A 57671-nucleotide genomic window follows, 5' to 3' on the forward strand; every position below is an offset into this window, starting at 1 on the left:
TGATTTAGCAGGGGGTCATCAAGTGCTTTCTGAGTCTGAGGGCATAATAATGTTATATTACATAAAGATTAATGATAAAGAAGCTTTTGATAAACATTTTAAGATAATAACAGATAAATTTTTAATGGATAATGGGCTTATTAGATGGAGAGTTTCACAAAAGGTAGGGGAATCAACAAATGTTTCAGCGTCCATTGATGATTTAAGAATTATACGATCATTAATATATGCCTCCTCAAAATGGAATGATACAAAGTATACCAATATATTAAAAAAAGTAGGTGACGCTCTTCTAAAAAATAACATTTACAATGATATGATAACAAATTTTTATGATTTAGAAGCAAATGCTATAGACACTAATATAAATTTATCCTACGTTGACCTGTATACTATGGATATGCTATCTAAGACTGAAAATGCTAAGTGGCAACGTATAAGAACTAAGGGACTAGGAATAATAAGTAGCGGATACATTTCAGATAGGTTACCAGTATATAAAAAATGTTATGATTTGAAAGATAATAAATATCATAAGGACTCTAAGATAAACATGATAGATTCACTTTTAGTTGTACTACATCTAAGTGAAGTACAAGCGCAAAAAAAACAAAGTATAGCATGGATTAAGAGGCAAATAAACAATGGAGCATTATACTCAGAATATGATACTTTAACAGGAGAAAAGGCAACAAGTACTGAATCTACAGCAGTATATGCTATTGTAGCAAGCATTGCTAAGAATATACAAGATGATGAATTATATGATATGGCTATAAAAAAAATGTTGAAGTTACAAAATGAAAACAAAGATAGTCAGATTTATGGTTCTTTTGGGGATGAAAATACATTGGAAGTGTTTTCCTTTGATAATCTTCAAGCATTATTAGGGTTTTAGATAAATAATGTGCTAATATTAGCGCAATATTTTAACTTAAACATGTTCAAATAAAATTATTAAGGGGGACTATTTAATGAGTAAATTAAGCAGGTATATAGATATTTACTTTTTACTACTAATGACAGAAATATTTCTGCTTATTACAGTGGTTATTTTAAGAGGTAAAACCATAGGCTTCTTAGATTATTTTTTAATAGGAGTTATTTTCTTAACTATGATAATTTCATACATAAGTGGGATTATACCAGGACTTTTAACCAGTGGATTTGCGGTTTTTGGATATGGAAGTTATATGATATATCAAAGTATGTTTAACAATATGTCAATGGGATTTGAAAAATATGTATGGCTGATTTTATTGCCACTTAGTGCTTTTTTATCAGGGCGACTATCTTTTAATATTATAGAAATACAGAAAAGGAATAAGGAATTAGAAGAGGAAATAAAAAATCTTGTTACTATTGATGAAGTTACAGGATTAAATAACACAAGAGGGTTTTATTTAGATTTAAATAAAGAAATGAGTAAAGCTAAAAGACGGAAGTTTGACTTAGCACTTATGTTAATAAATATACAATATTTCGAAGAAGTAAAATCCATATTAGGTGAAGGTAAGTTTAATGCTGTTATAAAAACAATTGGGAATAGTATAGAGGCTGCAACAAGAAATGAAGATGAAAGATACAAACTCAAAGAAGATATGTTTGCAGTAATAATGCCCAATACAGATGAAAAAGGTGCAAAATTAGTTAACGATAGAATAAAAGAAGATATTGATAATATCAGTTTTGAGTATGGGGGAAAAGAAGAAACATATAAATTATACGTTAAATTTGGAGTGTATCAGTATAATGAAAAAATACAAAATAGCTTTGAGTTTAAGGAACTGGCAGAGAAGGAGCTAGAGTTTGATGTTTAAAAAGTTCTTTTCATTAATTTTAATTATTTTGATTATTTCACAAACCGTGCAAACTCATAGGGTATATGGACAGGGAAATTTAAAGAAGGTTTTGATAGTTTATGATAAAAAAACATACTTTGGGTCTAAGGATGTTACAACCGATTCTATTAGTGAATTATTTGGACATTTCAAAGTAAGTACGCAAAAAAAGGATGAGAAAGATTATAAAAGTGGAGAAGTGGAGAATTATGATTATGTTTTTGTCATAGGAATAGAGGGAAATTTTCATAATGTAAGCCTAATAACTGATTTATCAAATACCAACAAAACCATATGTTGGCTAGGAAAAGGTGTGGAAGCTTTTATAGGGAAAAAGACTAGCTTAGGACTTACTTATAATGAGACTATATCAGAGGTTACAGAGGTTTACTATACAAACAAAAGAGAGAAGGACCCACTAACTCATGATGATATGAAAAAGTTTCAGTTGAAAAACAAAAGGGAATTTACTATTTTAAATTCAAACAATGAAGATGTGAAAACTATTTCCTACATAAGTGATGGTGCAAGCTATTATCCCTATATTTTTTCAGAAAAGAATTTTTGGTACATAGGAGCAGTTGAGGATGAGGGTATTTTATTTTATATTTTAGCAGATGTACTATACGATATTTTAGGTGAAACTAATTTTGAAAATAGTGAAGTCTTTATAAGAATAGATGATGTGCATCCAGTTAGAGATACAAACAAATTAAAGAGTATTGCAGAATATCTAGGTGGTAAAGGTATTCCCTTTATGATATCTTTGAGTCCTTTTTACAAAGATGTGGAAAGTACATATGCTACAAGTATTTCAGATGAAAAAGAATTTATACAAACAATCAAATATATGCAAAAGCTTGGAGGTAGTGTGATTCTCAGTGGAGTTACAGAGGCAGGTAGTGCTCTTTACGAATGTGCGAGGAATGATATATACCCACTTGCATTTGATGGTCCATATTATCCAATGAATAACAAAGTGCATAAGGAAGTAAAAAAAATATTCTCCACTTATGTAGGGGGTATTCAATCTGAGAATGGTGAGCTTTTAGCCGCGACTTACCCATATAAATTATATTATACTGATTTGGTAACTAAGTTAATACCAGAAAATTTAAATGTCATTCAACCTGAAAATGAATTTATAACTTCAAAAATATTGGGAGACTTAGATGAAATATCTATAGTGAGAGGTTATACTTATGGACTACATTATGATCCAAACTTAGATATAAAATATTTAAAAGATATAGTAGAAAAACTGGAAGCAATACAAGTAGAATTTTATGATTTAAAGCAGGAAGACAATTGGGTTAGATGGCAGCAGGGGTATATAACTTCTAAAAATGGAGAAATTAATGTTGATATTGATTTAAAAAAGGACCAAGTACCACCAGTTAATGAAGGTTATATTTCAAATATAAATAATGTTTTAATGGTGTTTATTGGACTATTTTGTATAATATTTTTAGTTGTTTTTTATTTATCTAAAAGAAGAAATAAAAAAAGGTTTTTAAGGTGACTTTATGAACGAATTAAATTTTATAGATTATTTATTTTTATATTCTTTAGTATCTATATGGGTGGTGTTACTTTTTAATATATTTTTAACCTTAAGTGGATATAAGTTTTACACTAGTGTAACAAACAATATACCAAATGTTTTAGAGATGGAAGAGTTTCCATTTGTATCAATAATGGTCCCGGCTCACAATGAAGAAAAGGTTATAGGTAGAACAGTGAAATCATTGCTTACCCTTAATTATCCAGATGATAAAATGGAGCTTATAGTTATAAATGATAATTCCTCTGATAGTACAGGCGAGATTCTAGAAGCCATAAGAAGGGAATTCCCACATAAAAACTTTAAAGTTATTACAACAACCAAGGAAAACGGTGGAAAAGGGAAATCTAATGCATTAAACATAGGTTTTAAAAGCGCAGTTGGAGAATTTATAGCTGTTTATGATGCAGATAATACTCCAGAAAAATTGGCATTAAGATATCTTATAAATAGAATAATTAATGATCACAGTTTAGGAGCAGTAATAGGAAAATTCAGGACCAGAAATAAAGAAAAAAACCTATTAACTAGATTTATTAATATTGAAACATTGAGCTTTCAATGGATGGCTCAAGCAGGACGTTGGCAGTTATTTAAATTAACCACTATTCCAGGAACAAACTTTATGATTAGAAGAAGTATTCTTGAAGAAATAGGTGGCTGGGATATAAACGCAATAGCTGAAGATACTGAAATAAGCTTTCAGATATATAAACTAGGTTATAAGATTGCATTTATGCCTCTTGCAGTTACCTGGGAACAAGAACCAGAAACTTTAAGGGTTTGGTTTAAGCAAAGAACACGCTGGGCAAAGGGAAATGTGTACGTGCTTTTAAAGTATATCAAGAAAATATTCAAAGGAACACCTGCAAGTGTAGTCTTTGACGTATCCTATTTTTTCTCAATATATTTCTTGTTTTTATCTTCAGTAATAATTTCAGATGTTATTTTCATACTAGGTATTTTTACAAATGTCAAAGTCAACATTCCAGGGAATTTCTTTTTATTATGGATGCTTGCATACTTGTTGTTTATTTTAGAGGTAAGTATAGCTCTCACTATGGAAAAGGGTGAGAGTAGCATTAAAAATATTGGAATAGTAGCTTTAATGTATTTTACCTATTGTCAAATGTGGATGGTGGTAGCTATTAAAGGCATAATCTTATACATCAAAGATAAAATTTTAAAAAAAGAAGCAAAGTGGTACAAAACAGAAAGATTTTAGGGGGTAGTTGCATATGAAGAAGGTTATTTGTCTGTTTGTTAGTGTTTTTTTATTGATAAATATGAATTTAGCGCAATTAATAACAGTAAAAACTGTAAATGCCATAGAGAACACTACAAATGAACTGTCTAAAAATTATGGTTTTGGAAAGGATTTAATCATAAATGGTGTATATGGAAGTCATACTTTTTTCTTTGACGTAAATAAAAATTGGAATCTTAAAGATACATGTTATTTAAACTTAGTATTGAGTCAAAGTCAATTAAATGATAAGAATAATTCAACCTTAACAGTTTATGTTAATGATATTCCAATGTATAGCATGTTTCTAACTGATAGGAATAAATACAAAGAGAATATTAAAATTCCAATTAAAATGGACAAAGTTAACAAGGGATTTAACTCAGTAAAAATAAAGACATATAGAAGGATAACAGATAAAGCATGCACAGATGATTTAAATGCAGCAAATTGGATTGTATTTAATGAGGAATCTTATGTTCATGTAGATTTTGAGGATAGAAAAGACTCTTTAAAAATTAATGATTATCCGTATCCATATTTAAAAGCAGGCAAGAATATGCCTTCAAAATGTATTTTTATCTTACCGGATAACTCAAAAAACTATGTTATGGAAGCAGCTGTAATTTTAGCTTCAAACTTTGGCAAAGGAAAAAAGTTTGAAAATGTTAACATAAATATTTCCAAGTATTCAGATGCAGTTGCAAAGGATAAAACAGATGTTATTTATATTGGATCAAAAGATGATCTGCCAAAGGAAATATCAGATAATTTATCAAAAACAGAGAAAGACATTATTGTAAATGATGCTCTTATTAAAGAAGTGGTATCACCATACAATAAAAATTTTAAGATGCTTATACTTGTATCTAATAATAGTGAAAGCTTAGTTAAAGCAGCAAAGGCTCTTACCAATGATGATATGGTTATGCAGATGAATTCTAATACTCAAATTATCAGCAGTGATTATAAAATAATTTCACCACAAAAAAAAGAAACAGAATATCTCAGCTTGGAAAGCCTTGGATATGATGATGTACTATTAGAAGGTTTATTTAGACAACAATCTAATTTTGCATTTCAAGTTCCAAAAGGTAAAGTAATTAAAGATGGAGCAAAAATATCAGTCAAAATGAGATATTCAAAAGTATTAGATTTTGAAAGATCACTTATGACACTATATTTAAATAATAAACCTATTGGAAGCAAGAAACTGCTTGAAATCAAGGCGGATAACGATAGCTTTGAAATAGTTATTCCAAAGGAAATGCGAGACACAGATATTTATGATCTTAAAATTGCTTTTGATTTAGAACTAAAGGATGTTTATTGTAATACCAAAGAAGAAAATAATGTATGGGCATTTATTTCTAAGGAATCATATTTATACTTGCCTTTTGAAAATAAAAAAGACTTATATTTTGAAGATTACACTAGTCTATTTATTAAAGATGGAAGTTTTAATGATGTTATTATGGTAATACCAGACAATCCATCAAATGAGGATATGAGTGTTATGACAAATATAGCAGCTTTTTTGGGGCATCAAATTGAAGATGTAGGGAATATAAATATTATTAAAAGCAGTGAGTTTTCTAATAAATATAAAGATAAAAACATAATAGCTATAGGGGATATTAAGAGTAACAAGTTTATTCAAGATCTAAATAAAAATTTGTATATAAAGTTTGACCCATCCTTTGATAAATTCATTTCAAATGAAGAAATAAATATATTAGATGATTATAGCAAGAACTTAGGGTCACTGCAAATTATACAGTCTCCACATAATGCTCAAAAAAATATAATGGTAGTAACATCAACAAAAGAAGAAGGTCTTTTGTGGTGTGAAAAGTACCTCACAGATTCTATTCTTGTATCAAAATTAAAAGGAAATGCCCTTACAATTGATGAAACAGGAAATATAAACTGGAGATATTTTGGTGATAAGGCTAAGGAAAAAGTAAACCTGCAAAAGTTTGAAGAGGTAAATACACAAGTATCAAAACTTGCTATCACCTCTGAAGTGCGAAATTTTATAATATTCGCGGTGATGATTTTGATTTCTATAATTATAAGTTCATTCCTTCTCATAAGAAAGCATAGAAGGGACTCTTAATTTTTTTAAAACTCCCCTATAAAACAGCTTTTAGGTGTATAATAATATTACTAGTAATATTATAAAATCACATTATTGGTTAAATAACCCTAACGTTTTAAGTTTCTTTTATGCTATGTGACTTTATAACATTGCTAAAAATAAATATACCAAAGGGGGGGAACCAAATGTTTAAAAAATTTACAAAAGCTTGTGTTAATCTTGTTCAGAGGTACTTACCAGACCCATTCATATTTGCTGTACTCTTAACCTTTTTTGTACTAGTTTTAGGTGTAGTTATTACTAGTCAAAGTCCATTGGCTATGACTGTCCACTGGAGTAAGGGTTTGTGGACATTGTTGGCTTTTTCAATGCAAATGGCATTAGTATTAGTTACAGGTCATGCGCTTGCCAATGCACCTTCTTTTAAAAAGGGTCTTAAAACCCTTGCCAAAATACCTAAATCACCAACTCAAGCAATTATGCTTGTTACACTTATTTCTACTATAGCTTGTTGGATTAACTGGGGGTTTGGTCTAGTTATTGGAGCTATTTTTGCTAAGGAACTGGCTAAAGAAGTTAAAGGGGTAGATTATAGACTTTTAATAGCCTCTGCTTATTCAGGTTTTTTAGTATGGCATGCTGGTCTTTCTGGTTCTATACCACTAGTAATTGCTGCAGGTGGTCCTGATGTAGTAAAAGCAACTGCAGGTGTTGTTACTACTGTTATACCAACCAGTACTACATTATTTTCAAGCTTTAATTTAATTATATTAGGTGTACTTTTAGTAACGTTACCTCTTATAAACAGGGCTATGCATCCTGATAATAAGAATACTGTTACTATAGATCCAAAACTTTTAGTGGATGAACCACAAGTAGTTATAGTAGCTAAAAAATTAATGACCCCTGCTGACAAACTTGAAAATAACACTATTATTTCAATGTTACTCGCAATTATGGGTTTTACTTACATCATTTATTATTTTATTAAAGGTGGTAGCCTTGATTTAAACATTGTTAATGCTATATTCTTATTCCTAGGAGTTGCTCTTCATAGAACCCCTAGAAGATTTGTTGGTGCAATTACAGATGCTGCTAAAGGAGCTGCCGGAATTATACTTCAATTTCCATTCTACGCAGGTATCATGGGTATGATGGTAGGTGCAGGTGTTTCTGGAGTTTCTCTTGCAGGCGCTATGTCCACTTTTTTTGTTAATATATCTAATCAACATACATTCCCATTATTTACTTTCTTAAGTGCAGGACTTGTTAACTTCTTTGTGCCATCAGGTGGTGGACAATGGGCTGTACAAGCTCCTATTATGATGCCTGCTGGTGCAGCACTTGGTGTACCTGCTGCAAAAACTGCTATGGCTATTGCTTGGGGAGATGCATGGACTAACATGATTCAACCTTTCTGGGCATTGCCTGCTCTTGGAATTGCTGGGCTCAGTGCTAAGGACGTAATGGGTTTTTGTATAATTGATTTATTATACTCCGGTGTTATTATTGGACTGGGATTATTCTTTTTTTAATTGAATTTAGTCGTGAAAAGTGTTATGCTAGCAATGATAAACTTAGTAGAATGTCTTTGCTACATAAAAATCAAGTGTAGAGTTAAAACTCAAAAGATAATATATTGAAGAGCTTATTTTTATAAGCTCTTTTTTAGTGAAAAAGCGAGGTAATAATATGATAAAAGTTGATAATTTGTCCTACTCATTTCCGCAAAAGGATCTATATAATAATATTTCATTTACTATAGAAGAAGGCGAGCATTGTGCTTTTATAGGTACAAATGGTAGTGGCAAAAGTACCCTGATAGATATAATAATGGACCCAGAAAAGTATATGTTCGACGGTAACTTAGAGATACAGCCAAATTGTAGAATTGGGTATGTAAGTCAATTTTCACAACAGGGAGAAACAAAAAAAACTACAGTTTTTGAATATATAGGTGAAAAATTTATTAAACTCCAAAATGAAATAACGTCTATTTGCAGTGAAATGGAAACATCCACCGATATTGATTGTTTACTAGAAAAGTATCAAGAAGCTTTAGATGCCTTTGATGCAATTAATGGAGATGGTTTCGAAAACAACATTAACAAAAACCTAAATCTTGCAAACTTAATTAAGTATAAAGATTTAATGATATCTGAACTTAGTGGTGGGGAATTTAAACTTATTCAAGTGATTAAGGAAATGCTAAATAACCCAGACTTAATGATTATGGATGAACCTGATGTGTTTTTAGACTTTGAAAACCTTAATTCTCTTAAAAATCTAATTAATTCACACAAATCAGCAATGCTAATTATTACCCATAACAGATATATATTAAATCATTGTTTTAACAAAATAATTCATCTTGAAAACATGGAGATTCAAGAGTTTGAAGGAAGATATATTGATTATAACTTCTCATTACTTCAAACTAAAATTGAGCTGCAAGAACTAGCTGCTGCTGATAATGAAGAAATTGAGAGAAACAAAGCGTTAATAAGAAAACTAAGATATAGAGCAACTGAGCGCTCTGAAGCAGCTGTAGGGAAATCCTTAAACGCTAGGGTTAAAATTCAAGAAAGATTAGAAAAGCGTAGAATTAAAGCTCCATTTGTAGATATTGTAGAGCCAAATATCATATTGCTTGCAGATAATGAACTAGAAGAAACCATTGTTTTAAAAGTTAGTGACTACAGTGTTAGCTTCGATGAGATGCTACTCCAAGATGTTAACTTTGAAATTAAATCTACTGATAAGGTAGCCATTATTGGTTCAAACGGTACTGGAAAAACTACTTTGCTCAGGGAAATATTTAATAATAATCATGATTCTATTGAGATAAATGACCAGGTGGAACTATCTTATTTATCTCAAATTCAAGGCAAAACAATAAATGAGACTAATACAATACTTGAAGAGTTAATAGGTGATTATTTAAGAACTTCTGAAGAGGTTATAGCATATATTTCAAAGTATGGTTTTAAAGAAGAAGCTCTTGGGCAAAAGATAGGGTCTTTATCTGGTGGAGAAAAAAATATGCTTCAACTAGCTAAAGTATCCGCTAGTCAAGCAAATATGTTGCTTCTTGATGAACCTACAAGTCATTTAGATACCTATTCACAAATAGCACTAGAGAAAGCCATAGAAAACTATAAAGGTGCTATTCTAATGATTTCTCATGATTTCTATACTATAGTAAACTGTATGGATTATGTTTTAATCATAGAAGATAAGACAATTAGAAAAATGAATATGCGTAAATTTAGAAAGATGATATATGCTAGTCATTTTGACAAAGACTATTTGGAAATTGAGCAAAAGAAAAAATTAGTTGAAACAAAGATAGCATTAGCTTTAAAAAATACTGATTTTACACTTGCAAAAGTTTTATCGGAGGAGTTAGAAGAACTGATTAAGTTATTTTAAATTCAAGTTGCTAGAAGCTGATCAAAGAAGGAACTACTGAAGTAATTCAGTAGTTCCTTCTTGATTATATACCACCACTGTCACCTAAGGCTGGTTGAGTTAATAATAAATCTTCATAGGTGCACAGGTTATTTTTCAAAGCATCTTCTCTTAATACTAAATAGAGCTCAGCATTCGTGGCATTCTCGTAAGGCATTACAAACAATACGCCTACTCCTAGAGCTAATGATCCTAAAAAGTACCAACCAATAAATGATAAGTCTAATACAAACATATCAAATTTATGCCCATTTGTCATCTCATTACTTAGAGAAATGGCTTTTATAACTCCAATGGTTGGATTGTCCGCAAGAATATATGGCACCATTCTGTACGCATATGACTTAATGATACCAGGTATAATTAGCAATAGACTCCAAAGAAGAATAAATACCTTCGTTAATAACATCGTTTGTATTATTTTAATATAGTTTTGTCTATCAAACCCAAAGCGGAAACATTTTTCATTATTTGTATGCTGGGCGGACTTAACAAAATATCTTCGCCCTCCTACTTCTAAACAATACCCAATAAAAATACGAAGAGCTATTACGAGTATAAGCACAATGAGCCCAAATGATATAAGTCTCCAGTTTATAAAGTTGTTATTATTGATATTTAAATAAATAGAGCCATTTGAATTTCTAGAGTGAGAACCACTACCGCCACCCCAATTATGATTTCCGCCTACCAAAGCAAGGACTACACTAATCCCAAATGCACTCCAATAGATTTCTGTTAAAACTGCTTTAGCTTTGTCTTTTAATTCTTTTCTAGACCACATATACATCCCCCATTTAAATTATTTTTTTAATTGCCTTTTTGAAGTTTATAAGGTTTACTTTTAAATACACCATAAGCAATTAATATAATTACATTATACAGTATTAGATACTATATACCAAGTTGGTAAAATATTTAAATTTATCGCTGTTGACCAGTTTTATCTTCCAAATCGATCTATTGCATTCAATTGCTTGGGTTTTCTCCTGTTTTCAAGGTTAAATGAATTATAAAATAGTATCTTTACTTAGTATTTTTACAATATGATACCATTCCCAAACAGAGTTTTTGTAGATTAAATCATCATCTGCGATGCTGCAATATTAACAACTTTAGAAGCCGATTTAGATTGCTATCAAAGTAACTATTATAGGCTGGGCAACTGCCACTTATAGAAGAAGGCAGACTTGAAGCTTCCAAAATGTTGTTAAAAACTGCATCAAATTAAATAACCTGTAAATAATGCCTATAATAATATTTAAATAAGTAATAATATCCATATAAGTTATGATATTATAGAGTATATTGATACTATTAAAGGGGGTATAATTATGAATTTTCAAGGTATAACAATAGGAATAATTGCTTTTGCGATAATCGGTATTTTTCATCCAATAGTAATAAAAGCTGAATACTACATTGGTAAAAAAGTATGGCCTGTTTTTTTAGTTGTAGGATTATTACTAATCGGATTGTCTATATTTATAAATAGCAATATGATTTCTGCAATAGCTGGTGTTATAGGATTCTCTTCGCTGTGGAGCATTAATGAAATCATTGAGCAAGAAGAACGAGTTAAAAAAGGCTGGTTCCCCCAAAATCCCAATAAAGATAAGTGGATTAAGTCATAATCGGTGGTCAAATAGCAAATGGTGCCTTTGTAAGATAAGGCTGTAAGTTTTTTATTGAGAATGTAGAGAAAGGAAGGGTATTAATATGAATTATAGAGTGAATCCTAAAAATAATGACAAGCTTTCTATACTTGGATTTGGGTGTATGAGGTTCTCAAAGGATGAAAAAGAGGCAGAGAAGCAGATTATTAATGCTATAGAAAATGGTGTTAATTATTTTGACACTGCATATATTTATCCTAACAGTGAAGCTATACTAGGGAGGGTGCTTGCAAAGGGTTATCGTGATCGTGTTAAAATTGCTACAAAAATGCCTCCATATTTAATAAAAAAATATGAGGATTTTGATAAAATTTTTAATGTGGAATTAAAGAGGTTACAAACGGACCATATTGATTACTATTTTATACATATGTTAACGGATATTAATATATGGAGTAGACTTGTAAATATCGGTATTCTAAAATGGATAGAGGAAAAGAAACAAGGGGGTCAGATTAAAAATATCGGATTTTCATACCATGGCGGCAGGGATGAATTTATAAAACTTGTGGATATATATGATTGGGAATTTTGCATGATTCAGTACAATTTTCTAGACGAAAACAATCAAGCAGGAAAAAGCGGGCTTCAGTACGCCTCTGCTAAAGGGTTGCCAGTTATGGTCATGGAGCCTTTAAGAGGTGGGAAGCTAGTGACAAACCTACCAAAAGAAGTTTACAATGTGTGGGAAAAAGCAGTTGTAAAGCGTTCGCCTGCGGAATGGGCATTTCGTTGGATATGGAATCACCCGGAAGTCACAGTTGTATTGTCAGGAATGAACTCTCAAGCGATGGTAGATGAAAATATAAAAGTAGCATCGCAGTCAGAAGCTAATTCTTTAACTAAAGACGATCTTGAATTATTTACAAAGGTTCGCAATATATTAAATGAAAAAATCAAAGTTCCATGTACAGGATGTAACTATTGTATGCCATGTCCTATGGGTGTAGATATACCTACTTGTTTCTCTTGTTATAATGATAGAGAGATAGAAGGCAAAGTAGCAGCTATAGGTAAGTATATTATGCAGACAAGCTTGAAGTCTAAAGCTCACAATGCTTCACTTTGCTCAAAATGTGGAAAATGTGAAATACATTGTCCACAAAAGATAGCAATTAGAGATGAACTAGCCAAAGTTTCAAAAACTATGGAAGGGTTTTACTATAAACCTGCAAGGTTTTTAATAAAACGATTTATGAAATTATAAAACTTTGTGAAAGATCAAATCATCAACATATTCACCAGTACACAGGTCTTTATGATGCATTAGGACAGTTCCACTATGTAGAAAGCCAAGTTTTGCTACGGCATTTAAAGAAGCTTGATTGTTGCTGTACACATAGATTCTTGCTATGTTAACTTGGCATTTCTTCATCTCATCTAAAGCATAATTGGTAAGCGTTGCAGCAAGACCGGAACCACGAGCCTCTGGGTGAGTGGCTGCTGTTAAAAATGCAGCATGAGATTTTTCAACTGACATATCACGTCTACCTCTAACAAGACATAAAACACGGGAGGGCTTTTCTGTTGTTACAGCAACATAGGAAAGTTGGGCTGGATTATCTACAAAACTTAAGACTTGATCTTTTTCTGTAAGTTCTGTAAAGGATATTTCAGCACCATCTTCCTTTAATATTTCAATTAGCGACCATATACTATCAACATCATAGGATTCCACTTTTTTTAATTGGTATTTCAAATTAACACTTCCCTGCAATTTATTTTAGTATAAAATAGGGATTTCAACTTAGCTAAAAAGAACTTTAAATAAAACTTAACATACTATATGTTGAAAATCAACATATAGTATGTTCACTATGCGGGATATATTTAAGTTTTATAAAAGAAAAAATCCATAAGTGGGCTACCTTAACTATTAAAGGTATTAGGATTAGTTAATAAGATGCAACATTTAAAGCATTTGCTTTGATGATGTAACGGTTATCTCTAACACTCTAGTTAAAAAAGAGAATTTTTCTTTCATCATATCAAATTCTGAACCTGACTCAAGGTATTTTGCAGTACCTTCAATTACGAAGCCCGTTCCCTGGTAATCTTTATAACCTAAAACTTCTTTACTACCCAAAGTCATCTTTACTTTATTATTTATATTTATATTTTTTTCTGTTTTATTCATTGCATATGCTGGAATTAAAATTCTTTCATCAGATGTTACAACTAAATATGAGTTCCAAGTGTTAACCACGTGCGGTTCATTTATTCCCCAAGATATTATTGAAACTACACCTTCATTTTTTAATACTTCTAAAAATTTTTCTGTAATCATTGTATATTCCTCCTAAAAAGTTTATTAAACAATACATAAAATAATCATGGATGATGTATATCGTCGATAAGTATTGTCTATATTTAATATACATTGATTTTCAAAAAAAGTCAATGTATATTATAGATAAATATTATCTATAATTTAAGCCGCATATTGACTAATAAAAAATAATGAAGTATTATGTGGGAAGATTATCTTGTTATTTAGGAGGTTTGATTGTATTGCAATTTTCTGTAGGAGTCGAGTATGCATTACATTGTTTATTATATATGATAGATATTCCATCAGGAAAGTCTGTTGGAATTAAAGATTTGGCTGCATTTCAAGGGGTTTCAGAAACATATTTATCAAAAGTATATACAAAACTAAGGAAAGCGGGGATTGTGAAGTCAATTCCAGGTGTTAATGGGGGATACGAGTTAGCACGTACTCCAGAAAGTATAACCTTTTGGAATATAGTAGAAGCAGTAGAAGGAACAGAACCATTGTTTAAGTGTGCAGAAATTAGGCAAAATGAGATATTGTTGGATAAAAACAATTTGCCTGATACATATACAAAGTGTCCTTGCCTAATAAAAGTCGTAATGTTAGAAGCAGAAGATCAGATGAGAAAATATTTGAATAATAAGACTTTAGGGTGGCTACATGAACAAGTTGGTAATAAGATACCTAAAGAGCATGCAAAAGCAATTGTTGAATGGTTTAACTGATTTTGTGCTATCCATCACCAATCTCTTAGGTGGGTGATGGATAGCACATTATTATAGATGGTTCGATACCATTTATAATAATTACATTTGTATAATTAGTATGAAATTGATTATAATAATATTATAGGTTTTCAAATTACCGTAGGAACTACGGAAAGGGTTCACCTTAAAAACCCATAGCCTTGGAAACTGATATCCCATAAAATAATATCCTACTTTGTAGGTTGGGAAGAATTATAGGAAGCCATCCACTTCTATAAGTGGTGGTAGTTCACAGAAACCTCAATCCATATATAAATTTATGGTAGAGGTTTTTTTTATTAGTAGCAGAGATTATTCGCATTATTACCAATTCTTGTAAGGTGTCACTTATTGAGACATAGACATTAGTTCTTGTGCAATATATTAGATTAAACCGTTATTTGTTTATTGGAAGTGCCATGCACTGCATAAGATTGTGAATATAATCAAACAATAAACACAGTGTTAATAAAGTGGAATCTATATTAAAGCAAGGGAGGATATCATGAAAAAATCAATATCATCTATTTGGATTATTATGTTTGCAGTAACTTTAAGCATTGGAGGTAGTTTAAATAGAAGTTGTATTGCCTTGGGGTTAACTAGTAGTAACCTGCACGAAAGAGGAATTCAAATAAATGAACCTTCAGTGATAAAAACCCCAGATGAAGCATTAAAACTATTAAAGGAAGGAAATGAAAGATTTCAAAAGGATCAATCAATGGAGGTTGATTTAAGTAGTGAAAAACGAGAAAAATTAGTTAATGGCCAAAGTCCAATTGCGGTAATAGTTACTTGTTCAGATTCTCGTGTACCACCTGAATTAATATTTAATCAAGGCCTTGGAGATTTATTTGTTGTTCGTGTTGCGGGTAATGTAATAGACAAGATAGAACTAGGAAGCGTTGAATATGCAGTAAAACATCTAAAAACGCCCCTTATAGTTGTAATGGGACATGAAAATTGTGGTGCTGTTGAAGCGGCAGTTGAAGCAAATGGGGAAAAACAACATGGAAATATTGGAGCTATAATAAATAAGATAGAACCCTCAGTTAAAAAAGTAAAATCAAAGGATTTACATGATAAAGAGTTAGTTGAGGCAGTAACAATTGAAAATATCAATAATTCTAGTGCTGAAATAAAAGATGGAAGTAAAGTTATTAGAGAAGAATTAGAAAAGGGTAAAATAAAAATAGTAGAAGCTAAATATATGCTTAAATCTGGCCAGGTTCAATGGCTTAATTAGACGAGCATAAACTGGAAAGTTTACTTCTAGCAAAAAGAGGATTATCCCTTAATTTAAGTGAAATCCTCTTTTAAATTTATTTTCTTAACACCCAAAATTTCAAAATCCCAAGTACTTCTCTAACATAGCCCTTATATTCCAAAAGTTTGTATTGTGAAACAAAGACTCCAGAAAAACTAGTATCCATGATTAACTTTTTAGTCATAAGTGATGCCCTTTTTAAATGATATTTATTTGATACCACCACAGCAGTTTTAAAACCTTTAAGTTCCATTACCTTCTTAGAAAAGGTCAAATTATCCATGGTATTCATTGATTTGTCTTCCATAACTATATTATTCTCAGAAATTCCTTTGTCTAAAAGGAATTTTTTCATAGCCTCTGCTTCTGTTATATCCTCACCAGCACCTTTTCCACCAGAAACTATAATATATTTTCCATAACCTTCTTTATAAAGCCTTAGACATTCATTAAGTCTTGCTTGTAAAAAAGGGCTGGGATCTGTGCCTTTCACCTGACATCCTAATACTATTATACAATCAGATTCTTTTGGCTTTGCCTTCATGCTAAATGTAACAACATCTACCTGAACAAAAATTATTATAATAAATCCTATTAATACTAAATATTTAATTATCCGTAATATGTTTTTCAAAATTACATCTCCCCTCAAATGCTTATAGACTTATTATAACTTGATAACCATTCTGTGGAAAGGCAAAGTTTAAAGTAATTTAGACAAGCCTGGAAATAAAGGCGTTGCAAGTTACTTAGGTCTAAATCAAATTATCCATGCCATTAACAGTAGTTTGTTCATTGTCATTAATAGGAATAACTATGCATTTTTGACCGTTAATTATTTGAGATGTTATTTGAGATATTTTTTCGGGTTTTACCTGAAGTATAACATCATATTTAGGGGTAACATTATCATTTTCTGAATTTATTTCTGGAGATTTATCTAAGTTAGTTTCTGAAATTTCTTCTAAATCAGTTACTGAAGCTTCTTCTAAAACCATATTATCATCATTAAATTCTGTAGATAGGTGAGTTTCATTATCTAAAGTATTGTCTTGTTTAATTTCATCAAGTCTAGCCTGAAGTATTTCCACTTGTTTGTGAAGACGGTCTTCCTTTTTTCTTTGCACATTTGCCTTAAGAGCCTTTGAGTCAATTAAATTTTTTGCTAAAGGTATATCATCACCAAAGTTTTCTGCATAGGAGTTTTCAATCATAGCAGTAATTTCCACCGGAACTTCACTTTCTATTAAAAGGTTTTGTATATCCCTCTTTGTTAAGATTATCGGTTCACTGTCTGTATCATCATTTAGAGATTCATGCTCTTCTATAATAGCGCTTAAGTTTTCTTGTATGTCCATAAAAATTTTCTCAGCTTTATTTTCATCTAAGCTAAAAGAATCTTTAATAATTGATTGGAAGGTTTCCTTTTGCATCGTCGCAGTTTGTTTTGAAGGACAACCTAAAACATTTTCCATTAATTCAGTATGTGTATCCTTTGGATTTTTTGTGTAATACATAATAGAGTTAACGTCTGAACTACGATCAATAAAAGCAGGAAACACAAAGCCATTAGTGGGGGACTCAACTACCCAATCTCTAATACGTGCTTTTATTTCGTTTTGCTCTTCAAAGTATCTAAGACCAGGCTCTGAAAGTGAAACTGGACATATAGCACATAGTACATATTCATATACTTCTTCAGATTCATCTATCTTCACATTATCTTTGGTTTTGGTAATAACATCATAAGCATCATGAAAAAAGAGTATTAAAAAATTACCTGTGTAATTATAATTATCTATAATCAAATTATAAAAATTATCGAGAAGAGCATCATCTTTTAAATGACTGTTTTTAAGTAGCATAAGAGAAGTTTGCCTTTCGTTAGTAAAATCCTCATTAATTTCAAAGTTAAGTTCCAAAATATTATTTCCAATAGTGCCAGACAGCACCTTTTTAGCAATTTCTAAGTATTTAAAGTATTCCTCTTCATCTAAATTGAGAAAGTTTTCTCTAAATTTTAAAATACTATGTTTCTCTCCATTAACATAGCAGCCACAAATTTTAGTGAAGGTGCATTGTTCTTTTTTAAAACGTCTTTTTAACTCAAGTATATCTTTTTTTCTCATATATAAACTCCTCAATTTATAGGCAAACCGTACGTAAATTTATATCTTTAGTGGTTTGACTTTAATATTTTTTATTTCTAGCTATAACTAATATATCATATTTATTAATTATAGTATTTTTTATACATTAAATAAAGGGAATATATATTAATCAATTTTTTACGTATGAATATGATGATGCACATATTGAGACAAGCCTTCATAGTATATTGCATCTAGAATATATGGAGGTGATTTATATGTCTAGAAGAAGATCTAATGAGACTTTAGAGGAATTGATTGAAAGATTGGAAGAATTGCTTGATGAAAATAATAATAATAATAATAATATACGTGATGATAGATTTAACACCAGAGGTAATAATATTAACCCTAATAATGATTGGTGTCCTGGTTGTTCTAATGATAGCTTTTGCCTTAACAATAACAATAACAACGACGATGATTTTAATGGTTGTAATAGAAGTAACCGTAGAAACAGACGTAGATAGGCAAGCTATTAATTTTCAAAGTGAAAAACTAAATCTAAGTAATAAAAAACTTATTATTACAATTTAAGTACTGAAAAGTTATCTTAACTAAAAAAGAGGCAAGTCTAATAAATAAAGGCTTGTCTTTTAGTTTATATACGTCATGTGTATAAACAACAAAAATTGAAAATTCATTTCTAATTTTTGAAAAGTGACAGGCACGTTACAGGATTTCTATATATTATATTCTCAGTAACGTAAACAGTAATTTTAGGTAATTCAAAGGCCTGTCTGGTTTGAACTATACTTTCAACATCAGATAAACAACAGCCACATTTGCAAGATTTCACTAAGCCATTGTTTGCAAAAAATATTCTGAGAATTCAAAGAAAACATTTACAAAGGAAAAAAGCAATGCTATAATTAAAAAGACAAAGGGAATACGTAGTCCGGATGGGAGTAATGAAATGAGCGAAAAAAAGAATTCTTTTAATAAAAGTAGTACGGGTAGAGTAGTTACATCAATAGATGTGGCCAAATTGGCTGGAGTTTCGCAATCATCAGTCTCGCGGGTTTTGAATGCTGATTCTGGCAGGGAAGTAAAGGATAATACTAGAGAAAAGGTCTTAGAAGCAGCTAAAGAGCTTGGTTATAAGCCCAATATTATTGCTAGAAGCATGATATCACGTAGAACTGATATCATAGGAGTTGTTATAGGTAATCCAGTAGGTCCGTTTTATTCCAAAATAATGATGGAATTAATGACTAAAATACAAGAGCAAGGTAAACAGTGTTTGATGTTTACTGTAGAAGCAGGAGAGGATATTAATAAGATTCTTCAACGGGTTCTTCAATATCAAGTTGATGGGATTATTATAACCGCAGCTGCATTATCTCCGGAAATGGCTAATATTTGTATTCAGAATGAAACTCCAATAGTTCTTTTCAATAGGTTTGTGCCAGAACTTAATATAAGCTCTGTTTATTGTGATAATATTGAAGCAGGAAGGATAGTTGCTGAGTTCCTTTGGGTAAAAGGGTATACGAATATTGCTTATATAGGCTACGAAAAGGATGCAACATCCGAAATAGAAAGAAAGATTGGATTTTACGGAAAGCTTAGGGAGTATGGGGTTTATAATATTCCCGCAGAACGAGCTAATTTTACCTATGAATCTGGATATGAAGCTGCAATTAGACTTTTGAAGCAAAATAATTCGTTAGATGCAATATTTTGTTCAAGTGATCTTATTGCCATGGGGGCAATGGATGCTGCTAGATTTGAACTGGGACTAAAAGTCCCTGAAGATATATCAATAGTGGGCTTTGACAATGTTCCTATGGCTGCATGGCCATCCTACGATTTGACCACAGTTAATCAGCCAGTTGAGCAACTAGTAGATGAAACCATAGATATTTTAACTGAACTTATTGAAAATCCAGAAAAGGCTCCAATTAAAAGAATGATTAGAATAGGACTTATTGAAAGAGCTTCTACTTACAGAGCAAAATAAAAGATTACTTAGGTAATTTTTTATTTAACCATACGGAATACGTATTCCAAAAGAAGCATAAATTAATTCTAAAATATGTATTAGGACTCAGTATTTATTTGAGCTTAAATAACAATATTAAGGAGGAGATCATATGACAACTGAAAAAAACTTTGACCCAAAAGATATAAAAGGAATTAAAGATATTAAGGATACAAATAAATTAAGTGAAGTAGTAAATAATGTTACTAATAAGGCAATAAATGAAGAAAATCAAAGGGTATTCTTTGGTGATTCTAATGAAGTTAATGCAGTAGGATATTCAGATTATAATGATTTTGTAAAAAATACAGAAAAGAAACAAAACTTGAAGGGTTTTGATGAAGAGTATAATGATTTTGTTGATTATATTATGAAAATTACCCACAGAATTTGGGAAGAAAAAGGTATTGGAGTTATATATGAAACTTATCATAACAATGTAATTATGCATGCAGGTTCACAAAATATTACAGGTATAAAAGAAGTTATAGCTGGAACAATTCAGACGCTACATGCTTTTCCAGACAGAAGATTAATAGGACAAAATGTCATATGGTCAAAGTTTGATGAAAATGGATATTTATCTTCACACAGAATTATATCCACTGCAACCAATTTAGGAGATAGTAGCTTTGGACCTGCTACAGGGAGAAAAATAAACTTTAGAACTACAGTTGACTGCGCTGCTGAAAATAATAGAATACATGAGGAATGGCTAGTAAGGGACAATCTATGGATTGTAAAACAGTTAGGCTTTGATCCACATGAGGTAGCTAAAAAATTGGCAAAGGCAACTGCGCACAAAACCCCTTCTATGCAAAGTAGATTTGGATTTTGTGAGGCTATGGAAGTGCAATTTTTACCAAAGATATATAGTGCTAAAGATTCCACAGTAGGGGAATTGATGCTTGAAATGACTAGCAGAATTTATAATTACAAGTTTTTTAATGAAGTAAAAAAATATTATCATGAAAATGCGGTACTTCACTATATTTGTGATAAGGATTTAGTTGGCTATAGTGAGATTCAGGGCATGCTTCTTAGCTTGTTTGCGTCCTTTCCAAATGCTAGTTTTGATGTGGACAGAGTTACATATAATCAAAGGGCTAAGGCAAATGAATGGGATGTAGCAGTTAGATGGAAATTAAGGGGACTACACGAGGGCATTGGATTTTTCGGTAAACCTTCTGGAAAGCCAATTGAAATACTCGGTATTAATCATTATCATGTTTCACAAAATAAGATTAAAGAAGAGTGGATGACTTTTGATGGAATAGATGTTCTGCGCCAAGTGTATTTAGAGACGGATGATAAATATTACAGTCCAGAAGAAAACTAGGAATTAGTGCTTAAATCCTTTTATTTTTAAACATATTTAAAAGGAAAAGAAGGCATTTGTTAAATTTTAATATAACACTAAAAAGTTATATTAAAATAAATAATATTATATTAAGGGGGACTTATAAATATGACGAACACAAATGTAGAAAACACAAAAGTATCAGTGGTAGCAGATGAAGGAATAATTCTTGGAAAGGATAGAACAACTGTCCAAAGATATATAGCATTTGCCTCTATATTAGTTGTTTACTTTTTTTATTGCTATAACTTCATGGTAGGCACATTCGTAAAGCCAACTATGATTTATTCCGTTGCCGAAGGTGGTTTTGCGTTTACCTTAAAGCAGACGGAATCAATATTTGCAATAATGTCTTTTGGCACAATACCAGGTACTCTTGCATTTGGGTGGCTTTCATCAAAAATAGGAAAAAAGAGAACACTGATTTCAGTTGCTTTAATGATTGCGGCTACAACGTTTTTGCCAATGATTAGTCCAACAAGCTATATGCTTTGGAAAATATCACGTTTTGCAACAGGTTTTGCACTTGGGGGAGTATTTGGAACAGCCGTACCATTAGTAACAGATATGTTTCCACAAAGGTATCGTGGTAAACTTGCAGCAATTCTTACAAGTACATTTTCAATTGCAATGATTTTTGGTGGAAAACTTTACGGTTCTCTTGGAGATACTAATTGGAAGATGCTTATGTATACGGCTATTATACCGCCTATAGTTGGTGCTATACTTGTATACTTCTCAGTTCCAGATGATAAAGAATATACTAGAAATCTCATAGCAAATGCCAAAGAAAAAGGCGAGAGAATTAGTTACTTAAGTATGTATAAAGGTAAATATTTATGGATAGGTATAGGAGTTATACTTTTATCAGGCGCCAATTTTACTGCGTATGCTTCTTTCTCAAATAATGCTACTACTTATTTGAAAACAGTGTTGGGTTTAAGTGCAGCAACAGCAGGCTCAATTTACAGCTTACAGGGAATTGGTCAATTAATTGGTTATAATGTGTGGGGATTCTTAGCAGATAAATTTGGTAGAAAAGTTCCAGTAATCGGAATGCTTGTAAGTGCAGTTTGTGTGTTTATGTATATGCAACTTGGACCAAAGGATATTAATAGTTTCAAAATGATATCTGTATTTTTAGGATTTGGCGTTGGTTTCTCAGGTGCTTGGGGTGCTTACTATACTGAATTATTCCCTCGTAGATTTAGTGCTTTGGCACCAGGAATATCCTTCAATGGTGGACGTATAATTTCTACCTTTGCACTTCCAGCTATAGCAGGAATTGCAGCTACTTCAGCAGGAATGGTTGGGATTTTTAGAGTTTCTATGATTGTATTTGTAGCTGGATGCGCTATTTGGGTTTTCCTTCCTGAGACTTTGAATAAAATACGAGAAGATTAATACAATTAGCAGTATTGCAGCAGGAAAAATAATGATTTAATTAGGAGGGTATTATGAGTAAATATCAAGATGCAAAGAAAGTAGTAAGAAATTATTTTAATGAGTTAGAGAATTCAACACCAGAAAATGTATCAAGTGTGTTAAAAGAATGTACTAGTGAGAATTATTTATGGAGAGGAGTTTATCCATTCCGCGAGCAGAAGGGTGCTGAAGCTGTAGCAGAGAATTTTTGGACGCCACTAATGAGATCTTTAAAACGTATGCAGCGTCGACAGGATATATTTATTGGAGGAACTAACGAAATAAGTGGTGATCAATGGGTAATGAGTATGGGACATTTTATGGGACTTTTTGATTCTGACTGGATGGGGGTAAGAGCTACTGGAAAGATGATAAATCTAAGATATGCAGAGTTTAACTGTGTGGAAAATGGTAAAATCACTCAAACAGGAATATTTATTGATATTATTGGATTTATGCTACAGGCTGGAATAAATCCACTACCACCTTCAACAGGATCATTCTTTGTATATCCTGGCCCAAGGAATCATGATGGTCTTCTTTTTGAAGATGCATTAGAGGAGGAAGGTATTGCAACATTAAAGCTTGTTAACAAGATGGTTGATGATTTATCGGAACTTAATGAAAGTGGTGCAATGGGTTGCCCACCAGAAGTTCTAGAGAAGGCCTGGTCCAAGGATATGATTTGGTATGGCCCAGGTGGTATTGGAGCAAGTTACACAATCCCAAGATACCAAAAGCAGCATCAATTGCCTTTCAGAAATAATCTAAAGGACAAAAAATTCAACGGTCATGTTTGCCGCTTTGCAGAAGGAAATTTTGCTTGCTTCTTTGGATGGCCAAATTTGTCCAATACGCCAACGGGAGGTTTTCTAGGACTGCCAGGTGGAGAGATTCGTGCAGACATGCAAGTGGTCGATGTGTACTATCGCCAAGGAGATAAGCTTATGGAAAACTGGGTGCTTATTGATTTACCTTATTGGTTAAAGCAACAGGGACTTGATATCTTTGAACGTACAGCGCAAATATTTAATCCTAAGCTATAAATTTGTTATAAACTGTTCCAAAAGTGTTAAAATACTTTTGGTGCAGTTTTTATGCTACCCTATTAATATCATAATATTTAAGATGATGATTTAATGGGAAACAAACAAAATAAAATTTCATTAGCAATTATACTTTAAATAGACAGTGTAAAAACTTTACACTGATTAAAATAAAGGGGGTTTATAAAAATGATCTCTATGATTGATAGCATAATTATAATAGCGTACATAGTTGGAATGCTAGGTATTGGATACTTAGTTGGTAAAGGAAATGAAACACAAGAAGACTATTTCTTGGCTGGTAGGTCAATGCCATGGATTCCGATTGCATTATCTGTAGCGGCTACTATGATTAGTGCTAATAGCTTTATTGGAGCACCGGGTTGGGCATATAGTTCAGGCATAGCACCATTTATGGTAAATATTACTGTGCCTTTTGCAATTTTCATAGCAATGTATGTAACTGTTCCCGTAATGTATCAGCTAAAGATTACATCTATATATCAGTATATGGAATACAGATTAGGACCCATAAGCAGAATGCTTACGGTACTACAGTTCTTTGTTAATTCCTTGATACAAGTTAGTTCTATGGTTTTTATACCAGCACTTATTTTGAATACGATTACTGGGTGGTCATTACAAGTAATTGTTCCACTAATAGTTTTTATTGCAATTATATACACATTATTAGGTGGAATCAAAGCAGTTATTTGGACAGATGTAGTTCAAAGTATAATTATTTGGGGTGCTTTATTCCTTGTAATTTTTATTGTTTTGAAACACCTAAACATGAGTTTTTTCGAGACACTTAAAGTTGCCAAAACAGCTGGAAAGATGAACGCACTAGACTTTGAATTTAATATAATGAACACAAATGGATTTTGGGTTTCCCTTATTGGGGGGACTATAATGTGGATAAGATACTTTTGTTTCGATCAAACACAGATTCAAAGAATTTTAACAGCGAAGTCTATGAAAGGAATTAAGAACTCTTACTTAACTAGTGCTTTTATTATGAATTTAATGTACTTTTTAATGTTATTAGTTGGTGTAATTTTTTTCGTATTCTATAAGGATAAGGAGTTTGCCTCCTCCAATCAAGTAATGATTGGATTTATGCTTGATGAGCTTCCAGTTGGAGTTCTTGGTGTAGTTATTGCAGGAGTATTTGCCGCAGCTATGTCAAGTGTAGACTCCCTTCTTAACGCAATGACAACAGTATTTATTAAAGATATCTATGAAAAATACTTTCATAAGGGAGAAAGTGAAGCTTCTCTTAAGATTACAATGGGAATTTCAACTGTAATTGGAGTGATTGTTATATTTATAGTTATTTTAGGCTTTGGAGGCACAGTAAAATCTATTCTTGATGTGGTTGGAAAATATATTTCATATTTCTCTGGACCTGCTACAGGTGCTTTCATCCTAGCGATGTTCACCTATAAAGCTAATGATAAGGGAGTTGCTACAGGATTTATTGTTGGAATTTTAGGAGGGTTTTGGATTGCTAGTTCCATAGAGATGAGTTGGCTATGGAATCCTGCAATTGGTTGTGCATTAACTTTTATTGTGGGGTATATTACTAGTGTGATATTCTCAGATAGTATAGCCATTCAAGATTATAAACAATATACTGCTAAAGGTATGAGAGAAAAGATGATAATAGAAGGAAGATTAGTGGATGAAGAAGGTGTTTCTATACTTCCTTTTAAAAGCGATAAATATGCAATTATCGCTTTAGTATTTTTCTTTGCACAATATTTTTTCTTAGCATTAATTCAAAAATGATGGAATATACAGAAACATGCTAAAATGTAATAACTTATAGTTCTTGCTACATATTTAGGGATATGACAATAACTGAAAGTCATCCTTTGATGTTTTACTTATCAAAAGGAAAAAAGGAGCCGTTTCAAAGTATAAATTTATATACCTTGAAGCAGATCCTCCTTTTTTTAAAAATTAGACTAATAGAACAACCGTAACTATCAACCTCATTCGTTAGCTCCTTCAGAAAATTTACCAGGAGACATAAACAATTACTAGATAGCTTTATTTAAGAATCACTTCAGGGTGATTCTTTTTATTGTTATAAAATTTATAGAATAAACGATTTTGCAGGTATATAATAAACTTGAGAGTAGTGAAAAAGAAAGGAAGTGAGAATTTAGTGCTTTTGTGTACTTGTAATACACACATGGTCACTAAAATAATATATGGAGATAAAAGAAATAAAGGGAAATACATTTTGTATTGATACGGGAATGTTATACATACCTTTTTATAAAATAAATCATGAAGAAATTATTATGCTAGACTCAGGATGGGCAAAAGGAGAAAGGGATGGAATTGATGATCTTCTAGAAAAGAATAAACTCAAAGTAGTTGCTATAATATGCAGCCATGCTCATATAGATCATGTAGGGAATAATGCATATTTGAAGGAGAAATATAACGCTATTATCGCTATGCCAGCCTATGAAGCTCTTATTTGTAGCTCCACAGTGAACCTAAAACTTTATTATAACAGTCAAACATTATCCGATGTTACGGAGCATTTTGGACATATGGTTTGTAAAACAGATATTATGATCTTGGATAACCAAGATACAGTAACTGTGAAGGGGATTAAATTTACAATTATTCATACACCAGGGCACAGTCCTGCACATATATGTATCATTACTCCCGATGATGTTGCATATTTAGGAGATACCCTTATAAGCTATGAAGTTATGAGGGGAGCTAAAATGCCCTATGCATATATACTTAGGGAAGATTTGAAAAGTAAAGTAAAGCTTTATGACTTGAAGTGTATGAAATATGTGGTGGCACACAAGGGTATTTTTGATGATATTACAGAACTTATAAGTGACAACATAAATTTCTATAAGAATAGAGCAACAAGGGTATATGAGCTTATAGATGGGGCTATGACAATGGAGGATATTCTAAAGGCCGCTATTAAGGAATTTAATATTTATGTAAACAGTAGATATAAATATACTATGATACAAAGAATGCTGGGATCATATGTAGAGTATTTGAATGAAACGGGTATGATAGCTTTAAACATGGATAGTGGATTTCTTAAATACTCCATAAAATAACTGTAAGAAGAAGATTCCTGACCACCTTTTACTAACATTGGTGAATTTCCACCAATGAAGATTAACCCGCATGACAGTATTTCTTCGACCTCTTACGCAATATTTAGCGAAAATATACCGAATATATTAACAATTGCCATGATAATTATGTTAATATAGACGTATAATGTCTATTTTATAAACGTGAACAAAGAAGTGTACATTAGATAAAGATTTAAAGTTACTTAAGAGAAGAAAGGTGTGGGGGAATGAAAAGTTTAAAGGTGAAAATTGGGACGTTTGTATCTTTAGTGTGTCTATTATGTCTAGTACTTTCAATGGCAGTGAGTTATTACATAGCCCATGACATAGTGCTTAAAGAGTCAACAGATAAGGCGCTTATGACTTCGGAAAAATATGCAAAAGAGATAGATGGGTGGATGCAATCTCAAGCAAAAATGATTGAAGAAATGTCAAATGACTTGGGGTATTATAGCAATTACAGTTCAGATTATCTTATAAACTATTTTGAAGCAAAACAAAAGTCAAATCCATATATTATTTGTTACTATGCAGGCTTTAATGACAAGTTTTTTGTGTCAGGTGATAGGTGGGTTCCTGATGCTGGCTATGATTGCACACAAAGAGATTGGTACAAGGCTGCTATGGCTTCAGGAAAGTTGATATATACAGCTCCATATTTGGATGTTACCACAAATAAAATGGTTATTACAGTTGCAACTCCTGTAAAAAAAGCTGGAGTGGTTTCAGGAGTTGTTGGTGCAGATATATACGTAGATTATCTTACAAGTATCGTTAAAGAAGCAAAATCAGGGGATAAAAGTTATGCATTTATGTTAGATAATGATAACAATTACATAGTTCATCCGAATAAAGAGTTTGAACCTACAGAGGAGAAGGCTTTTAATATAGGGACGGTACTAGACAATAGATTTAAATTAATTGGTGAAGATATAAAAAAGGGGACAAGTGGAATAGAAAAGGTTGTTGATTATGACAATGCAAAAAAGTACCTTACATACGCAACAATAGATTCTGCTAAGTGGACTTTTGGATTTGCAATTCCTGAATCAGAATTTACAAAAGCATTAGATAAAATTTTGTGGGGATTTGGAATTGCGCTTCTTATTTCTATGATAATATCAATAATACTTGCTGTTATCTTAGCTGGAAGTTTGGTAAAACCTATTGCAAAACTCAAAAATCATACAAAGGTGATTTCAGGTGGAGACCTTACCGCAAAGGTAAGTATAGGAACAAAGGATGAAATTGGCCAGTTAGCCGGAAGTTTTAATAACATGGTTAAAGAGCTAAAAATAATAATTGGAAGTGTATTTGATACCACAGAAAAGGTACATGTATTTGCTGATGATTTGAATAAATCCTCAAGAGTTGTGGAGTCCATTTCTAATGAAATAAACGTAGCATCCCAGGAAATATCCTGCGAATCAGTTTCCTTGACAAATAGTATAACTACCGGGGCAGATTTCTTGGAAAAATTCTCTGAGAAACTTGATGAAACTATTTCTGATATTAATAACCTAAATAAAGATACAAGCATAACAAAAGACATAATAAATAAAAGCTTTAACAATTTAGAAAATTTAAAGGAAATAGAAAACAAAAACAGAGAAAATTTTACGGAGATTTATGAAATTATTGACTCGTATAACAAAAGCACTACCAATATAAATGTGATGACTGAGGTTATATCAAACATATCAGCACAAACTAACATGCTAGCATTAAATGCAGCTATAGAGGCTGCAAGAGCAGGGGAAGCAGGTAGGGGATTTGTTGTAGTTGCAGAGCAAGTAAGAAAACTAGCTGAGCAGTCAGCCATTGCAGCTAAAGAAATTGAAGGTTTAATAAAAACTGTGCAGCAAGAAGGCCAGAAGTTTATCGATGTAAAAGCTCAGTTAGTTTCAATTGGAGAAAGTAGAGATGCTATAAACACAAACATAGTTAATGATTTTGGCACCATAAAAAACAATATTGATAACAATATTGAAATTATAGAATGTAGTCATGGAAAAATGAAGTCCATTGCAGCTGATAAAGATGAAATAGGAAATATTATGAGCAACATGGGAGTTATATCTGAGCGAACTTCTGCATCTACTGAGGAAATTACTGCTTCCTTAGAAGAGCAACATGCTCTTGTAAATACTATGTGTAATAATATTGAAAGTCTTTATGAATATATTGACGGATTAAATAGTTCTGTATCAAAGTTTAAAATTTAATATAAAACCTATTAATAAGTAATGTAATATATTGCAAGAAAGAACAGCCCAGAGGCTGTTCTTTTTGAGTTAATAGGTTGTGTACCTCACCTATTGCAAAAACTGGAATTGAGTGATGGGGTTTTTATTTTTAAATTATGGAACTTTTCGCAAACTACTATCGTCTAATATGTATAGGAAATTTTATAACATTGGAGGAGATATATATGAAAAGCAAAATAATACTTAGTCTAATCATGACTATGTCACTTAGTTTTACAACACTTCCGGCATATGCATTAAATTCAAATGTAGTAAGCAGTGCGCCTATGCAGAGTATTGTAAATAATAAAATTAAATTTGAAGTAGTAAATACTGAAGACGCACCTCAGGCTCTTATGGAGATGATTAACAAAAGGAAAGAGGAAAAAGGTTTTATTTATACAATAGATGATTCATCTGGATATACTTATATTGCAGTAATGAATGGTGAGAAACCTACTGGTGGATATTCTATTGAAGTCACAGGTATAGAAGACAACGAAGGAAGAACTAATGTGCTGGTTAATGAATTAGCCCCAGCGAAAGATATATTTGTAACACAAGTTATAACTTATCCTTACACAATTGTAAGAGCAAAAGGCATAACACCAAATATAACTGTAAAAAACCTTAAGAATGAATATTTTAGCAATCTTACTATGAAAAAAATAGAACATCCAGTAGGGGTTAATTCCATAACAGGGACTCTAAGCAAAATTGAAACTATAGGCAAAAATATCTATATTACAATTTTAGATGGAAAAGGGAGCTACCAGTCTTATTATTCATCAAACCTTAAAATAATTAATGATTTAAAAGTTGGAGACAATGTACTTGTAAAATATGTACTAGGAACTCCTGCAAAATATAAAGATACTATGGCTATGCCATTTAGTAATATCTCTATAAATACTTTTGTATCAAAGATTAAGAATAAAGATTGGAAGGACTTAAAGAATTATGTAAATGTATCAGAAAACAAAGAATGGACAATTAAATTTAACAAAAGTATTAATGATTTAAATTTAAATAACGATACAATTTACCTATTAGATAGCTTTGGCAACAAAGTTAATGTAGATTTAAGTGTAAGTTATGATAAGAAATATGCTAAGGTTACGCCAACTTCCAACTATGAACTGGCAAAAACTTATTATTTATTTATTTCAAATAGTATATTTGGAGAAGAAAAAAATAAATCTAGTATAGAAGGTTATAGAATGATGTTTACTATAAGGGATGCTGTTGAAGTTGAATAAATTAAAGGGAATACATTTTTATGTGTTCCCTTTTAAAGTTAGTAAGAAAGCTTACCAACAAAAACTGCTCCAACTTTTGTAATGAAATTGACACCTCAACGGACTATTTTGAGGTATAATAGATATATAAGAGAACAAACAATACCTTGACATATTAATTGTTGTATTAATTTATAGGTTAGTGGTTAGTTTTTTTAAAACGTGTAAGGGGTGGTGCAATTATGGAAACGGGGGTAGAAAGGTCAACAATAAGGCCAATAAAAAAGCGAAAGAAAATTGTTTTAGGTATTATAATTTCTATTTGTACCTTACTTATCGTATACTTTGGGATGGCAATATATTTCATGAATCATTTTTATTTCGGTTCTGTAATAAATAGCATTAGTGTTTCAGGTAAAAGCGTAGAAGAGGTAAATAAGCTAATGGCATCAGAGATTCAAAAATATCAGCTAAACATTAAAGAACGAGGCGGTATAAACGAACAAATTAGCGGAAAAAAAATTGGCTTAAAGTATGATGTAAATGTTGGATTCAAGGAACTTAAAGATAAACAGAATCCTTATAAATGGATTTTTGCAGTGTTTAATAAAAAAGATTTTAAAATGATAGCAGGGATTAAATATGATAAAGGTTTATTAAAAGAACAAGTGGATAAGCTCTCTTGTTTCGATAGTAGTAAGGTAATTGAACCTAAAAATGCTAGCTATAAGTATACAGATAATGGTTATGTAATTGTGGATGAAATCATTGGAAATAAGGGCAATAAAGACATTTTATATAATTATGCCATAGATGCAGTGAGCACAGGCAAAACAACAATAGATTTGGAATCAATTAATTACTATGTTAAGCCACAATATACTTCAAAATCTCCAAAGGTAGTTGACGCATTGGAATTGCTTAACAAATATGTATCTTCAAAGATTACCTATACTTTTGGAGGAGATAAAGAAATTTTAGATGGTTCTACCATAAATAAGTGGGTCACAGTTAATGAGAATTATGAGGTCGCATTTAATGAAAAACAAGTTGAAATCTATATGGACGTGCTTGCTAGTGAATATAATACAGTTGCTAAGACGAGAAATTTTCTTACTTCATCAGGAAAGGTAATTAATATTGGTGGTGGTAGTTATGGCTGGTCAATTAATAAGGTTAAAGAAATCCGAGATTTAACTTCCATCATAAAGGAAGGAAAATCTATAACAAAAGAACCATCATATTATCAAACAGCAGCATCTCATGATAAGAATGATATCGGGAATACCTATGTAGAAATAGATCTTTTAGGACAACACCTATGGTTTTATAAAAATGGAGTATTAATAACGCAAGGGGATGTTGTAACAGGTAATGATGGATCTGACAAGACAAGAACACCGGCGGGTATTTATCAGATCAATTATAAAGAAAGAAATGCAACCCTTAAAGGGGAAGACTATGCTGCTCCTGTGAATTTTTGGCTACCGTTTAATGGAGGAATAGGAATTCATGATGCAAGTTGGCGAGATAAGTTTGGGGGAGAGCTGTATAAGACAGGCGGATCCCATGGTTGTATAAATTCACCCTACGAAGTGGCAAAGACAGTGTTTGATAATATAGAGGCAGGTACTCCAGTTGTTTGTTATTAACAAAACTACTTTTGTAGTAGTTATTCTATGTAAATAATGTTTAAACCTATTACATTACTTAAAGTCAGTAATGTAATAGGTTTTGTTTTATTGTATGTATGCTGGATGTCAGGAGTCTCAAACTCCTATCCGAAAGTCATTAAAAATCTTAGTCGTTAGCTCCTTCAGAAATAATCTTCATAAGAACTACATAATATTTTGATATCTTTATATTGTAATCAGTTTCAGTTATATTAGTAATAGTAGTATATACTAATTGAAGACTAATAACTTTAAAGAGGAGTGTCTTAAACGTGCATAATATATTGATTATAGAAGATGAAGAAAAGGTATCAGAAATATTAAAGGCATATCTTAAAAAGGAAGGCTATTGCGTTTACTGTACTACCAAAGGGATGGAAGGAATAAGACTCTTTGAGAAAACTGAATTTAGTTTAGTTATATTGGACCTAATGCTACCAGACATAACGGGCGAGGAGGTTTGTAGTTTAATGAGAAAGATTTCTGAAGTGCATATATTTATGCTTACAGCAAAAAGTGCTTTGGAAGACAGGATAGAAGGATTAAACCTTGGGGCAGATGAGTATTTAGTAAAGCCTTTTAGCCCAAGGGAGCTAACTGCAAGGGTAAATGCGTTATTTAGAAGGCTTAGATTGCATGAAAGTGATAGTCAAGTTTATAACAATGGAGATTTAGAGATTAATTATGATAAAAGAGAAGTCAAGGTAAGGGGAGAAGAAATATATCTTACACCAAACGAATTTGACATACTTCACCTTCTATCATCCAATAAGGGAAAGATATTTACAAGAGAGCAGCTTATTGAAAGAATTATGGGAATAGATTTTCAAGGCTTTGATAGGACAATAGACGTACATATTAAAAATATACGTAAAAAAATAGAAGAGGATAGTAGAAATCCTAAATATATAGTAACAATAACTAGAGTTGGTTATAAATTTGGCGGTGATTAATTTATTTCATACAAGCTCTTGTAACAATTGAGTTGTTACAAGAGCTTAATGCTTTTCCATCAATTATCCATTTAACTAGGATGCCTTTTTCAAATTATTGTTAAGGTAATGTACTTCTTCATTAAATCTACATAACAATTAGTTATTATATAGCTAAAGATGCGAAAAGGAGTTGTATTAAATATGAAAAACACTAAAAAATTTATGATATTATTTGTTTCAACAATAGTTACTTTATCACTTGCAGGCTGTAGTGGTAGAACTGAAACTGGAAGTAAGGATGCAGATGGTGCACTAAAAGCTTTTAATGCTATTGTTAAAGCAAATCCTAACAATAAGGGCTTTCACAATGCTCTTCAACATTGGGGATTTAAGCTTAGTAATGCTGATAAGTTCGAATGGACTAAGGATACTTCCGCAAATAAAATAGATTATGCTATGGTAATGGAAGCGGATCCATTAATTAAAGCAGGTCTGGATGTTACAAAACTAGATCCAAATAAGTGGGTATATAAACCTGCGGAGGTTGAAGCAGGAGTTCAGTTACCAAATAGATTAATTTTTCCTTATAATGTAAGTGACAAAAAAGAAACCTCTAATGGCTCAGAAGATGCTTTCAGAAGAGTTTTAAAACAGGATCCAAATCTAATTAAATATATTAAAGATGAAAAGCATTATATGCTAATACTTGGAGAAGGCAACTCAGTGCACTTTACAGAGACTTTAGGATCATCTGATGAGTATATGGAGTTTGTACTTAAGGCAGAACCATTAATTAAAGCAGGACTAGACGTTACAAAGCTTGAAGGTACTGGCTTTAAATTAGAAGTAGCTGGTAAAGATAATATGGAAAGTAACGATGATCAATTAGTTAAGGGCTATAAATTAAAATAAATTATAATTGTATTATACACTTTATACTACATAATACAATTATCTTACATCCCCCCACATGGGGGTAGGGAGGCGTCTAAATGAATAAAGAGAAAGTCAATGCATTGCAAGCACTAAAAACTTCAATATGGACAAATAATAAGATTTTAAGGAGGTAATGTTAGGTGGAAACAAAATCATTAAAAATAGAAGGAATGACTTGTGCTGCTTGCGCGAAAGCTGTTGAAAGAACTTCAAAGAAATTACCAGGAGTGGCTGAGGCAAGCGTAAATTTTGCTACTGAAAAATTAAGTATATCCTATGATGAAACACTGGTTAAGTTATTAGACATACAAAACGCTATAGAAAAAGCAGGTTATAAAGCTTTAGTTGAAACCAGTAATAAAACCTTGAAAATAGAGGGGATGACCTGCGCTGCTTGTGCAAAAAATATAGAAAGAGTTACAAAAAAACTCCCTGGTGTGGTAGACGCCAACGTAAATTTTGCTACTGAAAAATTGAATATAAGCTTTGAACCTTCGCTGGTAAGAACTTCTGATATAAAGAAAGCAATTGAAAAGGCAGGATATAAAGCTTTAGAAGATGAGAGCAATGTGGATAATGATAGAGAAAAAAAAGAAAAAGAAATAAAAGCTTTATGGAATAGATTTATAATATCAGCAGTATTTGCGCTGCCATTACTTCTAATTGCCATGGGACCAATGGTTGCAGAAAAGTTGAATTATCATCTTCCTTCAATTATTGACCCTATGGCACATCCAGAGGTTTACGCAATTATGCAATTAATACTTGTAATCCCAGTTATGATTACTGGTAAAAAGTATTTTATTGTGGGATTTAAATCTTTAGTAAAGTTAAGTCCCAACATGGATTCGCTTATATCCATTGGAACCTCTGCAGCATTTTTGTATAGCTTATTTGCTGTATCTGAGATAATATTTATGGGCAATGTGGATTACGTAATGTACTTTGAATCAGCAGGTGTTATTTTGACACTTATTACTCTAGGCAAGTATTTGGAAGCAGTTTCAAAAGGAAAAACTTCTGAGGCAATTAAAAAACTTATGGGACTAGCACCCAAAACTGCTATTATCATAAGAGATAATAATGAAGTTGAAATTTCCATTGATGAAGTAGAAGTGGGTGATATAGTAGTTGTGAGGCCTGGTGAGAAGATGCCTGTAGATGGTGAAGTAGTAGAAGGCATCACATCTGTGGATGAGTCCATGCTTACAGGGGAAAGTATGCCTGTAGAAAAAAAGATTGGAGATAGAATTATAGGAGCTAGTATTAATAAAAATGGTTCCATTAAATATAAAGCTACTAAGGTGGGAAAAGATACGGCCCTAGCACAAATTGTAACTTTGGTGGAAAACGCACAGGGTTCAAAAGCTCCAATAGCTAGAATGGCAGATGTTATCTCAAGCTACTTTGTGCCTGTGGTTATAGTAATTGCACTAGTTTCATCATTAGGATGGTTCTTATCTGGTGAATCCGTAGTGTTTTCATTAACAATATTCATTTCAGTACTTGTTATAGCTTGTCCTTGTGCTCTTGGTCTAGCAACACCTACAGCTATTATGGTGGGAACAGGAAAAGGTGCAGAATATGGGGTGCTTATAAAAAGTGGAACAGCACTAGAAACTGCGCATAAAATTCAAACTATAGTATTTGATAAAACTGGTACACTGACTGAAGGAAAACCAAAGGTAACAGATATAGTTACTGTAGAGGGCATTGATGAAACATTCTTACTTCAAATAGCTGCCTCAGCAGAAAAAGGCTCTGAACATCCATTGGGTGAGTCTATAGTTAAGGGTGCAGAAGAAAGATCCTTAGAATTTAAAAGAGTAGATAATTTTAAAGCTATACCTGGTTACGGGATAGAAGTTAGTATAGAGGGAAATAAAATATTGTTAGGAAATAGAAAACTTATGATAGAAAGTGGAATCTCCTTAGAAAAATTAGAGGACATTTCAAACAAACTTGCTGAAGAAGGTAAAACTCCAATGTATATAGCTATTGAAAATAAACTTAGTGGTATCATTGCAGTAGCAGATACAGTTAAAGAGAATAGTAAAAAAGCAATAGAAAGACTTCATGCTATGGGAATAGAAGTTGCAATGATAACTGGTGATAACAAAAGGACTGCGGCAGCTATTGCATCGCAGGTTGGTATTGATAGAATACTAGCAGAAGTTTTACCTGAGGATAAATCAAATGAAGTTAAGAAACTTCAAGCAGAAGGTAAAAAAGTTGCTATGGTTGGAGATGGAATTAATGATGCACCTGCACTTGCCCAGGCTGATATAGGTATAGCTATAGGTTCTGGAACTGATGTAGCAATGGAATCTGCGGATATAGTACTTATGAGAAGTGATTTAATGGACGTGCCTACAGCTATTCAGTTAAGTAAGAAAACTATAACTAATATAAAGCAAAATTTGTTTTGGGCTTTTGGATATAATGTTTTAGGAATACCAGTTGCAATGGGAGTTTTATATTTATTTGGTGGACCACTATTAAACCCAATTATTGCAGCCCTTGCAATGAGTTTTAGTTCAGTTTCAGTATTAACAAATGCTTTAAGGTTAAAAGGTTTTAAACCTTTAACATAAAACCAATTATAATTAAAACATTAAAAAGGTTCAAGTATTATACGCATGTATTACTTGAACCTTTTATACAAGGAGACTTGGGTTATGTTTAATATAGAATATACTTAAATAAAGGATATTTCTATTTTTTATTGTTTACAGTGTTTTTATGTTTATCAGAGTTTAATCCACAACAATCTAATTTTTTACCACCATAAGCTTTTTCATTAGCATTTTCTATATCTTTTAGGAACTTTTCAAACCATTGTTTTAACATTTTCATATATATTCCTCCAATTTATTTCATATCCTTAAGTAAATAGTACAATTAGTTGCTAACCGTCCCTACCTAAATTACCTAAATCAATAAATCAATGTAATTTATAATTTTAATTGTACAAAAAAGATGTGAAGAGATTATAAAGATATCTTTAAATTTATTTAGGAAATGTCAGAATAAAAGTACTGCCTTCACCTAAGATACTTTTTACATTGATTGTTCCCTTATGAGCCTCAACAATGGCTTTTACAATAGTCAGTCCTATACCAGTACCACCTGTGTTTTTATCACGAGATTCATCACTTCTGTAAAACATTTCAAAAATGAATGGTAAATCTTTTTGGGAAATTCCGATTCCATTATCCTTTACCTCTATTATTATATTATCATTTTCAATCTTTAGAGTTAAGAAAACTTCTTCATCTTTTTTAGAATATTTGAGCGAATTTGAAAGCAAATTATACATTACTTGCTTTAATTTATCTTTATCCATTAATACATCAACATTTTGAGCCAAATCTGAATAAATTTTTGAGCCTAAATTGTTATATGGATATAATATGATGGGAGGTTGGTTTGGAATGATGTTTATTCCTTTAATTTTAATTGGAGTAGTTATATATATAGTTTACAAACAATTGCCCAATAATAATTTTAAAGTTATAAGTGGTGGAGATAATCTTTTAGATATCTTAAATGAAAGATTGGCTCGTGGGGAAATAAATGAAGAGGAATATAATCATAAAAAAAATGTACTATTAAAACATGAATAATAAAACAATATTAGTCATGTCAAAAGAGTAATGAAGAATTCTCTTTCGGCATGATTTTTTTATTTGATTAAATTCTTCATTTGTTAATTTCCCAGGTTCAGTTGATACTTGATCTGAGGTTCTTATTTTTTCACAACATGAAATAAAGTAGCAACCCCATATTTTTATAGTAGTGCTAATATAACATATAAAATATTATATTAAAGTATTATAAAAGTAAAATTTGTGTAAAAAGAGCACTATATCTACATAGAATCTACATAATAAAATGGTATAATGTAGATTATTATATTGAGAGGAGTATGATAGTAGATTTCCAAGATTTTGATAGAATAATTGATGTACGCATCAAAAATATACGTGAGAAAATAAAAGAGGACATCAGAAATCCTAAATATACATTAACCGTAACTAGAATCGGTTATAAATTTGGCGGTGATTAATTTATGCAAAGCATAAGAAAAAGATTAAGTATTATTTTGACATGTACTGCTATATTAGCGCTTTTTCTATCTACACTATTTGTCAATATAACAATATCAAGAACCTTTGACAACTATTTAGTAGAAATACAAAACAAAAGAAATACTAGAATAGTAAAATATTTAGAAGATGTATATGGAAAAGATGGTAAATGGGATGAAACCTCAGGAATAGAAATTACCCATGAAGCCTATATGAGTAATTATTGTCTTACTCTTAAGGATGAAAATAACAAAGTTATATGGGGTATGAACCCTAATGATATAGCTCACAATATTAACGTTAATGTTAATATGCATGTTAAAAATGAAGGGGTTTACACTGCGAGCACATTTCAGATAAAATCTAAGGATAAAATCGTAGGAAATATAGAAATAGGACAATATGCTCCGGTATTATTATCTGAAGAAGATGTGAATTTTAAAGATTCAATAAATAAAAGTATCATTATAAGTGTTGTACTTTCGATTTTAATAACAATATTAATTAGTTTATTTATTTCCAAGCAATTTTCTACCCCACTAAGGCAAGTTTCAAGGATATCAGTGCACCTATCAAAGGGAAATTACAATGAAAGATCAAAGGATAAAAGTAGTATTATAGAACTTGAAGATTTAAGAAATAGCATAAATACACTTGGGGAAAAGCTTCAGCATCAGGATATACTTAGAAAAAGGTTAATATCAGATATATCCCATGAAATTAGGACTCCCCTTAATATTCTTCAAAACAATTTAGAAGCTATGATTGATGGTATTTTTCCAGCAGATAATGAAAGATTAAATAACTTAAATGATGAAGTTATTAGATTTGGAAAGCTTTTAAACAATTTAAATGTCTTAAAAAAAGTTGAAGGGGAAGAACTAATTCTAAATGCTCAGGAGATTTCTTTAAAGGATATTCTTTTTCCTATAATAAAGGAGTTTGAATTAATATCAGAAAATAAGAATGTTAAAATAACATTAGAATGTAAAAATAATAATCAATTTAACATTCTAGGGGACGGCGATAAAATAAAACAAGTAATTATTAATTTACTTTCAAATGCTATTAAGTTTACACCAGAGAAAGGAGAAATTAATATTACTTTAAAGGAGATAGATGAGAAAATTATCTTAAAAATAGAAGATACCGGCATTGGCATTAAGGAAGAGGATTTACCTTATATATTTGAAAGGTTGTATCGGGGAGACAAGAGCAGACATGCAATAGAAGGCTCTGGAATTGGGCTTACCATTGTAAAGAATATATTAGCCCTTCATAATGCAGATATAGAAGTGAAAAGTAAGGAAGGTAAAGGTAGCGTGTTTATTGTGTATTTTGATAAAGCCTGATAAGAAGTTAAAACAAGGCTAAGTAATTAAGATAGAATGTACAATTCTAAGCCTTTTAATTTTAGAAACATAAAACGGAGCCATTTTGACTCCGTTTTTTTATATCACCTTTTGAACTTTAATAATTTATTGATGTATTGTATTTTTTTAATTGAATTACTTCTTTAGATATTTATAACGAATCTTTTCTAAATCTGTAGTCTTTAAGTCATCGACTACATCAATTATCCCAAGAACAGCATCATTCTTAAGAATTGCAAAGCTACCGATTTTTTTAGGACTAAATTCTACTTCATTTACACCCTTTTTTGCTGTAAAGGAAGAAATCTCCTCTGCAGTGGTTGTATCTACAATAGAATATTTGCCCTCAGCATTGTCAAAATCACTTAAATCAAAGGTTAACTTTGTATTTATACCATTGCCTGTAACTATTATGAGAGGCTTTAATTCATATCCAATACCTTTAAATTTAGCACTCTGATAGCTTCCAGAAGGGATGGCCTTGCTAATTAGAGTTTCTGTTGGCACCGAGGTTATATCATTACCATAAATACTAGGTTTAACTGGTTCATCTGAACTTTCATCTACAGGACCTGCACAGCAGCTTGGACCTGTACTTGGCGGTGGTAACGATGAATCATTTTTTGAGGTATCCACAGCATCAAGTTTATCTACAACCTTAATTACCCCTCTTATCATCCCCATCCAACAACTAAAGTTTATGTCCTTATCACCTGGAGTAAATTCTATAATATTTTCACCTTTTTTTATTTTTTGCTCAACGTTTAGTGATTTAGCTACAATTGAATTATTACAAGAATTTAATTCCTTTCCATCAATTACCCATTTAACAGGTATTCCTTTTTGAACATAGAAGGCATTAGGAGTATATCCGTTATTACTGGCAGTCATATTTATAACCTGAACTCCGTCCTGCAAGGTAGCCTTGGCAACATTTGCATTAGAAGCACCATTAGAATCTCCACCTAGAAGGTTGGTTGAAGTTTTAGCCAAGGCTGTAAGCGGATTAATATTAATTCCAGCCAGTGCAAACCCCCTATTTCCCATAATAAGACCAAGCACAATTATAAGAACACCACTAACTTTAAGAATTTTCTTTGTGTATCCTTTGCTAAGTAAGCCTGATATCGCTCCAAAAGTTAGCATAAGTGGAACTGTTCCGATTGCAAACATAAACATGGATAAGGCACCTTTTGTTGCACTGCCTGTTCCAAGAGCAAAAAGTTGCATGGTTTGAAGTGGTCCGCAGGGCATAAGTCCATTTAAAACTCCAACTATAAATGGAGAACCAGATTTATTTTTAGCTTTACATGCAGAATGCGGCAATTTAATACTAAATTTTCTAAAGGCACTAAAGCCGGCCATATTAAATCCCATCATAATCATAAATGCTCCAGCAAAAATTTGCATCCCAGCTTTTGCTGTAATTGAAAGTGAAAATACAGAGCCAAGAGCACCAATTATACCTCCAAGGATTGTATAAGATACAACTCTACCTAAATTGTATAAAAGAGATGGAATAATAGCATCAAACTTATTGTTGCTCTCTTTTGTTATACTTTGTGAAATCATAATTCCACCGCACATTCCAACGCAGTGTATGGAAGTAAGAATTCCAACCACAAAAAGAACAGCATAGGAGGCATTATTAAGCTTTGCGTCCATATCAAAACCACTAGTCTTTAATCCGAGAAGAACTATAGCAGCTACTATTATGAGGATTCCCATAAACTTGTAGTCCTTTGGAGTTTCCGTAGTGTAGCCAGCATTTTTAATGGTAGCTTTGATTTTGCTCAGATTACATAAGCTTTCATCATACTCGATTTCAGCGAACTGACCACTATAGCTTGCTTTGACATTTAATATTCCGTCTAGTTTATTTATAGCTTTTTCAACCCGACTCTCACAAGATGTACAGGTCATATCGTACACCTTAATGGTTTCCCTTCTAATACTCATAAATTCCCTCCATGTACATGTATTTGTTATAAGTATATAAAAAAGGTGTGTTGATTTTATGAAGATGGAAGTAGTTTAAATATAAAACATAATTAACTTAGCACATAAAAACGCCTAAATATTATATTTTGTATAATATTTAGGCGTTTTTTTATGGTTACAAGTTAATATAGTTGTGCTATAAGCGGAATAGTTGTTAACTGTCCCCGACTTTCCATGTTATTTAATCAGCAACAAAATTTAAGAATTGTTTTATTCTTGGGTTAGTCACATTACCCAATATCTCATCTGGAGTTCCTTTTTCAAGTATAAGTCCATTGTCCATAAATACTATATTGTCTGCTACTTCTCTTGCAAAGTTCATATTATGGGTAACAATTACCATGGTCATACCTTCATGGGATAACTCCTTCATAACCCTGAGCACCTCAGCTGCAAGTTCAGGGTCTAAGGCAGAAGTTGGTTCATCAAATAACAAGACTAATGGTTCTATAGCCATAGCACGTGCTATAGCAACTCTTTGTTGTTGCCCCCCAGAAAGCTCATGGGGGTAGCTATTGGCCTTTTCTGAAAGTCCAACCTTGGCAAGTAAACTAAGGGCTTTATCATAAGCTTCATTCTTAGATTGCTTAAGAACTGTAACAGAGCCTTCCATAATATTTTCTATCACACTTTTGTGAGGAAATAAATGAAAACCTTGAAACACCATACCTGTATTTTTGCGCAAGGTTAATATTTCCTTTCCAGTGGGTTTTTTGCTATTATCAAAGGTAAGGTTACTATGTCCAATGCGTATGTTCCCTTTGTCAGGCATCTCCAGCAGATTTATACATCTAAGCAGGGTGGTTTTGCCTGAACCTGAAGGCCCAATTATAATAGTGGTTTCACCCTTTAGAATTTGCAAATCAATACCTTTTAATATTTCATTATGTCCAAAACTCTTGTGTAAATCTTTTATATTAATCATGAATTTCCTCCAATTACTCATCATCTTCGATACTGCAACATTAACGACTTCAGAAGGTGATTTAGATTCCATTAAAATTTTTTACTTATTTAGGATGTAATCCTCACTTATAGAAATGATAGATTTTTCTTCTGAAATGTCGTTACCTAGCCACATATCTTTCAAGCCTTTTCTCTGTCTTTTGTTGAATTATAGATAGTATAGAACAAAATAATAGATATATAAAAGCTACTTCACAGTATAATACGAGGGGCTCATATGTTGCTGCAGTTATTCTTTGGGCAATTTGAAACATTTCTGCATAAGTAATGGTGGCTGCCAAAGATGTATCCTTAACCAGACTAATAAAGGAGTTGGCTAAAGGTGGTATAGATACCCTAGCTGCTTGAGGCAAAATTATGCGCACAAGAGCTTGAGTATGTGTCATACCGATGGAACTTGCAGCTTCCCATTGGCCCTTAGGTATAGATAAAATAGCCGCTCTAATTACTTCAGAATTATAAGCCCCAACGTTTAATGTAAAGCCAATAATTGCTGCAGGTAATGCTCCAATGATTATACCAACCCTTGGTAATCCGTAAAATATTATAAATAGTTGTACAATCAGTGGTGTACCCCTTACAATCCAAACGTAAAAACTTGATATGGAAACTAATACTTTATGTTTTGATATCCGTGCAAGGGCGGTTCCCATGGCCAATAGTGAGCCAAGTATGAAAGAAGCCACAGCAAGTGGAATGGTAAACTTCACACCTGCTATTAATAATGGAAAGAAGGAATCTTTAATTATGTCTAATATTCTTAATGTTTGTGCATCAAAATTCATATTTTCTCCTTATTATTTTGATACGTCTGCAGCAAACCACTTATCTGAAATCTTTGCATAAGTACCATCTGCTTTCATATCAGCTAATGCTTTATTAGTAGCATCCACTAATTCTTTGTTTCCTTTATTGAACATAATTGCACTTGGTTGTGCATTGTGTTCTTCATCAACAACTTTAATTGCAAGGTCTGGTTTTTGCTTTTTAAGATCAAGGAAAGATAAGCTATCATTAACTGTAGCATCTACTCTGTGAGAAAGTAAAAGATCAATAGCTTGATTAAATCCATCAATTTGTTGAATTACTGCACCATTATCTTCTGCAATTTTAGCTAAGTTACTAGTTAATGATTGAGCAGATTTCTTGCCCTTTAAATCTTCAAATTTTGTGATGCTGTTGTCCTCACTATTTACTATAAGCACTGCCTTTGAAACTATATATGGATCAGAGAAATCATATTTTTCTTCTCTATCTGGTTTAATTCCAACTTCGCTTACTATCATATCAAACCTTTTTGCATCTAATCCCGCAAATATTCCATCCCATTTAGTTTCAATAAACTCTGGCTTAGCACCTATACGTTTAGCAACTTCCTCTGCGATTTCAACATCAAATCCAGTTAATTTTCCATCCTTATCATGAAAAGTATATGGTGCATAGGTGCCTTCTGTACCAATTCGTATTTTTCCTTCACTTTTTATTGCTGATAATAAATTCTTAGGAGTAACATTGCTGCTGCTTTTTGTGCTACATCCAACAAGACCTATACTTGCTATTAATAATGTGCTAATTAATACAGATAATTTCTTCATTTGTTATTCCTCCTAGTATTTTTATTGAATTAGTATTTATTGCATAGGAGTTATAATATCATAATTATATTTTAATGTGAATAGTTATTTTTAAAAAAAACTACAAAAATTTTCCTTGAAAATACTTTTTTCTACATATTAGTACGAAGAAACTATTCATAGTTCCTTCTATGGAGTCAGTTTCAAAGCAAATGATTGTAAATTTAATAAGCGTTTTTAAAAAAAATTATTTTAGATAATTTAAATTTTCTTTTTCTTTTCCTAAAGTTATAAGGATGGCATCCCAGCCTGTAATTAAACTGTAAAACTTTTATTGTTAATCATAATGTTTGTAAGGAGTTAGAACACTTACACGGATTGGAAGTTAAACCTTCAATTTTTGTAGTTAAAAATAAATTAACATTAAAAAGGAAGGGCACCCAGCTTGGTGCTCCTTCTACTTTTTTTGATGGAATTCAATTGAACTTGATTTTATAGGTAAATAGTGTTTATTGTGGACCACAGGAAACTTTGTATCTTCATACATAGCTTCTTGTATTAGATAAAACTGGTTTTCAGGTGAAATTGGAGAGGCCTTTGCTGAAATGTTTCCTGCAGTTGAATATTTTACTTCAACTAATACGTTACTGCATATTTTATAGATTTCTTTTTCTACAAATTCTAAGACTTTATCATGATCATTTAAATCTACATTGAATTTTGAAATAGTCTCAATTGGGATTAAGGTAAAAGAGTAGGCAGCAGGGCTACTTTGGGATTTGTACCATCTCTCTATAATTACTGCAACAGCAGTTTTTCTTCCTAAAATTTGATTAATATAGTCTGTGGATGCTTCTATACGTAGCTGCATTTTAACTTCATCAATTGTATCAGTTGTGCATTTGTATACTGGATGTCCAATGGTCTCTAAGCCAATAGGTTTATCAGAGGGAGATTTTATTATAAAATTTCCTTTGCCTCTAATGTTTTTAACTAGTCCATCATCTTGCAACAATGCAAGTGCCTGTCTTAAAGTTGTTCTACTAATACTAAGTGATTTTGATAGGTCAGGTTCTGATGGCAATCTGCTTCCTTCAGGGAAAGTGCCTTCATTTATCATTTTGAAAAGCTCATTATATACGGTTACAAATTTTAAATCTTTTTCCTTGCCAACTATACTGAATTTATCCATTTAAATAACACCTTTCTCCATAAAATCAATTTGTCTAGACAAGTAGATTGGTCTAGCTACAAATTCCAATAAAAATATTGTTAATATTAATTATATCTGAGATTTTATAATTAAACAATAAAGTAATGCAAGTAACTTTATTGAATGTATAAAAGTAGAATACAGGCTATGATTCATCACTATTCTACCATAGTCTAATGGTTTTAGACATATTTAAATTATAAATCAATTATAAGCTCAAAGACTAATACAAAAAACTTGACAGAGAAATATGCACATGCTAAACTCGTCGTATAGACAATGTACAAGTTAATAGACAAGTTAAAGATGTGTCTATTTTTACAGTATAATTATAACCGCATAATGCAAAGATTCATTAAAAGTTGGGTAAAGGAATTAAAAAATTTGTATTAGAAAGGATGACATATGAAGAATTTTAAAAGAATTTTTACAATAGTAGTGGACTCCCTGGGAGTTGGAGAAATGAGTGATTCGAAACAATATGGAGATATAGGTGTAGACACTTTAGGACATATATCAGAATCAGTAGAGAGTTTTAATATTCCTAACCTGCAAAAGTTAGGACTGGCTAATTTGCATGAAGTAAAGCATGTATGTGAAGTTCCAAAACCTTTAGCACATTTCATGAAGATGAGGGAAGTAGGCATAGGCAAGGATACAATGACCGGACATTGGGAGATGATGGGGTTAAAGATTGAAACTCCATTTAAAACCTTCACAAACACAGGATTTCCAGAGGAACTTTTGGAGGAGCTAAAAGCAAGAACTGGGCACAATATTGTAGGAAATAAGAGTGCCAGCGGCACTGAAATTTTAGATGAATTTGGCGAGCACCAAATGAAGACAGGAGATATGATTGTATACACTTCAGCAGATTCTGTACTGCAAATTTGTGGACATGAAGAAACTTTTGGCTTAGAAGAACTTTATCGTTGCTGTGAAATTGCAAGAGAACTAACCTTTAGGGATGAGTGGAAGGTTGGAAGGGTTATTGCAAGACCATACCTAGGAGCAAAAAAGGGAGAGTTTAAGCGCACAAGCAACAGACATGACTATGCTTTAAAACCATTTGGACAAACTGTCTTAAATGCATTAAAGGATGAGGGATTTGATGTAATATCTGTGGGAAAAATAAACGATATATTTGACGGTGAAGGTGTAACTGAAAGCAATAAATCAAAAAGTTCCGTTCATGGCATGGAACAAACCTTAGAGTTAATGGATAAAGATTTTAAGGGATTATGCTTTGTCAACTTAGTTGATTTTGACGCACTTTGGGGACATAGAAGAGATCCAATTGGTTATGCCAAAGAGCTAGAAAAATTTGATGTTAATTTAGGTAAAGTATTAGAAAAATTAAGGGAAGATGATTTGTTAATAATTACTGCGGATCATGGCAATGACCCAACCTATAAAGGTAGTGACCATACAAGGGAATTTGTTCCTTTCCTAGCATATTCGCCATCCATGGCCGAAAATGGGTTAATGGAGACAAGTAATAACTTTGCTTCTGTTGGGGCAACTATAGCAGAAAATTTCCAAGTGAAAATGCCGGAAAATACAATTGGCCAGTCAGTACTAAAAAAACTAGTTTAAAAAGGATAGGGAATAATGGATAACGTAATTAGTAAGAGAAATAACAAATCATATGAAACTTTATTTTGGAGAATATTAATAGCATTAGTGGGAGTTGCATTAGTAGGATTTGGACTAGCATTTAATTTAGTAGGTGGCTTAGGAAATGACGCAGTCGCAGTTTTATATGATGGAGCTCGTAATATACTTGGACTACAACCAGATAAGCTTGGATTAGTAACAAACTTAGTAAACTTTATTTTTATTGGTATAGTATTTTCCCTTGGCCGCAAGTACATAAATATAGGGACATTTATTTATGCACTTCCTATGGGTAACTTCGTTAATTTAGGATTTAAGCTTTATGAAATACTTAATATCCCTAGCAATATAGGAGGAAGTATTTTAACCTCTTTCCTTGGCTGTACCATGCTATTTTTAGGTATTGGTATATTTATAGCAGTAGATATTGGAATGGACCCTTGTACAGGTATAATCATGCTTGTAAGAGATAAAATGAAAGGTCAATATAAAACATCAAAAATAATCTGCGATATTATCTCGCTAGGACTAGGATTCACTTTAGGAGGTAAAGTAGGGGTTGTCACAGTTATTGCAGCTCTTACTGCAGGGCCAACTATACAAAAAATATCAGAGGTTTTTGATAGCGTAGTTCTTAGAAAGATGAATTTAAGTAAACAAGCCATAGATAACTAAAAATTCATAAAGGATTTTATTTAAGGGGCTGTCTCAAAATAGAAAGTAATTTCTAGATTGAGACAGCCCTTTTGTATGCCTGGTGTGTTTGATGAGTCCATAATCTGAAAGCCTGCGTAACCTAACTAATTTCAAGTGTCTTTATAATAAAATAGCACCACTTTTTATTTTTCTGTGTATCGTGCAAGGATTAACCCCTAATTCTTTGGAAGCTTTCATAACCGAGCCATATTTTTCTATGGCTCTTGGTATCATTATTTGATCAACTATATCATATACATTGTTTAAGTTATTATGACCCTTTATTGTAACGGAAGGTGTATCCCCAAAGTTACAGTTAAAGTCACCTAGGTTCATTAACATACTAAGCTCATTTTCGCTGATAACATCATTAACTGCAAGGACAATTAACCTTTCAATAATATTTTTAAGCTCCCTTATATTTCCTGGCCAATTATACTGATATAGTATTTTAAGTGTTGTTTTTGAAAATTTTAAACTTCTATTATACCTCTTGTTATAAAAATCAAGGAAATAGTTAATTAAAGGAATGATATCTTCTTTTCTATCTCTTATAGGAGGTATTTTAATTGGTATAACATTAAGTCGATAGTACAAATCTTGTCTAAAATTTTTACTAATATGAAGTTCGTCTTCTAATACATTAGTAGCACTAATATACCTTATATCTAAGGGTATAGGAGAGCTCCCACCTATCCTTGTAACTTCATTTTCTTGTAATACTCTAAGTAGCTTTGTTTGCATTGGCAATGGCAACTCTCCAATTTCATCAAGAAAAATAGTGCCGCCATTGGATTCTTCTAAAAGACCTTTTTTACCACCCTTTTTAGCACCGGTAAAGGTACCTTCTTCATAACCGAAAAATTCGGATTCCAAAAGTTCTGAGGGTATGGCACCACAGTTTATTGTAGTAAAAGGCTTTTCACGCCTTGGGCTATAGTTATATATCATTCTGGCAATAATTTCTTTACCTACTCCCGATTCTCCAGTGATAAATATGGAAGAGTCATAAGCAGCAGCTCTAATAGCTATGGTTTTAATATCTTCCATAACCTTACTTTGACTAATATATTCTATAGTTTCAGGTTGTTGAATATGCAGATTTATATTGGATTGCAATTTTATTAACCTTGTTATATCTCTACCTGTAAGTACACCACCCTTTAGATTACCGTTATTATGGAATAAAGGTGCTGCTGTATAGGAAATAACCTTCCCGTTTGGATAGCTAACATTCCTATAGATTTTCTTTTTAGCTTTTAACATATCAATAATTATAGGATCCTTTACTAAACCTTCTTTTGAAATATCATAAATACTTTTGCTAAGTGCTTGGCTACGTTTAAAGGGCAAGATAAGATCACAAAGGGCGTTCATTTTCTCTATTATACCTTGCTCATTAAAAATAACTACTACCTCATCAATATCATTTATTACATTATCAACAGTTTTATTATTAATAATAGAGGCGTCAAACATGTACATAATATTAATTGAATTATCTTCAGACTTTAAACTGTATATGTTAACAGGAGATAAGAATTCATTTATTAAAATACTACGGTTTATTGGTTCGTAGCTCAAAATATCCTGGTAGTCAAAGCTTTTATCAAGACTTTGTATGTTCTTAGGAAAGTTAATTTTTATATTATCCAAAATACCATTCATTATGCCATTAGTATATAATATATCCCCATTAGCATTACATATAATTATCGGATTATATATTTTATTTAATAGATCTTCAGAAATTATATTCATATAACACCATTCCTTTCAAAATATAATGTTAGAAACAGGAAAACATTGTTAACTTAATAACAATATAATATCATAAATTCATGAAAATGACTACAGTTATGCATAAAGTTTCTAATTTTAATTAAAAAACCAATAAAAACGTTGCAAAAAGCAAGACAAAATTGCATCTTGCAATAAAGTTTCATGAAATATTTTATTTTACTTTGTTAAAATATAGACTTAGTCCCATTTTGCAAATAAGGAATACTTGGCATAAGTCTTGCTATTGCATATAGTGTTAAGAAAATTAGAGAAAAGTGAGCATATTGATTTTATAAAAATTTATAGAAAAACAAAGCGGTTTAATACTATTTAACAACATTTTGGAAGCTTCAAGTCTGCCATCTTCTATAAGTGGCAGTTGCCTAGCCCAGAAAAGTTACTTTGGTGGCAGTCTAAATCTGATTCCAAAGTTGTTAATATTGCAGCACCGCAGGTGATGATTTAACTAAATATGGCAAGTAAATCAGTTGGTTTTCAAGTATACATACTAAATATAATAGAAAGGGTGATTTGAGTGGATGATAATAAGTGGTTATTAAAAGGAGTTAAAGTTGTGGAATTTGCAACGTTTATCGCAGCACCTTGTGCTGCAAAAATGCTTGCGGACTGGGGTGCCGAGGTTATTAAGGTAGAACCTATTTCAGGAGAAAACATGAGAGGTATTGGCTCTGTTTATTCTTCACCTTGCAGTGATGATGAAAACCCTTGGTTTGAAAATGAAAATTTTAACAAAAAAAGTATATGCGTTAACGTAAAATCCACAGAAGGTATGGAAGTATTTCATAGGCTACTTGCTGATGCTGACATTTTTGTTACCAATGTTAGAGTAGAAGCTCTTAAAAAGCTTGGTTTAGATTATGAACAGCTTAAGGCAAAATATCCTGGTTTAATATTCGTTCAGGCATTAGGGTATGGAGAAGAAGGTCCATTAAAAGATAAGCCTGGCTTTGATTACACTTCATATTTTGCAAGAGGTGGTGTTATGTCTGCACTTATGGAAAAAGGTACTTCTCCAATAAATGTTGCGGCAGGCTTTGGTGATCACTACGTAGGTATTGCCTTGGCAGCAGGTGCATGTGCTGCTCTTGTAAAAAAGGCTAAGACAGGTACAGGAGAAAAAATAACAGTAAGTTTATATCATATGGGTATTTATGGACTAGGATCTATGATTATGTCTGATCAGTACGGGAATAAGATGCCAATGAGTAGACTTAGTCCAAACTCCGCAGTTTGTAATTCTTACAAATGTAAGGATGAAAAGTGGATACAATTAGCGCTAATACAGTATGATCAATGGATTGAAAGATTCTTTAAGGCTATAAATCGAGAAGATTTAATGAATGATGATAGATACAATACTCGCGATGGAATGGTGAAAAATGTGGAGTCAATGGTTACCATTGTTGCAGAGGCTATGGCTACAAAAACCCTTGATGAATGGGAAGATATTCTTATTCAGTGTGACATTCCTTTCGAGAGAGTACAATCTTGTGCAGATATTGCTAAAGATGAGCAGGCTTGGGCAAACGACTTTTTAGTGAAAAAAACTTATGATTCAGGTAATGAAGGTATTTTAGTAAATTCACCAGTTAAGTTTGGTGAAATGGGTATTAGAGAAATGACACCTGCTCCAAGAATCTCAGAAAATACAGATGATATCCTAGAAAGCCTTGGATATAACCTTGAACAAATAGAGAGTCTAAAATCAGGTAAATCAGTTAGATAGATTAACCTCAGCTCAGAAAATTCTTAGTAAGTGTGAAAGGACAGGATAACATGTATACAATGGGACTAGATATAGGCTCTACGGCAACAAAGGGTGTAATTATAGAAGATGGTGTAAACATTGTAGCAACAGCCACTATATCTTCTGGTACAGGCACTACGGGACCAGCTAGGGCATTAAAAGAACTATTTGAAAAACTAAATATTTCTAGGCAAGATATTAAACGCCTTGTAGTAACTGGCTATGGAAGAATGAAATATTCTGATGCTGATAATCAAATTAGCGAACTAAGTTGCCATACAAAGGGAGTAACCTTCTTAGTTCCTAAGGTTAAAACTATTATAGATATAGGTGGACAAGATGCAAAAGCATTAAGGCTTAATGAAAAAGGTCAATTGATTAATTTTGTTATGAATGATAAGTGTGCTGCAGGTACAGGAAGATTTTTAGATGTTATGGCAAGGGCACTTGAAGTTGAGGTTTCAGATTTAGGTGACTTAGATGCTAAATCTACGAAAGAGGCTCCTATAAGCAGTACTTGTACGGTTTTTGCGGAATCAGAAGTGATATCTCATTTATCTAATGAAATAGCAATTGCAGATATAATTGCAGGTATCCACTCATCTGTAGCTAAAAGAGTTTCTAGTCTTGCAAAAAGAGTGGGTATTGAGGAAGTTTTAGTAATGGTAGGCGGTGTTGCTAGAAATAGTGGCGTGGTTAGGGCAATGGAAGAAGCAGTAGGTCTCAAAATTGTTATCCCGGAGCTTGCGCAACTTACCGGGGCGCTAGGCGCAGCTTTATATGCGTATGAAGAGATTAAAATCAATGAGATAGAGGGTAATGAAATTTAAAGTGGTGAAGTTTAAAGATAATAATTAGGTTTGGAGGGTAAAAATGAGTGAAAAATTATCATCTAAAGAGGTAATAAGTAATTTGTTAGCAGAGCAGTACGAAAAGGCTTTTGAAGCAAAAGCCAAAGGTGAGCCTGTAGGTTGGTCTACATCTGTATTTCCTCAAGAGCTTCCAGAAAGCTTCGGGCTAAGAGTATGTTATCCAGAAAATCAAGCAGCAGGAATTGCAGCCAAAAGAGAATCTTTAAAGTTATGTAATATTTCAGAGGACATGGGATATTCCAATGATATATGTGCTTATGCAAGAACTAATCTTGGATTTCTTGAAAATGGTGGCTGTGAAAGTTTAAATATGCCTAGGCCCGATTTTTTATTGTGTTGCAATAATATCTGTAATCAAGTTATTAAATGGTATGAAAATATTTCAAGAGAGTTAAATATACCACTTATAATGATTGATACCACTTTTAATAATGAATATGAAGTAAGCCGACATAGAATAGATTATTTAAAAGGTCAGTTTGAAGAAGCTATTAAGCAGTTAGAAATAATTTCTGGAAAGAAGTTTGATCCAGCAAAATTTGAAGAGGTTATGAAGATTTCTTCAAAAAATGGTAGGTTATGGAAGTATTCCATGAGTCTTCCAGAAGCAAAACCATCACCTATGAATGGCTTTGACTTATTTAACTATATGGCAGTTATAGTTTGTGCAAGAGGTAAGGCTGAGACTACAGATGCCTTTGAACTACTAATTAAAGAGCTTGAAGAAAGAATAGAAAATAAAGAAACCACCTTTAGGGGAGAAGAGAAGTTTAGAATAATGATGGAAGGAATTCCATGTTGGCCATATATCGGATATAAGATGAAAACTCTCTCTAAATTTGGTGTTAATATGACAGGTAGTGTTTATCCGGATGCTTGGGCTTTAGAGTACGAAGTTAATGATTTAGATGGTATGGCTAGGGCATATAGTAGCATGTTCAACAATGTAAATTTAGATAGAATGTCTGAGTTTAGAATAAATTCTCTTAAACTTGGACAGTGTGATGGTGCTTTTTATCATATGAATAGAAGTTGCAAATTAATGAGCTTAATTCAATATGAGATGCAAAGAAAAGTATATGAAGCTACTGGGCTTCCTTTTGCAGGATTTGATGGTGATCAAGCAGATCCAAGAAATTTTACAGAGGCTCAATTTGAAACACGTATACAGGGGCTGGTAGAAGTAATGGAAGAAAGAAAAAGGGCAGGGGGTAATGACAATGAGTGATTTTGAAAACATTATATCACAGATGACTTATGTTATTAATAATCCAGGAGCAGTGGTAAAAGCGCAAAAGGAAAAAGGAATTAAGGTAGTTGGATGCTTTCCTGTTTACTGCCCAGAAGAGATTGTCCACGCAGCTGGAATGTTTCCTATTGGTATTTGGGGAGGTAATGTGGAGATTGAACTTAGCAAACAGTACCTTCCAGCATTTGTTTGTTCTGTTATGCAGTCTTGCCTAGAATACGGACTCAAAGGAGCTTACAATGACTTATCAGCAGTAATTATACCTGGTATGTGTGACACATTAATATGTATAGGTCAGAATTGGAAGGCAGCAATTCCACAGGTGGAGTATATTTCCTTAGTACACCCTCAGAATAGAAAAATTGAAGCTGGGGTTACCTATTTAAAAAGCGAGTACAATAATATTAAAAAAAGGTTAGAGGAAATTAGTGGTTGTGAAATTACAGAAGAAAAATTAAATGAGAGTATTGAAATCTACAATAAACATAGACAAACTATGCGAGACTTTATAGAAGTAGCTGCTAGTTACCCTAAGATTATAACTCCATTAATTAGACATACTGTGATTAAAAGTGGCTTCTTCATGGAAAAATCTCAGCATACACAATTAGTAAAAAATATTATTTGTGAGATAGAAAAAAATCCTACAGAGAAATGGATAGGTAAAAAAGTATTGTTATCAGGAATTTTAGCTGATTCAAGTGAGCTATTAAATATATTAGCTGAAAATAATATTGCAGTAGTTGCAGATGATTTAGCTCAAGAAACAAGGCAGTTACGATACGATGTTCCTAAAGGAGCAGATGCAATAGATTCATTAGCAAGGTTTTGGTCTATTTTTGAAGGGTGCTCTTTAGCTTATGATCCACAGAAAAAACGTGGAGCTATTATAACCGAAGAAATAAAGAAAAAGAATATTGACGGTGTTATTTTCTGTATGATGAAATTCTGCGATCCTGAGGAATATGATTATCCTCTAATAAAGAGAGAAGTAGATGCTTCAGGAATACCTAATCTATACCTTGAGATAGATCAGCAAGTAGAAAATAATGAGCAAATTAGAACTCGTGTTCAAACCTTTGCTGAAATGTTAAATTGTTAATATTGAAGTAGGTCAGATGATGATTTAACTACATTTCAGAAGGTGAAAAATGAATTTTCAAATAAATGCATATCAAAGTTGAAACGGAGGATATTACAATGATATTAAAAAAGGAACATATACTGCTGCAAAAGGCAGTTAGAGATTTTGTGAAAAAAGAATTAAGCACACTTCCAGCAGAGATGGATAAAACAGGTGTTATGCCAAAAGATTTAATGGATAAGTTAGCTAGATATAAATTTATAAGTACAATAGTACCAAAAGAATATGGTGGAGCTGGTGCAGATTATGTTTCATATGCAATAGTAATGGAAGAAATCAGTAGAAAATGTTGCTCAACAGGTACTTTTGTTACTGCTGGATCTTCTTTGGTTGCGTTGCCTATTATGAACTTTGGTACAGATATGCAAAAGGAAAAGTATCTAAAACCATTAGCGCTAGGAGAGCAAATTGGAGCATTTGCTTTAACTGAGCCTGGTGCAGGTTCTGACGCAGGTGCACAGCAGACAGAAGCTGTATTAGATGGGGACAACTATATTTTAAATGGTAGAAAGTGTTTTATTACTAATGCTCCTATATGTGATTATGCAATAGTAATTGCTATGACTGATAAGTCTAAAGGAGTTAGGGGTACTTCTGCATTTATAGTAGAAAGTAAATGGGAGGGTTTCTCTCATGGTGCTCACGAGGACAAAATGGGTATAAGGGGCACAGAAACCTCTGATTTAGTTTTCGAGAATGTTAAGGTTCCAAAGGAAAATTTAATTGGGAAAGAAGGCATGGGCTTTAAAATTGCAATGAATACTTTAGAGGCAGGTAGAATAGGAGTTGCAGCACAGGCACTTGGTGTTGCTCAAGGTGCTCTAGATGAAGCTATTAAATATACAAAACAAAGAGTTCAATTTGGAAAAACACTATCTAAGTTCCAAAATACTCAGTTTACTATAGCTGAGATGGAAACTAAGGTATCTGCGGCTAGATTATTAGTTTATGATACTGCGGAAAAGAAAGATGCTAATATGAAAATTGAAAAAGAAGGTTCTATGGCAAAATACTATGCCGCAGAAGTTGCCAATGAGGTTGCCTATAAAGCATTACAACTTCATGGTGGATATGGTTATATAAAGGACTATCCAATTGAAAGAATATACAGAGATGCGAGAATTTTATCTATTTACGAAGGTACATCACAGGTACAGCAAATGGTAATTGCAGCTCATGTTTTAAAATAAGGTAGCTGAATATAAGTACAAATATGGAACTAGGAAATATAAATAATTTTTTAAACTTGGAGGTATTTATTTTGAAAATATTAGTTTGTGTGAAACAAGTGCCAGATACTACAGAAGTTAAAATTGATAAAGAGAAAGGAACCCTTATTCGAGATGGTGTTCCAAGCATTTTAAATCCAGATGATGCTAATGCCTTAGAAGAAGCCCTTAAAATAAAGGATAATTATGAAGATGTAATAGTTACAGTACTCTCCATGGGACCACCCCAGGCTGATTATATGCTAAGGGAATGTTTAGCTATGGGTGCAGATGAGGCAGTTCTTTTAAGTGATAGAGCATTTGGTGGTTCTGATACTTGGGCAACTTCTAATGCAATAGTGGCGGGTATCAAAACAATTGGAAATTTTGATATAATCTTTGCTGGAAGACAAGCAATAGATGGAGATACAGCGCAAGTAGGACCTCAAATTGCTGAAAAGCTATGTGTTTCACAAGTTACTTATGTTCAAAGCCTGAAGATTGATGGCAATGAATTGGAAGTGGAAAGACAACTAGAGGATGGACATGAAATTATTAAAGTAAATATGCCTGTACTATTAACAGCTGTTAAGGAATTAAATGAACCTAGATACATGGCAGTAGATAAGATATTTGATGCTTATAAAAAAGAAATTAAGATACTAGGGTTTAATGATATAAGTATTGATGTAGATAAAGTGGGATTAAAGGCTTCTCCTACTAAAGTATTTAAATCCTTTACTCCAGAACCTAAGGCAAAGGGTGTAATCCTTCAGGGGACCTCAAAAGATAGGGTAGAACAATTAATAGTAGCTTTAAAACAAAAACACATTATATAAGTTGGAGGTAATATGGATATGGATTTAAGTTTATATAAAAATATATGGGTATTTGCAGAGCAAAGACAAGGAAAAATTTCTCCAGTTGTAATTGAACTTTTAGGAGAAGGTAAAAAGCTTGCTAGTGAAATAGGAGTGGAACTATGTGCTGTGTTACTTGGAAAAGACATAAAAGGACTTGCCAGTGAATTAATTTCTTATGGAGCTGAAAAGGTATATGTTGCAGATAGCCCACTTTTGGAGAACTACACTACAGATGCTTATACAACTGTAATTTGCCAGGCTGTAAATGAGTTTAAACCAGAAATAATGCTACTTGGAGCAACTCATATCGGTAGGGATTTAGCTCCTAGAATGTCTTCTAGATTAGACACAGGGCTAACTGCAGATTGTACAAAGCTTGAAATTGACCCAGAAGATAAAAAAATTATGCAGACACGTCCAGCTTTTGGTGGAAACATTATGGCTACTATTATTTGTCCAAATAATAGACCACAAATGTCTACGGTAAGACCAGGGGTTATGGATAAGGCTATAAAAAATGAATCGAAAACGGGAGAAATTATTAATTTAGATTTTAAATTATCAGAAAGTGATATCAGAACAAAGGTAATTAAAACTGTAAAAACAAAGAAAGATTTAGTTTCTTTGGTAGATGCTAATATCATTGTTTCTGGAGGACTCGGCCTTGGAAATGCAGAAGGCTTTGCAATGTTAAAAAGACTTGCAGATAAATTTGGTGGAGTTGTTGGATCCTCTCGTGCAGCAGTTGATGCAGGATGGATTGATCATTCACACCAAGTAGGTCAAACAGGTACAACAGTTAAGCCAACAGTGTACATTGCTTGTGGTATTTCAGGGGCTATTCAGCATGTTGTTGGTATGCAGGAAGCAGATGTAGTTATTGCTATTAATAAGAATCCAGCAGCACTAATTTTCGGAGTAGCTGACTACGGCATTGTTG

Annotated in this window: 49 protein-coding genes (2 of these 49 running past the window's edge); 36 read left to right on the top strand and 13 right to left on the bottom strand. The window is 32.2% G+C overall.

What is annotated here, in order from left to right:
* The 7 genes from LGK97_RS02320 to LGK97_RS02350 form a co-directional block, all read left to right on the top strand.
* Positions 1 to 898 carry the 3' portion of a glycosyl hydrolase family 8 gene (locus tag LGK97_RS02320; RefSeq protein WP_226258122.1) on the top strand. 248 nt of this gene lie to the left of the window's left edge, so only the last 898 of its 1146 coding nucleotides appear in the window; its start codon lies beyond the left edge, outside the window; its stop codon occupies positions 896 to 898.
* Between the two features lie 76 nt (positions 899 to 974).
* Positions 975 to 1820, top strand: a complete 846-nt coding sequence (locus tag LGK97_RS02325) for a GGDEF domain-containing protein (protein ID WP_226258123.1) — start codon at positions 975 to 977, stop codon at positions 1818 to 1820.
* Positions 1813 to 3363, top strand: coding sequence for a DUF2334 domain-containing protein (locus tag LGK97_RS02330; protein ID WP_226258224.1), 1551 nt, complete (start codon positions 1813 to 1815; stop codon positions 3361 to 3363). The genes LGK97_RS02325 and LGK97_RS02330 overlap by 8 nt, the downstream gene beginning before the upstream one ends.
* A gap of 4 nt (positions 3364 to 3367) precedes the next feature.
* Positions 3368 to 4630, top strand: coding sequence for a glycosyltransferase family 2 protein (locus tag LGK97_RS02335; protein WP_226258124.1), 1263 nt, complete (start codon positions 3368 to 3370; stop codon positions 4628 to 4630).
* Between the two features lie 13 nt (positions 4631 to 4643).
* The gene (locus LGK97_RS02340) at positions 4644 to 6770 is read left to right on the top strand and encodes a cellulose biosynthesis cyclic di-GMP-binding regulatory protein BcsB (RefSeq protein WP_226258125.1); all 2127 of its coding nucleotides are present in this window, start codon (positions 4644 to 4646) and stop codon (positions 6768 to 6770) included.
* Between the two features lie 167 nt (positions 6771 to 6937).
* On the top strand, positions 6938 to 8287 hold the full coding sequence (locus LGK97_RS02345; protein WP_226258126.1) for a TIGR00366 family protein: 1350 nt from the start codon (positions 6938 to 6940) through the stop codon (positions 8285 to 8287).
* Between the two features lie 157 nt (positions 8288 to 8444).
* Positions 8445 to 10184, top strand: coding sequence for an ABC-F family ATP-binding cassette domain-containing protein (locus LGK97_RS02350; protein ID WP_226258127.1), 1740 nt, complete (start codon positions 8445 to 8447; stop codon positions 10182 to 10184).
* A 64-nt stretch (positions 10185 to 10248) separates the two neighbouring features.
* On the opposite strand, the gene LGK97_RS02355 is transcribed toward LGK97_RS02350, so the two are convergent.
* Positions 10249 to 11007, bottom strand: a complete 759-nt coding sequence (locus LGK97_RS02355; RefSeq protein WP_226258128.1) for a DUF975 family protein — start codon at positions 11005 to 11007, stop codon at positions 10249 to 10251.
* A gap of 550 nt (positions 11008 to 11557) precedes the next feature.
* Here LGK97_RS02355 and LGK97_RS02360 point away from each other — a divergent pair.
* Positions 11558 to 11857 (top strand): DUF4491 family protein, encoded by a 300-nt coding sequence (locus tag LGK97_RS02360; RefSeq protein WP_226258129.1) that lies wholly within the window; start codon positions 11558 to 11560, stop codon positions 11855 to 11857.
* An 85-nt stretch (positions 11858 to 11942) separates the two neighbouring features.
* Positions 11943 to 13106 carry an aldo/keto reductase gene (locus LGK97_RS02365; protein WP_226258130.1) on the top strand — a complete coding sequence of 388 codons (1164 nt, stop codon included), beginning with the start codon at positions 11943 to 11945 and terminating at the stop codon, positions 13104 to 13106.
* On the opposite strand, the gene LGK97_RS02370 is transcribed toward LGK97_RS02365, so the two are convergent.
* A complete protein-coding gene (locus LGK97_RS02370) occupies positions 13101 to 13598 on the bottom strand; it encodes a GNAT family N-acetyltransferase (protein WP_226258131.1) in 498 nt (165 codons plus the stop codon). The genes LGK97_RS02365 and LGK97_RS02370 overlap by 6 nt on opposite strands.
* Positions 13599 to 13811: 213 nt before the next feature.
* Positions 13812 to 14186, bottom strand: a complete 375-nt coding sequence (locus LGK97_RS02375) for a pyridoxamine 5'-phosphate oxidase family protein (protein ID WP_226258132.1) — start codon at positions 14184 to 14186, stop codon at positions 13812 to 13814.
* A 224-nt stretch (positions 14187 to 14410) separates the two neighbouring features.
* On the opposite strand from LGK97_RS02375, the gene LGK97_RS02380 reads away from it, so the two are divergent.
* Positions 14411 to 14899 (top strand): RrF2 family transcriptional regulator, encoded by a 489-nt coding sequence (locus LGK97_RS02380; RefSeq protein ID WP_226258225.1) that lies wholly within the window; start codon positions 14411 to 14413, stop codon positions 14897 to 14899.
* 526 nt (positions 14900 to 15425) lie between these two features.
* A complete protein-coding gene (locus LGK97_RS02385; protein ID WP_226258133.1) occupies positions 15426 to 16166 on the top strand; it encodes a carbonic anhydrase in 741 nt (246 codons plus the stop codon).
* 76 nt (positions 16167 to 16242) lie between these two features.
* On the opposite strand, the gene LGK97_RS02390 is transcribed toward LGK97_RS02385, so the two are convergent.
* Entirely contained in the window at positions 16243 to 16821 is a 579-nt protein-coding gene (locus LGK97_RS02390; RefSeq protein WP_226258134.1) for a YdcF family protein, read from the bottom strand.
* A 121-nt stretch (positions 16822 to 16942) separates the two neighbouring features.
* On the bottom strand, positions 16943 to 18316 hold the full coding sequence (locus LGK97_RS02395; protein ID WP_226258135.1) for a DUF4317 domain-containing protein: 1374 nt from the start codon (positions 18314 to 18316) through the stop codon (positions 16943 to 16945).
* Between the two features lie 239 nt (positions 18317 to 18555).
* Between LGK97_RS02395 and LGK97_RS02400 the strand changes: the two genes are divergently transcribed.
* The 13 genes from LGK97_RS02400 to LGK97_RS02460 all read left to right on the top strand — a co-directional run bounded on the left by LGK97_RS02400 (position 18556) and on the right by LGK97_RS02460 (position 36908).
* Complete coding sequence (locus LGK97_RS02400) at positions 18556 to 18807, top strand: hypothetical protein (RefSeq protein ID WP_226258136.1); 252 nt, start codon at positions 18556 to 18558, stop codon at positions 18805 to 18807.
* Between the two features lie 446 nt (positions 18808 to 19253).
* A complete protein-coding gene (locus LGK97_RS02405) occupies positions 19254 to 20300 on the top strand; it encodes a LacI family DNA-binding transcriptional regulator (RefSeq protein WP_226258137.1) in 1047 nt (348 codons plus the stop codon).
* Positions 20301 to 20433: 133 nt separating this feature from the next.
* On the top strand, positions 20434 to 21660 hold the full coding sequence (locus LGK97_RS02410) for an ester cyclase (protein WP_226258138.1): 1227 nt from the start codon (positions 20434 to 20436) through the stop codon (positions 21658 to 21660).
* Positions 21661 to 21789: 129 nt separating this feature from the next.
* Positions 21790 to 23085, top strand: a complete 1296-nt coding sequence (locus LGK97_RS02415; protein WP_226258139.1) for an MFS transporter — start codon at positions 21790 to 21792, stop codon at positions 23083 to 23085.
* 53 nt (positions 23086 to 23138) lie between these two features.
* Positions 23139 to 24152 (top strand): nuclear transport factor 2 family protein, encoded by a 1014-nt coding sequence (locus LGK97_RS02420; protein WP_226258140.1) that lies wholly within the window; start codon positions 23139 to 23141, stop codon positions 24150 to 24152.
* 189 nt (positions 24153 to 24341) lie between these two features.
* Entirely contained in the window at positions 24342 to 25943 is a 1602-nt protein-coding gene (locus tag LGK97_RS02425; RefSeq protein WP_226258141.1) for a sodium:solute symporter family transporter, read from the top strand.
* A gap of 428 nt (positions 25944 to 26371) precedes the next feature.
* Positions 26372 to 27265: an MBL fold metallo-hydrolase gene (locus LGK97_RS02430; RefSeq protein ID WP_226258142.1), complete on the top strand. Its 894-nt coding sequence runs from the start codon at positions 26372 to 26374 to the stop codon at positions 27263 to 27265.
* A 248-nt stretch (positions 27266 to 27513) separates the two neighbouring features.
* Entirely contained in the window at positions 27514 to 29511 is a 1998-nt protein-coding gene (locus LGK97_RS02435; RefSeq protein WP_226258143.1) for a methyl-accepting chemotaxis protein, read from the top strand.
* Positions 29512 to 29717: 206 nt separating this feature from the next.
* Positions 29718 to 30791, top strand: a complete 1074-nt coding sequence (locus tag LGK97_RS02440) for a protease complex subunit PrcB family protein (protein WP_226258144.1) — start codon at positions 29718 to 29720, stop codon at positions 30789 to 30791.
* Between the two features lie 221 nt (positions 30792 to 31012).
* Positions 31013 to 32422, top strand: coding sequence for a L,D-transpeptidase family protein (locus LGK97_RS02445; protein WP_226258145.1), 1410 nt, complete (start codon positions 31013 to 31015; stop codon positions 32420 to 32422).
* A gap of 293 nt (positions 32423 to 32715) precedes the next feature.
* The gene (locus LGK97_RS02450) at positions 32716 to 33396 is read left to right on the top strand and encodes a response regulator transcription factor (protein ID WP_226258146.1); all 681 of its coding nucleotides are present in this window, start codon (positions 32716 to 32718) and stop codon (positions 33394 to 33396) included.
* Positions 33397 to 33579: 183 nt separating this feature from the next.
* Positions 33580 to 34290, top strand: coding sequence for a hypothetical protein (locus LGK97_RS02455; RefSeq protein WP_226258147.1), 711 nt, complete (start codon positions 33580 to 33582; stop codon positions 34288 to 34290).
* A gap of 164 nt (positions 34291 to 34454) precedes the next feature.
* Positions 34455 to 36908, top strand: coding sequence for a heavy metal translocating P-type ATPase (locus LGK97_RS02460; protein WP_226258148.1), 2454 nt, complete (start codon positions 34455 to 34457; stop codon positions 36906 to 36908).
* Positions 36909 to 37029: 121 nt separating this feature from the next.
* Here the strand turns inward: LGK97_RS02460 and LGK97_RS02465 are convergent, their stop codons facing one another.
* Together LGK97_RS02465 and LGK97_RS02470 are read right to left on the bottom strand one after the other, a co-directional pair.
* A complete protein-coding gene (locus tag LGK97_RS02465) occupies positions 37030 to 37170 on the bottom strand; it encodes an LDCC motif putative metal-binding protein (RefSeq protein WP_226258149.1) in 141 nt (46 codons plus the stop codon).
* Positions 37171 to 37324: 154 nt separating this feature from the next.
* Complete coding sequence (locus tag LGK97_RS02470; protein ID WP_226258150.1) at positions 37325 to 37660, bottom strand: sensor histidine kinase; 336 nt, start codon at positions 37658 to 37660, stop codon at positions 37325 to 37327.
* Positions 37661 to 37748: 88 nt separating this feature from the next.
* Between LGK97_RS02470 and LGK97_RS02475 the strand changes: the two genes are divergently transcribed.
* The 3 genes from LGK97_RS02475 (at position 37749) to LGK97_RS02485 (ending at position 39757) form a co-directional block, all read left to right on the top strand.
* Positions 37749 to 37940, top strand: coding sequence for an SHOCT domain-containing protein (locus LGK97_RS02475; protein WP_226258151.1), 192 nt, complete (start codon positions 37749 to 37751; stop codon positions 37938 to 37940).
* A gap of 302 nt (positions 37941 to 38242) precedes the next feature.
* Positions 38243 to 38383: a winged helix-turn-helix domain-containing protein gene (locus LGK97_RS02480; RefSeq protein ID WP_413228409.1), complete on the top strand. Its 141-nt coding sequence runs from the start codon at positions 38243 to 38245 to the stop codon at positions 38381 to 38383.
* 3 nt (positions 38384 to 38386) lie between these two features.
* Positions 38387 to 39757 (top strand): sensor histidine kinase, encoded by a 1371-nt coding sequence (locus tag LGK97_RS02485; RefSeq protein WP_226258152.1) that lies wholly within the window; start codon positions 38387 to 38389, stop codon positions 39755 to 39757.
* Between the two features lie 156 nt (positions 39758 to 39913).
* On the opposite strand, the gene LGK97_RS02490 is transcribed toward LGK97_RS02485, so the two are convergent.
* From LGK97_RS02490 to LGK97_RS02510, 5 genes are all read right to left on the bottom strand, one after another.
* Positions 39914 to 41737, bottom strand: coding sequence for a sulfite exporter TauE/SafE family protein (locus LGK97_RS02490; protein WP_226258153.1), 1824 nt, complete (start codon positions 41735 to 41737; stop codon positions 39914 to 39916).
* Positions 41738 to 41960: 223 nt separating this feature from the next.
* Complete coding sequence (locus LGK97_RS02495; RefSeq protein ID WP_226258154.1) at positions 41961 to 42704, bottom strand: amino acid ABC transporter ATP-binding protein; 744 nt, start codon at positions 42702 to 42704, stop codon at positions 41961 to 41963.
* 142 nt (positions 42705 to 42846) lie between these two features.
* Positions 42847 to 43530, bottom strand: a complete 684-nt coding sequence (locus LGK97_RS02500) for an amino acid ABC transporter permease (protein ID WP_226258155.1) — start codon at positions 43528 to 43530, stop codon at positions 42847 to 42849.
* A gap of 12 nt (positions 43531 to 43542) precedes the next feature.
* On the bottom strand, positions 43543 to 44340 hold the full coding sequence (locus LGK97_RS02505) for an amino acid ABC transporter substrate-binding protein (RefSeq protein WP_226258156.1): 798 nt from the start codon (positions 44338 to 44340) through the stop codon (positions 43543 to 43545).
* A 436-nt stretch (positions 44341 to 44776) separates the two neighbouring features.
* Positions 44777 to 45511 (bottom strand): GntR family transcriptional regulator, encoded by a 735-nt coding sequence (locus LGK97_RS02510; protein ID WP_226258157.1) that lies wholly within the window; start codon positions 45509 to 45511, stop codon positions 44777 to 44779.
* 426 nt (positions 45512 to 45937) lie between these two features.
* Here LGK97_RS02510 and LGK97_RS02515 point away from each other — a divergent pair, with 426 nt between their 5' ends.
* On the top strand, positions 45938 to 47128 hold the full coding sequence (locus LGK97_RS02515) for a phosphopentomutase (protein ID WP_226258158.1): 1191 nt from the start codon (positions 45938 to 45940) through the stop codon (positions 47126 to 47128).
* Positions 47129 to 47143: 15 nt separating this feature from the next.
* The gene (locus tag LGK97_RS02520; RefSeq protein ID WP_226258159.1) at positions 47144 to 47824 is read left to right on the top strand and encodes a YczE/YyaS/YitT family protein; all 681 of its coding nucleotides are present in this window, start codon (positions 47144 to 47146) and stop codon (positions 47822 to 47824) included.
* Positions 47825 to 47965: 141 nt separating this feature from the next.
* On the opposite strand, the gene LGK97_RS02525 is transcribed toward LGK97_RS02520, so the two are convergent.
* Complete coding sequence (locus tag LGK97_RS02525) at positions 47966 to 49606, bottom strand: sigma-54 interaction domain-containing protein (protein WP_226258160.1); 1641 nt, start codon at positions 49604 to 49606, stop codon at positions 47966 to 47968.
* Between the two features lie 556 nt (positions 49607 to 50162).
* Between LGK97_RS02525 and LGK97_RS02530 the strand changes: the two genes are divergently transcribed.
* The 7 genes from LGK97_RS02530 to LGK97_RS02560 all read left to right on the top strand — a co-directional run.
* The gene (locus tag LGK97_RS02530; protein WP_226258161.1) at positions 50163 to 51374 is read left to right on the top strand and encodes a CaiB/BaiF CoA transferase family protein; all 1212 of its coding nucleotides are present in this window, start codon (positions 50163 to 50165) and stop codon (positions 51372 to 51374) included.
* A 50-nt stretch (positions 51375 to 51424) separates the two neighbouring features.
* Positions 51425 to 52225, top strand: coding sequence for an acyl-CoA dehydratase activase (locus LGK97_RS02535; RefSeq protein ID WP_226258162.1), 801 nt, complete (start codon positions 51425 to 51427; stop codon positions 52223 to 52225).
* A 43-nt stretch (positions 52226 to 52268) separates the two neighbouring features.
* On the top strand, positions 52269 to 53495 hold the full coding sequence (locus LGK97_RS02540) for a 2-hydroxyacyl-CoA dehydratase subunit D (protein WP_226258163.1): 1227 nt from the start codon (positions 52269 to 52271) through the stop codon (positions 53493 to 53495).
* On the top strand, positions 53488 to 54618 hold the full coding sequence (locus tag LGK97_RS02545) for a 2-hydroxyacyl-CoA dehydratase subunit D (protein WP_226258164.1): 1131 nt from the start codon (positions 53488 to 53490) through the stop codon (positions 54616 to 54618). The genes LGK97_RS02540 and LGK97_RS02545 overlap by 8 nt, the downstream gene beginning before the upstream one ends.
* A gap of 98 nt (positions 54619 to 54716) precedes the next feature.
* The gene (gene acdB, locus LGK97_RS02550; RefSeq protein WP_226258165.1) at positions 54717 to 55850 is read left to right on the top strand and encodes a putative isocaproyl-CoA dehydrogenase AcdB; all 1134 of its coding nucleotides are present in this window, start codon (positions 54717 to 54719) and stop codon (positions 55848 to 55850) included.
* Positions 55851 to 55921: 71 nt separating this feature from the next.
* Positions 55922 to 56707 (top strand): electron transfer flavoprotein subunit beta, encoded by a 786-nt coding sequence (gene etfB / locus LGK97_RS02555; protein WP_226258166.1) that lies wholly within the window; start codon positions 55922 to 55924, stop codon positions 56705 to 56707.
* Positions 56708 to 56725: 18 nt separating this feature from the next.
* Positions 56726 to 57671, top strand: the 5' portion of a protein-coding gene (locus LGK97_RS02560; RefSeq protein WP_413228410.1) for an electron transfer flavoprotein subunit alpha/FixB family protein. The gene runs 80 nt beyond the window's last position; the window shows 946 of its 1026 coding nt (coding positions 1–946); it begins with the start codon at positions 56726 to 56728; the stop codon falls past the right edge of the window.

The sequence above is a fragment of the Clostridium sp. CS001 genome, assembly GCF_020443565.1.
Classification (GTDB): Bacteria; Bacillota; Clostridia; order Clostridiales; family Clostridiaceae; genus Clostridium_AD.

Excerpts from the sequence above, each read along its gene's own strand:
- LGK97_RS02355 (WP_226258128.1), bottom strand. The coding sequence starts at position 11,007 with ATGTGGTCTAGAAAAGAATTAAAAGACAAAGCTAAAGCAGTTTTAACA.
- LGK97_RS02335 (WP_226258124.1), top strand. The coding sequence starts at position 3,368 with ATGAACGAATTAAATTTTATAGATTATTTATTTTTATATTCTTTAGTA.
- LGK97_RS02345 (WP_226258126.1), top strand. The coding sequence starts at position 6,938 with ATGTTTAAAAAATTTACAAAAGCTTGTGTTAATCTTGTTCAGAGGTAC.
- LGK97_RS02330 (WP_226258224.1), top strand. The coding sequence starts at position 1,813 with ATGTTTAAAAAGTTCTTTTCATTAATTTTAATTATTTTGATTATTTCA.
- LGK97_RS02350 (WP_226258127.1), top strand. The coding sequence starts at position 8,445 with ATGATAAAAGTTGATAATTTGTCCTACTCATTTCCGCAAAAGGATCTA.
- LGK97_RS02525 (WP_226258160.1), bottom strand. The coding sequence starts at position 49,606 with ATGAATATAATTTCTGAAGATCTATTAAATAAAATATATAATCCGATA.
- LGK97_RS02440 (WP_226258144.1), top strand. The coding sequence starts at position 29,718 with ATGAAAAGCAAAATAATACTTAGTCTAATCATGACTATGTCACTTAGT.
- LGK97_RS02510 (WP_226258157.1), bottom strand. The coding sequence starts at position 45,511 with ATGGATAAATTCAGTATAGTTGGCAAGGAAAAAGATTTAAAATTTGTA.
- LGK97_RS02535 (WP_226258162.1), top strand. The coding sequence starts at position 51,425 with ATGTATACAATGGGACTAGATATAGGCTCTACGGCAACAAAGGGTGTA.
- LGK97_RS02415 (WP_226258139.1), top strand. The coding sequence starts at position 21,790 with ATGACGAACACAAATGTAGAAAACACAAAAGTATCAGTGGTAGCAGAT.
- LGK97_RS02490 (WP_226258153.1), bottom strand. The coding sequence starts at position 41,737 with ATGAGTATTAGAAGGGAAACCATTAAGGTGTACGATATGACCTGTACA.
- LGK97_RS02420 (WP_226258140.1), top strand. The coding sequence starts at position 23,139 with ATGAGTAAATATCAAGATGCAAAGAAAGTAGTAAGAAATTATTTTAAT.
- LGK97_RS02365 (WP_226258130.1), top strand. The coding sequence starts at position 11,943 with ATGAATTATAGAGTGAATCCTAAAAATAATGACAAGCTTTCTATACTT.
- LGK97_RS02430 (WP_226258142.1), top strand. The coding sequence starts at position 26,372 with ATGGAGATAAAAGAAATAAAGGGAAATACATTTTGTATTGATACGGGA.
- LGK97_RS02395 (WP_226258135.1), bottom strand. The coding sequence starts at position 18,316 with ATGAGAAAAAAAGATATACTTGAGTTAAAAAGACGTTTTAAAAAAGAA.
- LGK97_RS02325 (WP_226258123.1), top strand. The coding sequence starts at position 975 with ATGAGTAAATTAAGCAGGTATATAGATATTTACTTTTTACTACTAATG.
- LGK97_RS02505 (WP_226258156.1), bottom strand. The coding sequence starts at position 44,340 with ATGAAGAAATTATCTGTATTAATTAGCACATTATTAATAGCAAGTATA.
- LGK97_RS02410 (WP_226258138.1), top strand. The coding sequence starts at position 20,434 with ATGACAACTGAAAAAAACTTTGACCCAAAAGATATAAAAGGAATTAAA.
- LGK97_RS02545 (WP_226258164.1), top strand. The coding sequence starts at position 53,488 with ATGAGTGATTTTGAAAACATTATATCACAGATGACTTATGTTATTAAT.
- LGK97_RS02445 (WP_226258145.1), top strand. The coding sequence starts at position 31,013 with ATGGAAACGGGGGTAGAAAGGTCAACAATAAGGCCAATAAAAAAGCGA.
- LGK97_RS02400 (WP_226258136.1), top strand. The coding sequence starts at position 18,556 with ATGTCTAGAAGAAGATCTAATGAGACTTTAGAGGAATTGATTGAAAGA.
- LGK97_RS02520 (WP_226258159.1), top strand. The coding sequence starts at position 47,144 with ATGGATAACGTAATTAGTAAGAGAAATAACAAATCATATGAAACTTTA.
- LGK97_RS02500 (WP_226258155.1), bottom strand. The coding sequence starts at position 43,530 with ATGAATTTTGATGCACAAACATTAAGAATATTAGACATAATTAAAGAT.
- LGK97_RS02340 (WP_226258125.1), top strand. The coding sequence starts at position 4,644 with ATGAAGAAGGTTATTTGTCTGTTTGTTAGTGTTTTTTTATTGATAAAT.
- LGK97_RS02405 (WP_226258137.1), top strand. The coding sequence starts at position 19,254 with ATGAGCGAAAAAAAGAATTCTTTTAATAAAAGTAGTACGGGTAGAGTA.
- acdB (WP_226258165.1), top strand. The coding sequence starts at position 54,717 with ATGATATTAAAAAAGGAACATATACTGCTGCAAAAGGCAGTTAGAGAT.
- LGK97_RS02465 (WP_226258149.1), bottom strand. The coding sequence starts at position 37,170 with ATGAAAATGTTAAAACAATGGTTTGAAAAGTTCCTAAAAGATATAGAA.
- LGK97_RS02360 (WP_226258129.1), top strand. The coding sequence starts at position 11,558 with ATGAATTTTCAAGGTATAACAATAGGAATAATTGCTTTTGCGATAATC.
- LGK97_RS02540 (WP_226258163.1), top strand. The coding sequence starts at position 52,269 with ATGAGTGAAAAATTATCATCTAAAGAGGTAATAAGTAATTTGTTAGCA.
- LGK97_RS02435 (WP_226258143.1), top strand. The coding sequence starts at position 27,514 with ATGAAAAGTTTAAAGGTGAAAATTGGGACGTTTGTATCTTTAGTGTGT.
- LGK97_RS02485 (WP_226258152.1), top strand. The coding sequence starts at position 38,387 with ATGCAAAGCATAAGAAAAAGATTAAGTATTATTTTGACATGTACTGCT.
- LGK97_RS02495 (WP_226258154.1), bottom strand. The coding sequence starts at position 42,704 with ATGATTAATATAAAAGATTTACACAAGAGTTTTGGACATAATGAAATA.
- LGK97_RS02455 (WP_226258147.1), top strand. The coding sequence starts at position 33,580 with ATGAAAAACACTAAAAAATTTATGATATTATTTGTTTCAACAATAGTT.
- LGK97_RS02470 (WP_226258150.1), bottom strand. The coding sequence starts at position 37,660 with ATGGATAAAGATAAATTAAAGCAAGTAATGTATAATTTGCTTTCAAAT.
- LGK97_RS02480 (WP_413228409.1), top strand. The coding sequence starts at position 38,243 with ATGATAGTAGATTTCCAAGATTTTGATAGAATAATTGATGTACGCATC.
- LGK97_RS02375 (WP_226258132.1), bottom strand. The coding sequence starts at position 14,186 with ATGATTACAGAAAAATTTTTAGAAGTATTAAAAAATGAAGGTGTAGTT.
- LGK97_RS02385 (WP_226258133.1), top strand. The coding sequence starts at position 15,426 with ATGAAAAAATCAATATCATCTATTTGGATTATTATGTTTGCAGTAACT.
- LGK97_RS02425 (WP_226258141.1), top strand. The coding sequence starts at position 24,342 with ATGATCTCTATGATTGATAGCATAATTATAATAGCGTACATAGTTGGA.
- LGK97_RS02475 (WP_226258151.1), top strand. The coding sequence starts at position 37,749 with ATGATGTTTATTCCTTTAATTTTAATTGGAGTAGTTATATATATAGTT.
- LGK97_RS02515 (WP_226258158.1), top strand. The coding sequence starts at position 45,938 with ATGAAGAATTTTAAAAGAATTTTTACAATAGTAGTGGACTCCCTGGGA.